This window comes from Vibrio sp. ZF57 (genome assembly GCF_001691235.1).
GTDB lineage: Bacteria > Pseudomonadota > Gammaproteobacteria > Enterobacterales > Vibrionaceae > Vibrio > Vibrio crassostreae_C.
Genome location: NZ_MAKD01000075.1, coordinates 115,343 through 170,241, shown reverse-complemented (window position 1 = coordinate 170,241; position 54,899 = coordinate 115,343). Strand labels below are relative to the sequence as shown.

The following is a 54,899-nucleotide window of genomic DNA, read 5'->3' as shown; positions in this document are numbered from 1 at the left end:
TCAATGTAAGCCATTGGAGCTTTATCACCAGTACGGAAACCACATTTAAGAATGCGAGTGTAACCACCTTGGCGAGCCGCGAAACGCGGGCCTAGTTCATTAAATAGTTTTGCCACAACTTCGTTATCACGAGTGCGAGCAAATGCAAGACGACGGTTAGCAACACTGTCTGTCTTAGCTAGGGTAATCAATGGCTCAATTACGCGACGTAGTTCTTTTGCTTTAGGCACGGTAGTTTTAATAACTTCGTGACGAACAAGAGAGCTAGCCATGTTGCTGAACATCGCTTTGCGATGACTGCTGTTGCGGTTGAGTTGACGACCACTTTTACGATGGCGCATGACCTAATCCTTCTAACTTTTCGATTAATCTTCAGCGATTGACGCTGGTGGCCAGTTTTCTAGACGCATGCCTAGAGAAAGACCACGTGAAGCAAGCACATCTTTAATCTCTGTAAGAGATTTCTTACCAAGGTTTGGCGTTTTAAGTAGCTCAACCTCAGTGCGCTGTACAAGATCACCGATGTAGTGAATCGCTTCTGCTTTCAAACAGTTAGCAGAGCGAACTGTTAGTTCAAGATCGTCTACAGGACGTAGTAGGATAGGATCGAATTCTGGCTTCTCTTCCTTCTCCTCAGGTACACGTACATCACGAAGATCTACGAACGCATCCAATTGTTCAGCTAAAATAGTAGCTGCACGACGGATTGCTTCCTCAGGTTCTAGAGTACCGTTCGTTTCCATATCGATAACAAGCTTGTCTAAATCAGTACGTTGTTCTACACGTGCCGCTTCTACAGCGTAAGCGATTTTATCAACCGGGCTGTAAGTAGCGTCAACTAGTAGACGACCGATAGGACGCTCATCTTCTTCAGTATGGATACGAGCTGAAGCTGGAACGTAACCACGACCACGTTCTACTTTGATACGCATAGCGATCTCAGCGTTGTCATCCGTTAGGTGACAAATTACGTGCTCAGGGTTAGCGATCTCTACATCACCATCGTGGGTGATGTCACCTGCAACAACAGGGCCTGAGCCTGATTTGTTCAGTGTAATAAACACTTCATCTTTGCCTTCAGCAACGCGTACAGCCAAACCTTTAAGGTTTAGAAGGATTTCCAGGATATCTTCCTGAACGCCTTCTTTAGTGCTGTATTCGTGTAGCACACCTTCAATTTCAACTTCTGTTACGGCACAACCCGGCATAGAAGATAGAAGAATGCGGCGAAGAGCATTACCTAGAGTGTGGCCGAAACCGCGCTCTAATGGCTCAAGAGTTACTTTCGCGTGTGTCGTATTGATCTGTTCAATGTCAACAAGACGCGGCTTAAGAAATTCTGTTACAGAACCCTGCATTGTGTCCTCTCTTTTTTTAACCTTACTTAGAGTAAAGTTCGACGATCAAGTGTTCATTGATGTCAGCTGATAGGTCAGAACGCTCAGGCATACGCTTGAATGTACCTTCCATTTTGCCAGCATCTACTTCAATCCAAGTTGGCTTTTCACGTTGTTCAGCAACTTCTAGAGCCGCTTTAATACGAGATTGCTGTTTAGCTTTCTCGCGGATAGAAACAACGTCGTTTGCCGCTACTTTGAAAGAAGGAACGTTTACAACTTTACCGTTAACTAGAATAGACTTGTGGCTAACTAGTTGACGAGATTCAGCACGAGTAGCGCCAAAGCCCATACGGTAAACTACGTTATCAAGACGACCTTCAAGAAGCTGAAGCAGGTTTGCACCTGTGTTGCCTTTAAGACGTGCAGCTTCTTTGTAGTAGTTGCGGAATTGTTTTTCTAGAACGCCGTAGATACGACGAACTTTTTGCTTCTCACGAAGCTGAACGCCATACTCAGATAGACGACCGCGACGAGCGCCGTGTACACCTGGTGCGTTATCAATTTTACACTTGGTATCGATCGCACGGACACCAGACTTAAGGAATAAGTCAGTACCTTCGCGACGGCTAAGCTTAAGCTTAGGACCCAAATATCTTGCCATGATCTTTCTCCAATATTCCTAGAAACGAAACTTAAACGCGACGTTTCTTAGGTGGACGACAACCGTTATGAGGGATTGGTGTCGCATCAACAATGTTAGTGATACGGAAACCAGCAGCGTTCAGTGCACGAACAGTAGATTCGCGACCTGGACCTGGACCCTTAACCATAACTTCCAAGTTCTTTAGGCCATATTCTTTAGCCATTTCACCACAACGCTCAGCTGCAACTTGTGCTGCGAACGGAGTAGATTTACGAGAACCACGGAAACCTGAACCACCTGCTGTAGCCCATGCAAGAGCGTTGCCTTGACGGTCAGTGATAGTTACGATTGTGTTGTTGAAAGAAGCATGAATGTGCGCTACGCCATCAGCTACTTGCTTGCGTACGCGCTTACGCGCGCGAGTTGGTTGTTTTGCCATTGTACTCTACCTTATCCGACTATTTCTTGATCGGCTTGCGCGGACCCTTACGGGTGCGAGCGTTGGTTTTAGTACGCTGTCCACGTAGTGGTAGACTGCGACGATGACGAAGACCGCGGTAACAGCCAAGGTCCATAAGACGCTTGATGTTCATCGATACTTCACGACGTAGATCACCTTCTACAGTGTACTTAGCTACACCATCACGCAGTTGATCGATCTGCTCTTCAGTTAGTTCACTGATCTTAGCATCTTCAGCAATACCCACTTCAGCTAGAATAGCTTGAGAGCGAGTTTTACCGATACCGTAGATTGCAGTAAGTGCAATTACAGAATGCTTATGATCAGGAATGTTAATGCCGGCTATACGGGCCATTATTCACTCCTAAGGGGTTCATAAAAGAATTATCCGCAGCAAAGCCCGTTATGGATACGCTGCGGCATACTACTTCTTTTGCACGCAAAAGGTAGGCCGAGGAATATACTCGACTCTACCTTGTATTTCAAGTAAAAATTTCTGCTAATTAGCCTTGGCGTTGCTTATGCTTTGGCTCACTGCAAATCACGCGAACGACACCGTTACGCTTGATAACTTTACAGTTACGGCAGATTTTTTTAACGGAAGCACGAACTTTCATTGCTAAACTCCGTAAATGGAATCGAAATTGTTACCACCGAATTAACGGCCGTAACCCTTCAGATTCGCTTTCTTTAACACAGAATCATACTGTTGTGACATCAGATGAGTCTGTACCTGTGCCATGAAATCCATGATAACTACCACTACGATTAGTAGTGATGTGCCGCCAAAGTAGAAACGAACGTTCCACGCGACCATCATGAACTCAGGAATCAGACATATAAAAGTAATGTATAGAGCGCCCGCAAGGGTTAGTCTAGTCATCACTTTATCGATATATTTCGCTGTCTGCTCACCTGGGCGGATACCGGGTACGAATGCACCAGACTTCTTCAAGTTATCAGCTGTTTCACGTGGGTTAAACACCAACGCTGTATAGAAGAAACAGAAGAAGATTATAGCTGCTGCATAAAGCATTACATACAAAGGTTGACCTGGGCTAAGAGCTAATGACACGTCAGTTAACCAACCGAACGCGCTGCTTTCACCATTTTGACCAAACCACTGCGCTAATGTTCCTGGGAACAAAATAATACTTGATGCGAAAATCGCTGGAATAACACCTGCCATATTAATCTTAAGAGGCAAGTGAGAGCTTTGTGCTGCAAAAACTTTACGACCTTGTTGACGTTTCGCATAGTTAACGACGATACGACGTTGACCACGTTCCATGAAAACTACGAAGTAAATAACAGCAAAAGACAATACAGCAATCAACAGCAGAAGAAGCACATGCAATTCACCTTGACGCGCTTGCTCGATTGTTTGACCGATTGCAGAAGGCAATCCAGCAACAATACCTGCAAAAATCAGAATGGAAATACCATTACCGATTCCTCGCTCAGTGATTTGTTCACCTAACCACATTAAGAACATGGTACCAGTTACTAAACTCACGGTAGCAATAAGCGTAAACATGGTTTGGTTGATAACAACCAGATTGTCGACCATGTTTGGTAAGCCTGTTGCGATACCAATAGCTTGGAATGTTGCAAGTACAAGCGTGCCGTAGCGTGTATATTGGCTTATCTTACGACGGCCTGCTTCACCCTCTTTCTTGAGTTCCGCTAACGCTGGATGAACTACAGTTAGCAATTGGACTACGATCGATGCCGAAATGTACGGCATGATACCCAATGCTAATATAGATGCACGCTCAAGAGCACCACCGGAGAACATGTTAAACATTTCTACGATGGTACCTTTTTGCTGATCGAACAAATCGGCAAGTACAGCTGCGTCAATACCAGGGATCGGCACAAAAGAGCCGGCTCGGAATACTAAAAGTGCACCAATTACGAATAATAAGCGCGACTTTAGTTCACTTAAGCCGCTCTGAGCACTACGAAAATCTTGTCCTGGTTTCTTAGCCATCTGTACCTCGTTCCTCGAGATTATTCCTCGATTTTACCGCCTGCAGCTTCGATTGCAGCTTTAGCGCCTTTAGTCACGCGTAGACCTTTAACAGTCACAGCCTTGCTTAGGTCACCAGAAAGAACGATCTTAACAAACTCGATGTTCTTAGTGATAACGTTAGCAGCTTTAAGGCTGTTAAGATCAACTACGTCACCTGTTACTTTCGCTAGCTCAGCTAGACGAACTTCAGCAGACACTAGGCTCTTACGAGAAGTGAAACCGAATTTAGGTAGACGTTGTTTTAGAGGCATTTGACCGCCTTCAAAACCTGGACGAACAGAGCCGCCAGAACGTGACTTTTGACCTTTGTGACCGCGGCCACCTGTTTTACCAAGGCCAGAACCGATACCACGACCTACACGCTTCTTAGAAGGTTTAGAGCCAGCAGCCGGTGATAGAGTATTCAAACGCATTCTGATTACTCCTCAATCTTAACCATGTAGTAAACCTTGTTGATCATACCGCGTACGCACGGTGTATCTTCAAGTTCTACTGTATGGTTGATGCGACGAAGACCTAGACCTTTAAGACACGCTTTGTGCTTAGGTAGGCGACCAATTGAGCTTTTAGTTTGAGTTACTTTAATAGTTGCCATCGTGTGCTTACTCCGAAATAGATTCAACAGTTAGACCACGTTTAGCAGCAACCATTTCTGGTGACTTAACGTCTACTAGAGCACCAATCGTTGCACGAACGATGTTGATCGGGTTCGTTGAACCGTATGCTTTAGAAAGTACGTTATGTACGCCCGCAACTTCAAGTACAGCACGCATTGCACCGCCGGCAATAACACCTGTACCTTCTGCAGCTGGCTGCATGTAAACTTTAGAGCCCGAATGACGACCTTTCACCGGGTGGTGAAGAGTGCCTTCGTTAAGCGATACTGTAACCATGTTACGGCGCGCTTTTTCCATTGCTTTTTGAATCGCAGCAGGTACTTCACGAGCTTTGCCGTAACCGAAACCTACGCGACCGTTACCGTCACCAACTACTGTTAGTGCAGTAAAGCTCATGATTCGACCACCTTTAACCGTCTTAGATACACGGTTAACTGCGATCAGCTTTTCTTGCAAATCATTAGCTTGTTGTTGTTCTTTAGCCATCTTCCAACCCTACCTTAGAATTTCAGACCAGCTTCGCGAGCAGATTCTGCTAGCGCCGCTACTCGACCGTGGTATTGGAAACCAGAACGATCAAATGCAACTGAAGCTACGCCTTTTTCAAGAGCGCGCTCAGCAACAGCTTTACCAACTGCTTTAGCTGCATCAACGTTACCAGTGTTCTTAACTTGCTCACGGATCGCTTTTTCTACAGTAGAAGCAGCTGCGATAACCTCAGAGCCGTTTGCCGCGATAACTTGTGCGTAAACATGGCGAGGAGTACGGTGTACTACCAGGCGAGTTGCACCAAGTTCTGCAATCTTACGACGTGCACGTGTAGCACGACGGATGCGAGATGCTTTCTTATCCATAGTGATACCTTACTTCTTCTTAGCTTCTTTAGTACGCACATTTTCATCTGCGTAACGAACACCTTTGCCTTTGTAAGGCTCAGGAGCACGGTAAGAACGAATGTCAGCCGCAACTTGACCTACTACTTGCTTATCGCAACCAGTAATGATGATCTCAGTTTGGCTAGGGCACTCAGCTTTAATACCTTCAGGTAGAGCGTGCTCTACTGGGTGAGAAAAACCAAGAGTTAGAGCTACAGAGTTGCCTTTCATAGCAGCACGGTAACCAACACCCTTAAGAGTTAGCTTCTTAGTGAAGCCCTCAGTAACACCCACAACCATGTTATTAACTAGAGCGCGAGCTGTACCAGCTTGTGCCCATGCGTTAGTAACACCTTCTTTCGGACCGAAAGTTAGGTTGGTTTCTTCCTGTGCAATAACTACGGCGCTGTTAAGAACGCGAGTAAGCTCACCTTTGCTACCTTTTACAGTAACTTCTTGGCCGTTTAGTTTCACCTCTACGCCAGCTGGAATAGCGACAGGTGCTTTAGCAACACGAGACATAATCTACTCCTTAAGCTACGTAACAGATGATTTCACCGCCAAGACCTGCTTTACGAGCAGCACGGTCAGACATCAGACCCTTGGAAGTAGAAACAACTGCAATACCAAGACCACCCATCACTGTAGGTAAAGAGTCTTTATTTTTATAAACTCTTAGACCAGGACGTGATACACGCTTGATTTGCTCGATTACAGGTTTAGCTTGGAAGTACTTAAGAGTAACTTCTAGCTCAGGTTTTGCTTCGCTGTTAACAGCGAAGTCTACGATGTAACCTTCAGCTTTAAGTAATGCAGCAATTGCAACTTTAAGCTTTGAAGAAGGCATTTTTACAGCAACTTTGTTTGCTGCCTGACCGTTACGAACTCGGGTCAGCATATCCGAAATCGGATCTTGCATGCTCATAAGATTTACTCCAAATGATTAAGTGGCAATTACCAGCTAGCCTTACGAAGACCCGGAATCTCGCCTTTCATGCAAGCTTCACGAACCTTAATGCGGCTTAGACCGAATTTACGTAGGTAACCGTGTGGACGACCAGTTTGGTTGCAACGGTTGCGCTGACGTGATGCACTTGAATCACGTGGAAGAGATTGCAGTTTAAGAACCGCATTCCAACGATCTTCTTCAGATGCGTTTACATCGCTAATGATAACTTTTAGCGCAGAACGCTTTTCAGCGAACTTAGCTACTAGTTTTGCACGTTTAGCTTCACGTGCTTTCATTGATTGTTTAGCCATAACAGTAACCCTACCCTTACTTACGGAATGGGAAGTTAAAGGCAGCCAGCAGAGCTCGGCCTTCCTCATCGGAACCCGCAGAAGTCGTGATAGTGATATCAAGACCGCGGACACGATCGACTTTATCGTAGTCGATTTCCGGAAAGATGATTTGCTCGCGAACGCCCATGCTGTAGTTACCGCGACCGTCAAAAGACTTAGCGCTAACACCACGGAAATCACGTACACGTGGAAGTGCGATAGAGATTAAACGCTCTAAAAATTCCCACATGCGCTCACCACGCAAGGTTACTTTACAACCAATTGGGTAGCCTTCACGAATTTTGAAACCAGCTACAGATTTACGCGCTTTAGTGATAAGTGGCTTTTGACCAGAGATCGTTGCCATATCAGCTGCTGCGTTTTCTAGCAGTTTCTTATCGTTGATTGCTTCACCAACGCCCATATTTAGGGTGATTTTCTCAATCCTAGGGACTTGCATGACGCTTGTGTAGCTGAACTCTTTGGTAAGCTCAGCGACTACAGACGACTTGTAGTAATCATGCAGTTTCGCCATAGTAGAACTCCAAATTACTTCTAATTAGTTAGAAACAGTTTCGCCGTTAGATTTGAAGAAACGAACTTTCTTGCCATCTTCGATACGGAAACCGATACGGTCTGCTTTACCAGTAGCCGCGTTAAAAACAGCAACGTTAGAAGCATCAATAGCTGCTTCTTGTTCAACGATGCCACCTTGTTGACCTAGAGCCGGAACCGGCTTTTGGTGTTTCTTAACAAGGTTGATGCCTTCAACGATAACTTTACCAGTTGTCAGAACCTTAGTTACTTTACCTTTCTTGCCTTTATCTTTACCAGCAAGAATGATTACTTCGTCATTACGACGGATTTTAGCTGCCATATTGCCGCTCCTTACAGAACTTCAGGTGCTAGTGATACAATCTTCATGAATTTCGCGTTACGAAGTTCACGAGTCACAGGACCAAAGATACGTGTGCCGACTGGTTGCTCAGTAGTGTCATTTAACAATACACAAGCATTACTGTCGAAGCGAATGACAGAACCGTCTGGGCGACGAACGCCTTTACGGGTGCGCACTACTACCGCCTTCAGAACATCACCTTTCTTTACTTTACCGCGAGGAATCGCTTCCTTCACTGTAACCTTGATGACGTCACCGATATGTGCATAACGGCGGTGAGAGCCACCCAGAACCTTAATACACATTACCTTGCGCGCGCCAGAGTTATCTGCTGCGTCAAGTGTACTTTGCATCTGGATCATTGTTAGTGCTCCGCTAAATATTAAAACTAGACCCTCTCGGGTCGGGCTGCCTCTTTAAAAGGGACGCGAATTGTACCACCCTTTTTTAAAATTGGGTAGACAAAAAACAAGCGGCTCCAAAAAATAATTTGGAGCCGCTTATAAGTTATAGAATTACAAAGATTAAATCTTCGCTTTTTCTAGAACTTTAACCAATGTCCAAGACTTAGTCTTAGACAGAGGACGACACTCAGCGATTTCAACTTTGTCGCCTAGGCCACAAGTGTTGTCTTCGTCGTGTGCGTGTACTTTAGTCGTGCGTTTGATGAACTTACCGTAAATTGGGTGTTTTACAGTGCGTTCAATAGCAACAACGATAGACTTGTCCATCTTGTCGCTTACTACACGGCCTTGCTGGATGCGGTTAGTTTCGCTCATTATGCGCCTGCCTTTTCAGTCAAAACAGTTTTCACACGTGCGATGTCACGGCGTACAGCTTTTAGAGTATGAGTTTGCTGAAGTTGACCAGTTGCAGCTTGCATGCGCAAGTTGAACTGTTCACGTAGCAAATTCAATAGCTCAGCGTTAAGCTCTTCAACGTTCTTTTCGCGTAGATCTTGTGCTTTCATCACATCACCTGCTTAGTTACAAAAGTAGTTTTAACAGGCAGTTTACGTGCCGCTAGGCGGAACGCTTCACGTGCCAACTCTTCAGGTACGCCATTCATCTCGTACATAACTTTGCCTGGTTGGATTTGAGCAACCCAGTACGCAACTGAACCTTTACCTTTACCTTGACGAACTTCAAGAGGCTTTTCAGTAATTGGCTTGTCTGGGAATACACGAATCCAGATTTGACCTTGACGCTTAATGTGACGTGTCATAGCACGACGTGCCGCTTCGATTTGACGTGCAGTCAGACGACCACGGCCAACAGCTTTAAGACCGAATTCGCCGAAGCTTACTTCAGTACCTTTAGCTAGACCACGGTTACGACCAGTCATAACCTTGCGGAACTTAGTACGTTTTGGTTGTAGCATCGTTCGACTCCTTACTTACGGCCTTTACGCTGCTTCTTAGGCTTATCGCCTTTTGGCTCTACTGCGTTAGCAGCTGGCATACCGCCTAGAATCTCACCTTTGAAGATCCAAACTTTAATGCCGATCACACCGTATTGAGTGTGAGCCGAAGAAGTTGCGTAATCAATGTCTGCACGTAGAGTGTGTAGAGGCACACGGCCTTCACGGTACCACTCAGAACGTGCGATTTCAGCACCGCCAAGACGGCCGCCTACTTGTACTTTGATGCCTTTAGCGCCTAGACGCATAGCATTTTGTACCGCACGCTTCATTGCACGACGGAACATAACACGACGCTCTAGTTGAGACGCGATGCTATCAGCTACAAGCTGACCATCTAGCTCAGGCTTACGTACTTCAGCGATGTTAATTTGCGCTGGTACACCTGCGATTTTAGCTACAGCTGCGCGTAGCTTCTCTACGTCTTCACCTTTCTTACCGATAACAACGCCAGGACGAGCAGTGTGAATAGTCACACGGATGCTCTTAGCTGGACGCTCGATAACGATACGAGATAATGATGCTTTTTGTAGTTCCTTTGTAAGGAACTGACGTACCTTGAAGTCGCCGTCTAGGTTGTCAGCGAATTCGTTGGTATTAGCAAACCATGTAGCATTCCAAGGCTTAACGATGCCAAGACGAATACCATTAGGATGTACTTTCTGACCCATTGCTTACTCTCCTAGTCTTTAGCGATCTGCTACAACAATAGTGATGTGGCTTGAACGCTTCAAGATACGATCCGCACGACCTTTAGCACGAGGCATAATACGCTTCATGATAGGGCCCTCATCTACGAAGATTTTAGCGACATTTAGATCGTCGATATCTGCACCTTCGTTATGTTCCGCGTTAGCGATAGCTGACTCAAGAACCTTCTTAACTAATACAGCAGCTTTTTTGTTGCTGAAAGTTAGAATTTCTAGAGCTTGGTCTACCGACTTACCGCGAATTTGGTCTGCAACTAAGCGAGCTTTCTGTGGAGAAATACGAGCAAAGTTATGTTTAGCTAAAGCTTCCATCATCTACTCCTTATTTCTTCTTAGCTTTCTTATCTGCAGCATGACCGCGATAAGTACGAGTTGGTGCAAATTCGCCCAGTTTGTGACCGATCATTTCTTCGGTAACGAAAACTGGAACGTGCTGACGACCATTATGGACAGCGATGGTCAAACCAATCATTGTTGGGATGATCATTGAGCGACGGGACCAAGTCTTAATAGGCTTTTTGTCTCCGCTTTCCACCGCTTTCTCTACCTTCTTCAGCAAGTGTAGGTCAATAAAAGGACCTTTCTTGAGAGAACGTGGCATGGCGATTCCTCTTTATAAATTATTTAGTGCGACGACGTACGATGTACTTGTCAGTGCGCTTGTTCTTACGAGTCTTGAAGCCCTTAGTAGGAACGCCCCAAGGAGAAACTGGGTGACGACCACCAGATGTGCGGCCTTCACCACCACCATGTGGGTGATCCACCGGGTTCATTACTACACCACGTACGGTTGGACGTACGCCGCGCCAGCGTGAAGCACCAGCTTTACCAAGTTCACGTAGCATATGCTCAGAGTTACCAACTTCACCGATCGTTGCACGACCTTCAGAAAGAACTTTGCGCATCTCACCAGAACGTAGACGGATAGTTACGTATGCACCATCGCGAGCGATGATTTGAGCATAAGCACCAGCCGAACGAGCTAGTTGAGCACCTTTACCAGGCTTAAGTTCAACACAGTGTACAGTAGAACCTACTGGGATGTTGCGCATCGGCAGAGTGTTACCTGCTTTGATTGCAGCATCTACGCCAGATTGAATCTGGTCGCCTGCGTTAACACCTTTAGGTGCAATGATGTAACGACGCTCACCGTCTGCGTACAGAACTAGAGCGATGTTAGCACTACGGTTTGGATCGTATTCTAGACGCTCAACTTTCGCTGGGATGCCATCTTTAGTACGTTTGAAGTCAATTACACGGTAATGGTGCTTATGACCACCACCGATGTGACGTACTGTAATACGACCGTTGTTGTTACGACCACCGTTCTTAGAGTTTTTCTCTAGAAGTGGTGCGTATGGCTTACCCTTGTGTAGGTCAGCGTTAACAACTTTAACGACGTGACGACGACCAGGGGAAGTCGGCTTACATTTAACAATAGCCATTTTTACTACTCCTGTTATTCCGCGCCGCCAACGAAGTCAAGATCTTGACCTTCTTTCAAAGTAACGTAGGCTTTCTTAACGTCTGAACGACGGCCTTCACGCATACCTTGACGTTTGGTCTTACCCTTTAATACAAGAGTATTTACAGACTTAACTTCAACTTCAAATAGCTTTTCTACAGCTGCTTTGATCTCTTTCTTAGTTGCATCTTTAGCTACTTTGAAAACGATAGTGTTCGCTTTCTCAGCTGCCATAGTTGCTTTTTCAGAGATGTGCGGAGCACGTAGAACTTTTAAGATACGCTCTTCAGTGATCATGCTAGCATCTCCTCAACTTGCTTAACTGCGTCAGCAGTCATTAGAACCTTGTCGAAAGCGATTAGTGATACTGGATCAACACCAGCAACATCACGTGCATCTACTTTGTATAGGTTACGAGCAGCTAAGAATAGATTTTCATCTACTTCGCCAGTCACAATCAGAACGTCGCTTAGCTCAAGCTCTTTAAGCTTAGCTACAAGTTCTTTTGTTTTTGGTGCTTCTACAGAGAAGTTATCAACAACGATTAAACGCTCTTGACGAACTAGCTCAGAAAGAATGCTCTTCATAGCACCGCGGTACATTTTTTTGTTTACTTTTTGGCTGTGATCTTGTGGTTTCGCAGCAAAAGTAACACCACCTGTACGCCAGATTGGGCTACGAATTGTACCAGCACGTGCGCGGCCAGTACCTTTTTGACGCCATGGCTTAGCGCCACCGCCAGATACTTCAGAACGAGTCTTTTGAGCACGAGTACCTTGACGAGCACCTGCTGCATATGCAACAACTACTTGGTGTACAAGAGCTTCGTTGAAGTCACGTCCGAAAGTAGTCTCGGAAACAGTTAGTGCATCAGCACCTTTAACCATCAATTCCATTACTTACTCCTAGACGTTATGCTTTAACAGCAGGTTTTACGATCACGTTTCCGCCTGTTGAGCCCGGTACTGCACCTTTAATAAGGAGTAGATTGCGCTCAGCGTCAACACGTACGATCTCTAGGTTTTGAGTCGTTACACGCTCAGCACCCATGTGACCTGCCATTTTCTTGCCTTTAAACACGCGGCCTGGAGTTTGACATTGGCCAATTGAACCCGGTGCGCGGTGAGACAAAGAGTTACCGTGAGTCATATCTTGAGTAGAGAAGTTCCAACGCTTGATAGCGCCTTGGAAGCCTTTACCTTTAGATGTACCAGTAACGTCTACTTTTTTAATTTCGTTGAAAAGTTCTACGTTTAGCTCAGCGCCAACTTCAAACTCTTCGCCGTTTTCTAAACGGAATTCCCAAAGACCGCGACCTGCTTCTACACCCGCTTTCGCGAAGTGACCAGCTTCAGGTTTAGTTACACGGTTAGCTTTCTTAGCACCAGTAGTTACTTGGATTGCTGCGTAGCCGTCTGTCTCAAGAGTTTTAACTTGAGAAATACGGTTCGCTTCAACCTCAACAACAGTTACTGGGATAGAAACGCCTTCTTCAGTAAATACGCGGGTCATACCCACTTTACGTCCGACTAGACCAATCATTATTCTTATCTCCCTTAACCTAGGCTGATTTGAACATCAACGCCAGCTGCAAGATCAAGACGCATTAGAGCATCAACAGTTTTATCTGTTGGCTCAACGATGTCGATCAAACGCTTGTGAGTACGGATTTCGTACTGATCACGTGCATCTTTGTTGACGTGTGGAGAGGTAAGAACAGTGAAACGCTCTTTACGAGTAGGAAGTGGAATAGGACCACGAACCTGTGCGCCAGTACGTTTTGCTGTTTCAACGATTTCCGCAGTTGAAGCATCGATTAGCTTGTAATCAAACGCTTTAAGGCGGATACGAATACGTTGGTTCTGCATGAGACAGAGCTCCAATTATTAAAAATTACACAAACAATATCGCCACTCAAACCCGATAAAACGAGAGAATGCCGATTGATTTATGTGAAACCGTAGCACCCAAAATTAGGACGCATTGTCAGTTAACTTTTGAAGTAAACAAGAAGTTTACTATTTTTATTAACCGCGAACATAAGCTGAGTATACATTACTAGGTAAGACCTACTCCTCAGTGCTCATTGGTTCACAACCAGCGTTAGCCAGTGCGATGCATTATACAGATCACACTTTAGTATGCAAGTAGTGTTGGAAAAATAATCGCAATTTATTGGAAGTTGGTTTTGTATCGAGAGGGAAGAAGATAGATGGAAGGTAATATTTCTTTTGAGAAAACAAAAGGGAAGCCGAAGCTCCCCTTTTCAGATGCGTGCTCTTCTAATGAAGAGAGTGCAAAAATCTAAATGCTATTAAGCGAAGATTTTAGCTACAACACCAGCACCAACTGTACGGCCACCTTCGCGGATTGCGAAACGTAGACCTTCGTCCATTGCGATTGGAGCGATTAGCTCAACAGTCATTTGAACGTTGTCACCTGGCATTACCATTTCTACGCCTTCTGGTAGAGTGATGTCGCCTGTTACGTCAGTTGTACGGAAGTAGAACTGTGGACGGTAACCTTTGAAGAAAGGAGTGTGACGGCCGCCTTCGTCTTTAGAAAGTACGTATACTTCAGACTCAAACTTAGTGTGTGGGTTGATAGAACCTTTCGCAGAAAGTACTTGACCACGTTCAACGTCATCACGCTTAGTACCACGTAGAAGTGCACCAACGTTCTCACCTGCACGACCTTCGTCAAGCAGTTTACGGAACATTTCAACACCAGTACAAGTAGTAAGAGTAGTCTCTTTGATACCAACGATTTCTACTTCGTCACCTACACGTAGGATACCGCGCTCGATACGACCAGTTACAACAGTACCACGACCTTGAATTGAGAATACATCTTCAATTGGTAGTAGGAACGGTTGGTCAACTGCACGCTCTGGCTCAGGAATGTAAGAATCTAGTGCTTCTGCAAGCTCAACGATCTTGTCTTCCCACTGCTTCTCGCCGTTTAGTGCGCCAAGTGCAGAACCTTGGATAACTGGTAGGTCATCACCTGGGAAGTCGTATTCAGAAAGAAGTTCACGAACTTCCATCTCAACTAGCTCAAGTAGCTCTTCGTCATCAACCATGTCACATTTGTTCATGAATACGATGATGTAAGGGATACCAACTTGACGACCAAGTAGGATGTGCTCACGAGTTTGAGGCATAGGGCCGTCAGTCGCAGCAACAACTAGGATACCGCCGTCCATTTGTGCAGCACCAGTGATCATGTTTTTAACATAATCCGCGTGTCCTGGACAGTCTACGTGTGCGTAGTGACGTGCTGGAGTGTCGTACTCAACGTGAGAAGTTGCGATTGTGATACCGCGCTCACGCTCTTCTGGAGCGTTATCGATAGATGCGAAATCTTTAGCAACACCGCCGTATACTTTTGCAAGAGTAGTACAGATAGCAGCAGTTAGAGTTGTTTTACCGTGGTCAACGTGGCCGATAGTACCAACGTTTACGTGCGGTTTCGTACGTTCAAATTTTTCTTTAGACACAATCGTGTTCCTTCCTAGTTATGATTCGCCACGTTCATTATTGAGCGAGACGCGCCAGAAATTGCTATTTTATGCGCCAACTCTCGTTAGCGCAATATTTGGACGCATTGTTCTTTCAAAAAATGAAAAAAAATGCCTTCCTTTTGTTTAACCACGCTCTGCAATGATTGCTTTTGCAACATTGTTAGGCACTTCAGCGTACTCACTAAACTCCATAGAGTAAGAAGCACGACCTTGTGTCGCAGAACGTAAATCAGTTGCGTAACCGAACATGACAGACAACGGAACTTGTGCACGAATTATCTTCAGGCCAGCTGTCCCCTCGTCCATACCTTCGATGATGCCGCGACGACGGTTAATATCGCCAACAACGTCACCCATCCAGTCTTCTGGAGTAGTTACTTCAACTTTCATCATAGGCTCAAGCAGAACCGGTTGCGCTTCAAGTGCACCCGCTCTGAAAGCCATAGAGGCAGCGATTGTAAACGCCATCTCACTTGAATCTGTTTCATGGTAAGAACCATCATATAGTGTAGCTTTGATATCCAAAACTGGATAGCCAGCAAGCACACCATTGTTCATCTGCTCTTCAACGCCTTTAGCAACTGAAGCGATAAACTCTTTCGGTACGATACCATTGGCAATTTCATCCACAAAGACAAAGCCTTCGCCAGCTTCTGATGGTTCTAGTTTCAGCCATACGTGACCGTACTGACCTTTACCACCATGTTCACGGATAAATTTACCTTCCGCTTTCGCTGTACCACGAATAGTCTCACGGTAAGCCACTTGCGGGTTACCAACGTTGCAGTTCACGCTAAATTCGCGCTTCATACGGTCAACGATGATATCTAAGTGTAGTTCACCCATACCAGAAATCAGAGTCTGGCCAGTTTCCGCATCCATATCAACGCGGAACGATGGGTCTTCCGCTGCTAGTTTACCTAGAGCGATAGTCATTTTATCTTGATCAGCTTGAGAGCTTGGCTCTACAACGATCTGAATAACTGGGTCTGGGAACTCCATGCGCTCAAGAACAATCTTATGGTTCTGGTCACAAAGGGTTTCACCAGTAGTTACATCTTTCAGACCAATGATGGCTGCGATGTCACCTGCTCGTACTTCTTTTACTTCTTCACGCTTGTTTGAGTGCATTTGAACAATGCGACCTAAGCGTTCACGTTGTTTCTTCACAGAGTTGTAAGCAGTTTTACCGCTTTCTACAACACCAGAGTAAACACGGATGAAGGTAAGAGTACCAACAAATGGGTCTGTTGCGATCTTAAATGCTAGCGCTGAGAACGGTTCTTTGTCGTCCGCGTGACGCTCTGCTTCATTCTCGTCTTCATCGATACCTTTAATTGCAGGCACATCGACTGGAGAAGGAAGGAAATCAACAACTGCATCTAGAACAGCTTGTACACCTTTGTTTTTGAATGCACTACCACAAGTAGCAAGTACAATTTCATTATTAAGGGTACGAGTACGAAGACCTTGTTTGATTTCAGCTTCTGTTAGTTCACCTTCTTCAAGGTACTTATCCATCAGCTCTTCATTTGCTTCTGCAGCAGCTTCAACAAGTTCTGTACGATATTCTTCAGCCATTTCTTGCATGTCTGCAGGAATATCTTCGTATGTGAAAGTCATGCCTTGGTCAGCTTCGTTCCAGTTAATTGCCTTCATCTTGATAAGATCGACAACGCCTTGGAAGTTTTCTTCAGCACCAATGTTCAGTTGAATTGGAACAGGAGTTGCGCCTAAGCGATCCTTGATCTGTTCAACTACGCGCAAGAAGTCTGCGCCGGTACGGTCCATTTTATTAACGAAAACCATACGTGGAACTTGGTACTTATCAGCTTGACGCCATACTGTCTCTGACTGAGGTTCAACACCAGATGAGCCACAGAACACAACAACTGCACCATCAAGTACACGCAAAGAACGTTCTACTTCGATTGTGAAGTCAACGTGTCCAGGAGTGTCGATGATGTTGATACGGTGGTCCGAGAACTGAGCTTCCATACCACGCCAAAACGTAGTGGTTGCTGCTGAAGTGATCGTAATACCGCGCTCTTGCTCTTGCTCCATCCAGTCCATGGTTGCTGCACCATCGTGAACTTCGCCGATTTTGTGAGAAAGACCGGTATAGAACAGAATACGTTCACTTGTGGTTGTTTTACCTGCATCTACGTGAGCAACGATACCGATATTACGGTATTGCTCTATAGGAGTTTTACGAGCCACGGTTGAATCCTCTTATTAGAGACTTAGGGACTATTGCTATGTCTAGATTATGCCTTAAAAGCGATGCTTCGCTAAAAATTGCTTGCCCTAGAAATAGCAATAGTTCCTAGCATAAGCATAGGAACTAAAGAAGTGCTGCAAGGAACCTTGCAGCACTAAAAAGGTATTACCAACGGTAATGTGCGAACGCTTTGTTTGCGTCAGCCATGCGGTGAACGTCTTCACGTTTCTTAACCGCAGTACCTTTGTTCTCAGACGCGTCTAGCATTTCAGCAGCTAGGCGTTGAGCCATAGATTTTTCACCACGCTTACGCGCAGCTTCAACTACCCAACGCATAGCAAGAGCGTTACGGCGAACCGGACGAACTTCTACAGGTACTTGGTAAGTTGAACCACCTACACGGCGAGATTTAACTTCTACCGCTGGGCGAACATTTTCAAGAGCTTCTTCAAATACAGCTAAGTGGTCTTTACCAGACTTCTCAGCCATTGAATCTAGTGCAGTGTAAACGATTTTTTCTGCAGTAGATTTCTTTCCGTCAACCATAAGGATGTTAACGAATTTTGCCAGCAATTCAGATTTGAACTTAGGATCTGGAAGGATCTTACGCTGACCTATTACGCGACGACGTGGCATGGATATTCTCCGTTGTCTTCTTCAGGTTTTTTCCAAAACTTTTCAGAATAATAAATAAAATAGTGTTTGGCCTTACTTAACGATTTCTTTTTAAAAAAGAGAATCAATTAAGACTTAGGACGTTTCACACCGTACTTAGAACGACCTTGTTTACGGTCGTTAACGCCAGCACAGTCAAGTGCGCCGCGAACAGTGTGGTAACGAACACCCGGAAGGTCTTTTACACGACCGCCACGGATTAGTACAACACTGTGCTCTTGTAGGTTGTGGCCTTCACCGCCGATGTACGAAGTTACTTCGAAACCGTTAGTTAGACGTACACGACATACTTTACGTAGTGCCGAGTTAGGTTTTTTAGGTGTAGTAGTGTAAACACGAGTACATACACCACGTTTTTGTGGGCACGCTTCTAGTGCAGGCACGTTGCTTTTAACAACTTGCTTTACACGAGGTTTGCGAACCAACTGGTTAATAGTTGCCATTAACTAGCTCCTGAAATTTACTTGAAAGTAAGCTTTGTGAAAAATCTATCCCTAATCACAAGTCGTAATTAGGGACGCAAAATTCTATTCAGCAGTGGGAGGTGTGTCAAGAAATATACAGATCTTTTTTAGCCGTCTAGAGCTCAGGATGGTCTACTTTTAACCAAACTGATAAAACACAGCTACCAAGTGACTGATTTGTCGTTCAAAACCGTCAGTTTAACGAAGCCATCGAAGTCAACTTGATCAATGGTACTTGAGACAAGTAGTTGTAAACCTCGGCTATCGAGATCTGGTTTTAACACCGACACCTGCTCTACTGCGCAGATTTGAGTGAATAACTCATGATTGGGAAGGCAAACATACACCGCATCTTCCACCAAAAGATACTGATCTTGTGGCTGAGAATAGGTCAATGCGAGTTTAAGTTTGTCGACTGATTTTACAATATGAAGCATAGCGTCCCCTAGAAAGTCAGTATCTGTTGGCACTGAGCTAACTTCTGCGTTAACTCGTCGGCTTCAACGGTGGTCACATCGATCAGCAGGTTGTCTGCTGAAAGACCAAACTGACTCAGACTACGCTGACACACATACACCTGTTCGATGTCGTACAGGTCCATAAGTTTGAATGCAGAGATGTAGTCACGCGATAGTGTTTCGTCGGGCTGCTGCGCTTTGAGAAGCTGTGTCACGCCATCGCCAACAAAGAACACGGCAATGTCTTCACTATATGCGGACGCAGCAAGCAGGGCGTCTAACCCTTCTCTACCCGCAGCGGTCGTATGAGGGAAACTGTTAAATATAAAGGCTAACTTTCTCAAAACTGCACAACCCTATCTTGCGTTAGTAGCGCTTCCGATAAGCTCCCTAATCCGGCTTGAGTAAATCCAGTGGCTAGGTTAGAGGCACTTAGTTGATGTTGCTCTGCTTCTTCAGAGCTAATCACTCCGCGTCTTAGCGCAGCTGCCACACAGGTTTCAAGGCTAACATCGTGTTCATCAGCCAGCTTTTGCCAAGCAGAAGCTAAATCAAATTCATCGTTAGCCGGTACGGTAAGGTCTGAGCCGTTACTCACGCCATCTTGATAGAAGAACACACTGTGAAGTTTGTGGCCCTGTTTAATCAGAGCCACGGCAAACTGGTAGGCACTTCTTGCTGACTGTGAGCCATAGACTGGCCCATTCACTAGGAGTGTATAGCTTAGCAACCCTCTTCATCCTCTGTTTTACGTTGGCGGATGTATAGGTACACGGTGTGCTTAGAGATGTTCAGTCGCTCAGCAACGCGGTTGATCGCGTCTTTAATATCGAAAATACCTTTGTCGTACAGCTCCATCACGATCTGACGGTTCTTAGTATTGTTCGATACCGATTTGTCAGCGTTAATTTCTTCAATGGTGCGTTCAACCGTTTGGTCGACAAGTTCTTCAACGTCACTAGCGAAGTTAACCGATGATGCGGCTTCGTCTGCGTCTTGTGTAGGCATGAACGATTGCAGCACTTGTGAGAATGGCGCGTCTAGATTCACGTTAATACACAGTAGGCCAATCACTCGGTCTTCACCGTTGCGGATAGCAACCGTGATCGACTTCATCAACACTCCGCCTTTAGCGCGAGTGAAGTATGAACGTGAGAAGTTACGCTTAGAACCTTCAATATCTTTTAGCATCTTCAATGCAAGATCGGTAATCGGCGAGCCAACCTGACGACCTGTATTTTCGCCGTTGGCAATTTTAATCGCAGAAGTATTGAGGTCTTCTAAAGAGTGCAAAACGATTTCACAAAACGGACCAATAAGGCTCGCAATACCGTCAACAACGGCCTCATAAGATCTTAGAATGATTTTATCGTGTTCACTGAATGGCATAACGTGGACTGATTCCATTTCAAGTAACACATCTGCATTGACTGTTTCTGTAGTAGTCACTTATTCCTTACCTTCGTGTGAAAAATCAACAAATTTATGTAAGTTTATCAGAAAATTTTAATTGCACACCTAGCTAACATTGCAACTAGTGATTTAGAACAAGTTTAAAAATCAAATACTCATCTTCAAATCATAAAAAAAGCCTAACTCAAAGTTAGGCTTTTTATTCAATCAACGTATTTTAGTACGAGGCTTTTAACCGATATTACTGTGCAGGAGCTGCTTCAGCGTTATCGATGTTTAGTAGTTCTACTTCGAATACTAGCGTTGAGTTAGCTGGGATAGTCGGTGTGTCTTGCTCACCGTATGCTAGCTCTGGCGGGATAACGAACTTGTACTTAGAACCAACTTGCATCAGTTGTACGCCTTCAGTCCAGCCTGGGATTACGCGGTTTAGTGGGAATGTTGCTGGTTCGCCACGATCGTAAGAGCTGTCGAACTGAGTACCGTCTGTTAGCGTACCTTTGTAGTGTACTTGAACGGTATCAGTGTCTTTTGGAGAAGCGCCTTCACCAGGAGTCATTACTTGGTAAAGTAGACCAGATTCAGTTTGCTTAACGCCTTCAGTTTTAGCGAACTCAGCGCGGAAGTCATCACCGGCTTTCTTCACTTCTGCAGATTTTTCTGCCGCTTGTGCTTGCATCGTTTCAGCAACACGCTTGTCTAGAGCTTCAAGAGCTGCGCGAGTTTCTTCTTCGTTAAGTGCTGTTTTCTCTGCGAATACGTCTTCGATACCTTGAAGAACCATATCTTTGTCTAGGTTGATACCTAGCTCGCTTGGCTTATCAATGCTTGTGCTTAGGTAGTTAGCGAAAGATACACCGATTGCGTAAGCCGCTTTGTCATCTTCTGTTTTAAAGTTTACTGCTTCAACTTTAACTTCTTCTACCTGTGGAGCTTCTGCCTTTGGTTCTTCTTTCTGACAACCAACTGCTAGCATAACCGTTGCGGCAAGCAGTGATACTTTTAAAACTGATTTCATTGAATTCTCCAATTAATGGCCAAGCCATTGGTTATTGTGCACAAATCTAATGATTAGATTGGTGTGAATACGTTAGTTATAACAATATACTAGTCATATGTCTTTCGACACAAACCGGATTATTAGATGTGATGCGAATATTTTTCCACTCATTGCTATGTACAATTGTCATCACCTTGTTAAATGGTTGCTTTTTCTTCCAAGATGATGAGCAGCGTTGGGAAATTGAGCCCAATGGTGCCACCAGCTTTGCACTCAGCAGAGATGGACGCTTCGCCCTGCTCTACTCTCAGCAAAAGCAACTGCTCCTTTGGGACCTCGCCGAAGACCAAGAGTTGGCTCGGCTTGGTCCACAAGACCAGTTAGAAAACCAAGTATCGCGTATCCGTATCTCGGACAATGGCCGTTTTGCCATTACCGCTAGCCAGATGAACTTCGCCGTTTGGGACTTATCTTGGACTCAAGCACAAGGGCTCTGGTCTATCTCCGACGGCTTGATTCGCGATGTCGATATCTCTAGCAATGGTGAAAAAGTACTGCTTGGCCTTTCTAATGGAAAAGCCATCTATGTGGACTTAGTCACCGGACGCCGTCTGGAGTTCCTTGCTCACCGAGAAAAAGTGAATTCAGTCTCCCTCTCTTCTAATGGCCGCTACGCATTATCAGGCGGCAACGACTACAAAGCTTACCTTTGGGATACCGAGTCAGGCTTGGTGTTGCGCACCTTTGAGCATGAACAAAGAGTAGTACGAGTCGCGCTACAACGCGATGGTGAACTGGCTTTTACCTCTGATGGCGGCAATCAAGCGATGATTTGGGATCTTGAAACGGGCGAACCTCAAGCGCAATTGCAAAGCTGGTCTCGACAGTTGATTTTCTCGAGTGCGCGTTTTTCTGATGACGGCAGTATGTTGGTGACGGGCACACCATCCAGCCAAGTGAGTGTGTGGAATACTCAGGATGGCAAGCGAATTTCTCGCCACGATGCTGAGCCATTAAAAGATGCTCGCCCTCCTCGTGCGGTAGTGTATGATGCAGCCTTTGATGATAAGAACCGTGTGATATCGGGCACCTCTGCGGGCATTGCCCAAGCTTGGAATGTGGATTAAGAACGATGACAGAAAAGCGAGTTGAACAACTAGAAAGCCGCGTAAATGACCTAGAGTGTCAGCTAGCTTTCCAAGAACAGACCATTGAAGAACTCAATGAAGCGCTTAGCCAACAACAAATGTTAATCACGAGAATGCAAGATCAGATGAAGTTCGTGGTTGGCAAAGTAAAAAATATGGATGGCTCTAATCTAGCTGACGCATCAGAAGAGACGCCACCTCCACACTATTAAGTGCGGTTCAAAATAACCAATTAAATCTAACGACGCATATCGTTAGTTTCTCGTCCTCAATGTGTAAACACATTTCAGGACGGGACATAGAAAACTAAGAGGGCGACAGATACTTATCTGTCGCCCTTTTGTTTATTTCATCTCAGTGAATAAGCTAAAGCCAATTAAGCCGATACCAACTTAGTCGTCGGCATAAATCTTCACTTCAACACGACCTTGAGTATCAACGCTTGCACGATACATTCCTGAGCTGTTCATACCAAAATGTATATCGCCTTGGCCATCGATAGCGATCAAGCCACCTTCTCCACCCATGGTTTTCAATTCACCTTGAATGATCGTTTCACAAGCGGTGTGCACATCTTCTTTCAGATAACGCATTCGTGCTGCGACATCACTGGCGACCATTTTACGTAGGAAGAACTCACCCATCCCGGTTGTTGAGACGGCAACATTGCCATTTTCAGCGATGGTTCCTGCACCAATGATCGGAGAGTCACCCACACGACCGTATTTCTTATTGGTCACGCCACCGGTACTGGTTGCTGCCGCTAAGTTACCCGCTTGGTCTAATGCGACCGCACCAACCGTGCCGTACTTTTTATCGTCAGGGTATTTCTCAGCTTGCTGCTGATCATATTTCGCTTCAGACAGAGCAAAGATGCCTTTCTCTTTCATCGACTGAAGTTGGTCATAGCGGCGCTCAGTAAAGAAGTAGTCTTGCTCGGTAAAGGTGTAGTCATGCTCAAACGCAAACTTCTCGGCACCTTCACCAATCAGCAACACATGGTCGCTTTTCCGCATCACATCACGTGCAAGCTCAATTGGGTTTTTGATATGGCGAACGCCTGCAATAGCACCTGCATCCATTTCGCGGCCATGCATCACAGAAGCGTCCATCTCAACAAATTCATCATGCGTTAAAACAGAGCCCCTACCGGCATTAAAGTGCGGGCTGTCTTCCATCACCTTAACCGATGCCACTACCGCATCCAGAGCATCACCACCCGATTGCAATATTTGATAACCAGCCAAAACCGATTTTTCCAAAGCCTCGGTAATACCCGCTTTTAATTCATAGCTCATTTGCTCGCGCAAGATGGTTCCTGCACCACCATGAATGGCAATTGAAAAAGGCTGTGACATACAAACTCTCCACTGACGTCGTCTTATAATGTTGTGCTATCAATACCACATCCATGGTTCGATGTCTGATAACGAAAACCAAACTTTTACGAATGCTTAGATTTGCGGACACTTAGTTTGGTAGAGAAAAGCGAGGTCAAAAAGCGAGACTCCTAAACGCAAAAAGCCTCCACAAGGGAGGCTTTCAAGATTCTTAAACTAAACCGTTAATTCGGTATTAGTGAGAACCACAGCTACCGCCGCCGCAGCAGCCGTCTTTTTTCTCTTCACCGTGGTCATGGCCTTCGCCACCACAGCAACCGCCTTCGTGGTCATGATCGTGGTCGTGACCGCCACAGCCGCCTTCTTGGTGTACGTGACCGTGTTGAACTTCTTCTTCAGTCGCTTCACGAACCGCTACAACTTCAACGTCAAACGTTAGAGTTTGGCCAGCTAGCATGTGGTTACCATCAACAACAACTTCGTCGCCATCTACTTCAGTAACTTCAACTGGGATTGGACCTTGGTCAGTATCAGCTAGGAAACGCATGCCAACTTCGATTTGCTCAACACCTTGGAATACGTCTGCAGGAACACGTTGAACTAAGTCATCGTTGTGCTCGCCGTAAGCGTCTTCTGGAGTAACCGTTGCTGAGAACTTGTCGCCAGCTACTTTGCCTTCAAGCTCTTTTTCAAGACCTGTAATTAGGTTGTTGTGACCGTGAAGGTAATCTAGTGGAGCTTCTGCAGTTGATTGGTCAACTACTACGCCATCTTCAAGTTTCACTTGATATGCAACACTAACTACTACGTTCTTTTCAATTTTCATGAGAGCTCCAAGGAGGTTTGGACTAAGCTCGAACAGTTGAGCTTAGGAAAAATTCTGTACCGGGATATTATGGGGATCAATTAACGAAACTCAATCATTCTGGCTTAAAAATACCGATCATTTCTTGATTCGCGTGTTCAGATTTCTCTACAGTTTTCGGTTTACGCTGTTCTGTGAAGTCACAATCGACACATTCCACCAGCTCGATATTATTTTCAATCCACCAACGGAGTGTGTCTTGAGTACTGCAACTTGGGCAGCTTGCCCCTGCGATAAAGCGTTTTTTCTGTTTCACGTTCATATCCTTTACTACTCTGGATTCGCGGTTCTTCCCACTCACTTTATTGATAAGTTAAGCAGAGACCGCGTTTATTATTAGGTTAGTTCTATAGTCTGTTATTTCTATGCCCAAGCTCTATTTCTAAGCTCAAGCATGAGTTATCACTTCAAGCTACTGCCAATAGTTTCGAGATTGGTGATCGTTTTCCATCTCGTGTCCAAAGATCTCTTCAAGTTCTTTACGAGCCTCTTTCGCTCTTTGGGCTAACTCGGCATCTTCGTTATGCTGAGGCAGCAACTCTTTCAGCATACCATTATCCAACTTTCTAAAGTGTGCTTCTGCTCGCTTCGCTTTATATGGATGCATGCCAAGTTCAGTCAATGTTTGACGACCTAAATCCAATGCTCCAAGGAAGGTTTCACGCGAATAGTTACTCACACCGTGGTTAAGTAGTTGATACGCTTCAACACGGCTTCGTGCACGCGCCAAGATCTTTAAGCGTGGGAAGTGCTGCTTACATAAATCGACGGTTTTCATGATTTCATCAGGGGAGTCAGTACACAACACAATCGCCTCTGCTTTATCAGCACCGGCTGCGCGTAATAGCTCTAGGTGAGTCGAGTCTCCGTAAAAGACTTTGTAGCCAAACTTTCTAAGGATATGGATTTGGCTGGCATCACTCTCAAGAACGGTAATACGAATCTTATTAGCGTACATCAAGCGACCTATGATCTGACCGAAGCGACCAAAGCCAGCAATGATCACTCGAGGGCTGCGATCAACCACATCCGAAGACATCGCACTTTCGCTGATTTGGTTCAGTTGACGAGCAAAGAACTTATCTTGCAGCTTAAGCATTAGTGGCGTGGTCACCATAGACAGGCTCACTACTACCAGTAAGAACGACACCTGTTCGCCACTTAAGATGCCCTGCGCACTCGCCGCGGTAAAAATAACGAAAGCAAACTCACCACCTTGGCTAAGAATCATCGCCATTCGGCTACGTGCTTTAGCTTGAGTGCCGAAGATACGAGCCAGCGCATACAGCACCAAACCTTTCAATACGACTAGCGACGACACTGCAATAAGTATTGCGAATGGGCTTTCTGCCAGTAGACCTAGGTTTACCGCCATGCCAACCGAGATAAAGAACAGGCCGAGCAGTAACCCTTTGAATGGGTCAATCGCAATTTCAAGCTCGTGTCGGTATTCACTTTCAGCCAGAAGTACGCCCGCTAGGAAGGTACCTAATGCCATCGACAAGCCAATCCGTTGCATGATCACAGCAATACCAATCACAAGTAACAGCGCCGCGACGGTGAATAACTCACGCACACCACTCATCACTACGTATCGGAAAAGTGGTCTCAACAAGAAGTGGCCACCGACCAGTAGGCCAATCACGCCACCCAGCATCCACAGCATGTCAGCCCAGCTACCGCCGGTATTACCCGCAAGTAGAGGCAACATTGCTAGCATTGGAATAACAGCGATATCTTGGAAAAGCAGTACTGCAAAGCCCGACTGCCCTGCTTCTTTGCCGCCGAGCTCTCGCTCTTCAATAACACGCAAGGCAATCGCAGTCGAAGACAGCGCCAAACCCATACCTATCACGAGACTGGTTTGCCAGGTTAATCCAAATAGACAGGCGATGGCGGTAATAATTAGAGTGGTGATCAGCACTTGCGCGCCGCCCAACCCGAGAATGGGGGCTCGCATCTGCCACAGTTTTTTCGGGTTAAGCTCTAAACCAATCAGGAAGAGCAGCAGTACCACCCCGAATTCGGAGAAGTGCAGAATCGCCTCTACATCACTGATTAAGCCCAGCCCCCATGGGCCAATTGCCACACCTGCTAATAGGTAACCGAGGACTGAACCCAAACCAGCGCGCTGTGCGATAGGAACCGCAACCACAGCAGCCGCTAAAAATATAACGCTACTTTGTAGAAAATCATTAGTCAGAGCCATCATCTGCTCCTATATCTTGTAGCGGATCTCGCAACCAATTTCGATATTCTTCAGCGTGTTGGTAACGCGTCATATCCGAGACATTTCTAGCCCAATGTAAAACTAAAGGTGACATCCAGTGCATCTGGCACAAAGCGGCAGTTAGCTCAAACGGTTGCAAGATCTCTTGTAAGGGATACTTATTATAGCCTGCAGCACCAAACGCCTCTTCTTTACCACCCGTGGTGATAACACTGCGCCAATGCTTACCCTTAAGTGCACTTTGCTCACCAAACGCAAAGCCCTTGCCTAATACTCGGTCAAACCATTCCTTCAATAACGAAGGGCATGAGTACATAAACAAAGGATGTTGGAATACAATCACATCGTACTGCAGAAGCAGTTCATGCTCATAAGGCACATCAATAAAGAAGTCAGGATAGAGGGCATAAAGATCGTGGATTTTAACATTCCCAAGCGACTCTATCTTTTTAACCATGATCTGGTTAGCGATAGAGGTTTGCGGCTCTGGGTGCGCATAGATCACTAATACCTTTGGCACGGGTTTGTCTATCGAGGGAGTAATACTCATTCCTTTGAAACATTCCTTTAAGGGCTAAACGGTGGCAAGGCCACTAGAATTTAAATAAAAGTTATTAATATGTTATTGGCATCATAACGCAAATTGCATTGTGATCGACTTTTATCTGGATTCAGCCTACTATGCAGGCGTCTGTTCACCTCTAATTTCTATGCTACCTCTATATGATTACTTTCTCTGATATTCAATTGCTACGCGGCGGTAAGCCACTCCTCGACCAAGCATCTGCGACTTTTCACCCTGGCGACAAGATCGGTTTGGTTGGTAAAAACGGCTGTGGTAAATCTACGCTATTCGCCTTAATTAAGGACGAACTGTCTATTGATGCAGGCTCATTCAGCAAACCTGCCCATTGGGAAATGGCTTGGGTTGCTCAAGAAACACCAGCATTAGAAAGAACAGCAATTGAATACGTGATTGATGGTGACCGTGAATACCGCGGCCTTGAAGATCAACTAGAGAAAGCTGAACAGGCCGACAACGGCACCTTGGTCGCAGAGATCCACGGCAAGATTGAAACCATTGGTGGCTACAGCATCAAGGCTCGCGCTGCCGAGCTGTTAGACGGTCTAGGCTTTAGCCAAGAACAAATGGCGTGGAACCTAACCCAGTTCTCGGGTGGTTGGCGTATGCGTTTAAACCTAGCGCAAGCCCTACTGTGTCGCAGTGACCTACTGCTACTCGATGAGCCAACCAACCACTTGGATTTAGACGCAGTAATGTGGCTCGAGCGTTGGTTACAAAGCTACCCTGGCACGCTAGTGCTTATCTCGCACGATAGAGACTTCTTAGACCCTATCGTCAACCGCATCGTGCACGTTGAAAACCAACAGCTCAATGAGTACACGGGTAACTACTCATCGTTCGAAACCCAACGAGCGCAAAAACTGATTCTGCAACAAGCGATGTACCAAAAGCAGCAGAAACAGATGTCTCACATGCAGAGCTACATTGACCGTTTCCGCTACAAAGCCTCAAAAGCTCGCCAAGCGCAAAGCCGTATCAAAGCATTAGAGAAAATGGAACAAGTGCTGCCCGCTCAATTTGATAACCCATTCAGCTTTGAGTTTAGAGAACCAGACGCGCTACCAAATCCAATCATGATGATGGATGAAGTCTCTGCGGGCTACGATGACAACCTGATTCTAGAGAAGATTCGCTTGAACCTAGTACCGGGCAGTCGTATTGGTCTACTTGGCCGAAATGGCGCTGGTAAGTCAACGCTGATTAAACTCCTTTCTGGCGAACTGAAACAGCAAGGTGGTGAACTGAGCTATTCACAAGGCGTTAAGATGGGTTACTTTGCACAGCACCAATTAGAGACGCTGCACCCAGAAGAAACACCGCTGCAACACATGATGCAGATTGCCCCTAAACACACAGAGCAACAACTGCGTGATTACCTAGGTAGCTTCGGTTTCCAAGGTGAAAAAGCGCTCGATAAAGTAGCCCCCTTCTCAGGCGGTGAAAAAGCGCGTTTAGTTCTGGCGCTACTAGTATGGCAAAAACCGAATCTGTTGCTGCTCGATGAACCAACCAACCACTTGGATCTCGACATGCGTCAGGCGCTGACGTTTGCATTGCAGACGTTTGAAGGCGCAATGGTTATCGTATCGCATGACCGTTACCTACTCCGTGCGACTACCGATGATTTGTATTTGGTACACGACCGCCAAGTGGCACCGTTTGATGGTGACCTAAGCGATTACTACAAGTGGCTAACCGAACAGCAGAAAGTTGAACGCAAAGAAGCACAAGCATTGGCACCAGCAAAAGACGGCGCCAACAGTGCAGCAGCAAAAAAAGATCAGAAACGTAAAGAAGCAGAGTTCCGTAAACTAACGGCACCAATTCGTAAAAAGCTGAGTCAATTTGAAAAGCAGATGGATAAATTAACGTTGGCTCTTGAAGAAGCCGAGCAAGAATTATCCGACACTTCACTGTATGAAGCTGAAAATAAGGCTAAACTGAATAAAGTACTCGCTCTCCAAGCGAGCAGTAAGTCACAGCTAGAAGAAGTTGAAATGGATTGGATGTCCACTCAAGAAGAGCTTGAGCAGATGGAACAGGATATGGATAGCTTATGAGCCCAGAGCACGCCCCAATATCACTAACACTGGAACGACTATGGCAATTTAGCCTTCAGTATTACAGTGTGCGCGGTGTAAAGGATGCGTGCTTAGCTTTGCAAAACCAGTTCCACGGCAACGTCAATCTACTGCTGCTTCTCAAATGGCTTGATGAGCAGCAATTGTCTTTTGCCGAAGAAGAGTGGCACAAAGTTCAACAGTGCTTGAGCCGCTCTGAAACCCTGCTTCATAGTTATCGAGAGCTACGTAAGCATCTCAAAGCACACGTTGTTGATTCACTCTACCGTGAAGCCTTACAGTTCGAATTACAACTAGAGAAACAACAACAATCTGATCTCGTCGACTACATAAACTCTCTTCAGCTTTTCGCAAACCAACAAGCGCCTCTCGCTTTTCAATACTGTCGATTATTAGGGGCAGAAAACCTCTATGTTGCTTTTTCTGAACCAGCCCCTCAGCCCTAAGGCATTCCCTTTTCCTTTTGTTAGATCAAGATCCAAGCTTATTGGGGACTATCGTTCTTCGTGTTCACGCGATGGTGGCTCGGATTATTAGCAATATATAGAGCTTAACCTCGATATTATTCAACCAGTTACCTACAACCTGTTTTGTAACCTGTATGAGTGAAACTCTTGCGCTTATGCCGAGAATCAACCAAGCTCAAATAAAAACATGGGCGTTTCACTAAAAGCTCAACACTTTATCAAAGCCCATAAAAGAAGCATGGACTGTTTTATGACAATATTTACCGCAGCGGCTGGTCTCTCTAATCCGCACTTACAAACCTTAGTGCCACGGTTTATTAGAAAGCAGGCGTTATTTGATCCTCAATGGCAAACCTTAGAAACTCCCGACGGTGATTTCCTCGACCTTGCATGGAGCGAGGACCCGAAGGGAGATAGCCCCAATAGTGATAATAAAAGCAGAGGAGATGCGAATAATAAGCCCATTTTCGTTCTATTCCACGGTTTGGAAGGCAGCTTTGAAAGCCCTTATGCCAATGGACTGATGAATGCGTTTGCTAAAGATGGTTGGTTATCCGTGATGATGCACTTTAGAGGATGCAGCGGAAAACCGAATCGCTTGGCTCGCGCGTACCATTCAGGAGAAGTAGAAGATGCTCGTTTCTTTCTACGACACCTGCACGCGCAATTTCCCAATAACCCAAAGGTTGCGGTTGGTATATCTCTAGGCGGAAACATGCTGGCGAACTACTTGGCTGAGTATGCGGACGACCCATTACTGTCGGCGGCGACAATCGTATCTGCTCCATTTGACTTAGCGTGTTGCTCGAGTCGTATTGAGCGCGGTTTCTCCAAGCTTTATAAGAAGTACCTGCTCAACTCTCTAAAATCGAATGCGTTAAAAAAAGTTAACCTGCTACAGGAAAAACTTGGCATCACAGCTGAAGCCATCAAGAACATCACCAAACTGTATGAGTTTGATGAACGAATCACTGCACCGCTGCACGGCTTCAAAAATGCCCAAGATTATTATGCGCAATGTTCTGCGCTGCCTAAGCTCAACAAGATTAAACTACCGACGCAGATCATTCATGCCAAAGACGACCCTTTCATGACCGATGATGTGATCCCAAAGTTCGTTCTACCCGATAACATCGATTATCGACTGTTCCAAAAAGGCGGACATGTTGGGTTTATTACTGGCAGCACACTCAAGCCAAGATTTTGGTTAGAAGAAGCCTTGCCTGCCTACTATGAAAGTATCCAAGATTCGGCATAATGACCGAGCCTTAGTAAATAGAAGCAAAACATTACTAAGCACACATATTTCTACATCAATAAACCTATCTATGAACATAAAAGAGAGAAGTATTTATGATCATCCCATGGCAAGACATTGCGCCAGAGACACTGGAAAACCTCATCAAAGAGTTCGTGCTGCGTGAAGGCACAGACTACGGCGACGTAGAGGTTTCACTGCAAAACAAGATTGACCAAGTGAAACATCAATTAGCTTCAGGAGAAGTCAGCATCGTGTTTTCTGAACTCCATGAAACCGTTGATATTCAAGTCACAAAACGCTTCTAAGCTGCGCTCATAAAGGAGCCGTGTTATAGTGGTAAACGATTGCTAACAAGTAAGTTACTCAAAAGACAAGGGTTGTCATGTCCGCTAAACATCCAATTATTGCGGTGACGGGTTCATCTGGAGCCGGCACCACCACTACCTCAGAAGCCTTCCGTAAAATGTTCAATATGATGGACGTGAAGGCAGCTTGGGTTGAAGGGGATAGTTTCCATCGCTTCACACGTCCAGAGATGGATGTCGAGATCCGTAAAGCGCGCGAGCAAGGTAAGCACATCAGCTACTTTGGTCCACAAGCCAACGACTTTGGTGCGCTAGAAGAGTTCTTCCGTAAATACGGTAACGAAGGTACAGGCAAGGTACGTAGCTACCTGCACACGTTCGATGAAGCCGTTCCTTACAATCAAATGCCAGGCACCTTTACGCCATGGCAAGAGATCCCAGAAAATTCAGATGTGATGTTTTACGAAGGCCTGCACGGCGGTGTGGTTGATGGCGATATCAATGTTTCTCAACACGTCGACTTGCTGATCGGCATGGTACCTATCGTCAACTTAGAATGGATCCAGAAATTCGTTCGCGACACACGCGATCGTGGTCATTCTCGTGAAGCAGTAATGGACTCGATTGTTCGCTCGATGGATGATTACCTTAACTACATTACTCCTCAGTTTTCGCGTACTCACATCAACTTTCAGCGTGTTCCAACCGTAGACACATCAAACCCTCTCAACGCTAAAGGGATCCCAAGTTTAGACGAAAGCTTCGTTGTTATACGTTTGCGCGGCATCAAAAACGTCGATTTCCCTTACCTTTTAGCTATGATTGATGGCTCATTTATGTCTCGCCACAACACGCTTGTGGTACCAGGAGGGAAGATGAGTTTTGCTATGGAGCTCATTGTAAGGCCGATCCTACAACAACTCATCGAAACCGGAAAAATTGGTTAACAGAGCACCATTCTGGTTGATTACTTTTCATACCGTGATCATGTGCACAATTTTGCGTAAAAAATCGTAGCTTGGTCACGATTAAAATCAAGAAATAGTACCTGAAAAAGGATACTATTCTTAAACGAAACACAAGATAGCTTGCAGCGCTCAACGAGTGCTCTTATCCTACAAGTCAATCCAGGCTTAGCTAAAATACGGAAAGCGGCAAGCATACCCTGCAGAGGAAGTGAGATATTATGGTTCTAGGTAAACCTCAAACCGATCCAACATTAGAGTGGTTCCTTTCACACTGTCATATTCATAAGTACCCATCAAAAAGTACTTTGATTCATGCTGGTGAAAAGGCAGAAACCTTGTACTACATTGTTAAAGGTTCTGTGGCAGTTCTTATCAAAGACGAAGAAGGTAAGGAAATGATTCTTTCTTACCTAAACCAAGGCGACTTCATCGGTGAGCTAGGCTTATTCGAAGAAGACCAAGAGCGTACAGCTTGGGTTCGTGCAAAATCTCCTTGTGAAGTAGCTGAAATTTCTTTCAAGAAATTCCGTCAACTTATCCAAGTGAACCCAGACATCTTAATGCGTCTATCAGCGCAAATGGCAAACCGTCTACAAGTAACTAGCCAAAAAGTTGGTGACTTAGCGTTCCTTGACGTAACTGGTCGTATCGCACAAACGCTACTAAACCTAGCAAAACAACCAGATGCAATGACTCACCCTGACGGCATGCAAATCAAGATCACTCGCCAAGAGATTGGCCAGATCGTTGGTTGTTCTCGTGAGACAGTTGGTCGTATCTTGAAGATGCTAGAAGAGCAGAACCTAATTTCTGCACACGGTAAAACTATCGTGGTATATGGCACTCGTTAATCTCGATTAACTGAGCCTAAAATTTGAAAGCCACCAAATGCAAATTTGGTGGCTTTTTTGTTTTCTAAAGATCTACAAAGAAAATACGAATGAAACACCTACAGCTTCGAAGCGCAAACACTCTCGAAGCGAAGCCTATCTGCATCTTTAGGGTAAAGTCCGTACTCGTATCTTTCTTTAACCGTTAGTGCTTTCGAAGATCTTGTCAGCCGATGCTGCCACAAAACCGGTATAAAGCTCACCATTAGCCATCGCATAACGCTTAGCGAACTCATAGAAGCCTCCAGGAATCATCTCATTGCCCTCAACAAATGAAACTGGGACTTTATCTGCCATTGTTGATGATTGCTCTAATAAGACCTCTGGAGAGCCTTTAACCTGGCCACCAGATGCATTGATCGTGAAGCCTGACTCGCTCAGGTAGTCATTCACCGCCTGCACTTCATCAAATTCATTTAGCTGGTTCACACTCACCGTAAAGTGGTTTGCACCATATCCATGAGCCGCTAACCAAGACGCGTATTCACTCTCTTTTGCTAGAACTTGGAAATCCGCGAAGCTCAGATCCCAAAGGCGACCACCAAACAAGAACTCATGACCTTGAAGCTTGCTTGCGTCTACTTGCTCAACCAACTTCGCAACGATCTGTTGTAAGTCACTTGAACACTCTTCTACCTTCAACTCACTAATGAACACTTTCGGTTGGTTTGGGTCTGGGTGCTCGTAGTGCTTAGCCACTAACTTCTTGCTCTCAAACAAGTAGTCGCCACAAGCCTTGTAGCCTAATTCAAGGAAAGGCTTAGCCAGTGTTTCAATACCCAGCGGTGCAACATTGAAAGTTCGCAGTGCAATGTGATCATTAATCAGGACTTCGTCTTCTTTCAGCAGATGATGAACTTTCTCAGCCGATGGGCAAAGCCTGTGAATGTAATCGTCCCATAGTGATTTAAAGAGTAGATCGGGCGTCATGGTGACTCCTTGTCAAAGGTTCTAGCAAGCTAGTAATTTGGATAAGAGAGGGAGAGGCTGAGACACAGAGTCAGCAGCCATCAGCCTGTGACATACTTTTTCTATTATTATCTACCGCCCAATCTAGGTGTCGGACGTGATGGAAAAGGAAAGCGATAACACCACTTCCCTATTTCAAGCTTAACGCATGAGCCTAAGACTCATTAGCCTAAATTAAAGCTCAATACCCGGGCTAAACGTTGCTGGAAGTTGAGTTTCACCGCCTTCCATTGAAGCCATAGGATAAGCACAGTAGTCCGCCGCATAGTAAGCACTTGGGCGTAGGTTGCCTGAAGCACCCGGACCACCAAATGGTGCATCACCACTTGCGCCTGTTAGCTGACGGTTACGGTTAACAATACCCGCACGGATATGGTCAACGAAGTATTCCCATTCAGAATCATCTGTTGATACAAGACCCGCAGACAAACCAAAACGAGTGTCGTTAGCTAGCTCAACCGCTTGCTTTAGCGATTGGTAACGAACCACTTGTAGCAGTGGACCGAAGTACTCTTCATCCGGCAGCTCAGCAATGTTGGTTGCGTCGATAATACCCGGAGAAACAAACGCCGCTTGACCCGCTTTTGCTTCTACTAGGCTGACGCCGCCTAACGATTGTAGATTCGCTTGCGCGTCTAGAATAAATTTAGCGGCAGCTTCAGAGATCTGAGGGCCCATGAAAGGAGCTGGTTCCGCGAAAGGCTGATCGACACGAATCTTTTGCGTAGCTGCGACCAGTTTATCGAGTAGCAGATCGCCCTTCTCGCCAACAGGCACGTACAAACGACGAGCACATGTACAACGTTGACCCGCACTGATGAACGCCGATTGGATAATGGTGTATACCGTTGCGTCTGCGTCACCATATTGGTCACTGATCACCATAGGGTTATTGCCACCCATCTCTAGTGCCAACATCTTGCCCGGTTGGCCCGCGAATTGACGGTGAAGGATATGCCCAGTATTAGCGCTACCTGTGAACAGCACGCCATCAAGACCTTTAGCATCGGCCAGTGCGATACCTGTCTCTTTAGCGCCTTGTACTAGGTTGATTACGCCAGCAGGAAGACCCGCTTCTTGCCATAATTTCATCGCAAACTCACCCGTCCAAGGTGTCTGCTCTGAAGGCTTAAATACCACGGTATTACCCGATAGCAGTGCAGGAACAATATGACCGTTAGGTAGGTGACCAGGGAAGTTATAAGGACCAAATACTGCCATCACGCCTAATGGACGGTGACGCAGTACAATCTGGTTGCCTGCCGCTTCACGAGAAGCTTCACCGGTACGCTCATGGTAAGCACGAATTGAAATAGCAATCTTGCCCGCCATTGCGCCCGCTTCAGTGCGAGTTTCCCAAATCGGTTTGCCCGTCTCTTTCGCGATGATTTGCGCGATTTCTTCGCTGTTCTCTTTAACTTTCTCAGCAAAGTTCAACACGATCGCTTCACGCTCTGCAAAGCTCAGTTTTTTCCAAACCAAGAAGGCTTCACGAGCTGCTGCTACTGCAGATTCAACCTGTGCTGGTGTCGCGCTATCACCCTGCCACACTACTTCATTGTTGTATGGGCTTACTGATGTCATGGCGTCACCTTGACCTGCCACCCACTGTCCTGCTATCCACTGAGTCATACTTCTATCCTTAAAATCTTCGACAGATAATCGCCGCTCTTATTGAGCCAACATGCGAACGAATTCGCCTTCTTTTACTTCAAGAGCGCTTGCTACTTCAGATGATAAAATCACTGTGTCGCTTGCTTGGTCATACGCACCTTTCGCGGCTACTGCGCGGAAGTTCTCAAATGAGGTATTACCAATTAGGAAGTCTTTAGAGCTAGAGTGCTCTGCAATTTGAACCTGTGCTCGAATAGAGTGACGTACAGATTCGATGTTTCTTAAATCACACTCGACCGTTGGTCCCGCATCAAAGATGTCGACATAACCACGATTCGTGAAACCTTCACGTTCCAACAGTTTCAATGCTGGGCGGGTGTTATCGTGCACTTGACCAATCACCGCCTGAGCTTCTTCACTCAATAGGTTTACATAGATTGGCAGTTTCGGCATAAGGTCTGCGATGAAGCCTTTCTTACCAATACCCGTTAGGTAATCGGCTAGTGTGAAGTCAATCGAGAAGAAGTGCTCTTGCAACCACTTCCAGAATGGCGAGTTGCCTTCTGCATCTGATACACCACGCATCTCAGCAAAGATCGTTTTTGAGAAACGCTCTGGGTGCTCAGCCATCAGTAGGAAACGACACTTAGACATCAGTCGACCGTTTAAGCCTTTGCGGTAATCAGGACGTAAGAACAGCGTACAAATCTCGCTGCACCCTGTGTAGTTGTTACCGAAAGTCAGCAGCTTCACCACGTTATTCACGCCAAGCTTTTGCGATGAGTGAACCACTTTACTGATGTGGTAAGAGTAAAACGGAACGTCCCAACCAATTGAAGCTTCAATGCCTGTGGTACCAGCAACTTCACCGGTTTCTGTGTCGAAGCCAACCATTAGGTAGCCTTCGTCACCAGGTTCAGTCACGTCTTGTTTGGCAAAGCTGTATTCAGAGTGAGTAATACGGTTAGTTAACAGTTCTTCGTTAACCGGAAGAGATGTGAATCCGTGTCCTGACTCAACGGCGCAGGTATGCAGCGCATCGTAATCAGATAGTTTTATTGGGCGAACAACTAGCATCAATATTCCCTCCAGATGCAAAATAGGCCCAAAACCAGAAGCTTGGGCCTTTAGCAGAACGTCATGGGATCGCTCTAGTGGCGATCATTCCTATGACGCCGCTCAGGCTAAACTAGCGTAGCGATTGCTTTGTCTAGTTTTGATAAGCCTTCTTCAATTTCTTGTGTAGTGATAACCAGTGATGGAGTAAAACGAACCACGTTTGCACCCGCAACCAGTACCATCAAGCCTTGTTCGCCTGCTGCTACTAATACGTCACGTGCACGTCCTTGCCACTCTTCGTTAAGCGCAGCACCTAGTAGTAGGCCTTTACCACGAACTTCACTGAAAATTTGATACTTGTCGTTAATCTTAGCTAGGCCATCGCGGAATAGCGCTTCACGCTCTTTCACGCCAGCCAGAGTTTCAGGTTGGCTAACTACATCAACAACGGCTTCTGCTACTGCACACGCCAGTGGGTTACCACCGTAAGTAGAACCGTGCGTGCCAACTTTTAGGTGTGTCGCAAGTTCAGAAGTTGTTAGCATTGCGCCGATAGGGAAACCACCACCTAGAGATTTTGCTGTGCTCAAGATGTCTGGTGTTACACCTAGACCTTGGTAAGCATAGAAATTACCAGTACGGCCATTACCTGTTTGCACTTCATCAAAGATAAGCAGTGCATTGTGTTTGTCACACAGTTCACGAACGGTGTTCACAAATTCAGACGTTGGAGAAATGATACCGCCCTCGCCTTGCAGAGGTTCCATCATGATGGCACAAGTGCGATCAGAGATGTGCGCTTCTAGCGCTGCAATATCGTTGTAAGGTAGGTGAGTTACATCGCCCGGTTTAGGACCGAAGCCATCAGAGTAAGCTTCTTGACCACCCACCGTTACAGTAAAGAAAGTACGACCGTGGAAACCTTGTTTGAATGCAATGATTTCAGATTTCTCAGGACCGTGAACATCCGCCGCCCAACGACGAGCTAACTTTAGAGCTGCTTCGTTCGCTTCTGCACCAGAGTTCGCAAAGAATACTTTTTCTGCAAAACATACGTCAGTTAGCTTCTTCGCTAGACGCAGTGCAGGTTCGTTAGTCATTACATTACTTAGGTGCCAAATCTTGTTTGCTTGCTCAGTAACGGCATTTACCATTGCTGGGTGACAGTGACCCAAACAGCTCACAGCAATACCACCAGCAAAGTCGATATACTCTCGGCCTTGTTGGTCCCATACGCGTGCGCCTTCCCCTTTTACCGGGATCATTTCCATTGGGTTATAACAAGGCACCATCACCTCATTAAAAAGACTACGTTCTACATTATTTTCCACTGTCATCGTACATTCCTTCTCGATACCGCAAGCTTCGCAAATAAGCGTAATGGTTCATAAGAGAGATAAAGATATTTTCTCTCGCCATAATCCCGCTGCAGCATTATATTTACATTTAATTAACCTTTTCAATAGTAGATTATTCTTTAGCCATCCCTAACAACCAGCTAAACGTCACTACCTATGACTATTTATGCATCAAACAATCTGTTTTATGAAGCTTTTTTTAACTAAACGTCTATCCATCAACAGCAAAGCCTTACTGGTACAGCGGTATAAGGGGTTCGAGAGGAAATAAGGCGAATAATATTGCATAGACTAAAAACTTAGCCTGAAGAGGGAGAAATGTTATAAAAAGTGATCGGCGTCAGAGGGATGAAGACGCGGCGCGCCCGAATTAAAACGCTTAACGAACGAGGTAATACGTTTAACTGGCTTATTTGAACGAATGAAAAGCCAAATTTAAACACTCAACGCGCTAAGAAGTTAGCAAGAAGCTGGTGTCCTTGCTCTGTTTTAATCGATTCAGGGTGAAATTGGACGGCATCAATCGGCAAGGTTTTGTGTTGATAACCCATGATCTCATCCATACTGCCATCTTCAAACTCTGTCCAAGAAGTGAGTTCAAAGCAGTCAGGGAGCGTACCATTTTTCACCACTAAAGAGTGGTAACGAGTCACAGTCAGAGGATTATTGAGACCTTGAAAAACGCTCTTACCGTTATGACGGATCGGAGAGGTTTTACCATGCATCACTTGTCTGGCTCTCACCACTTCACCACCAAAGACTTGAGCAATGGCTTGATGACCAAGACACACACCTAAGATAGGTAGTTTACCAACGAAGTGCTCAATGACTTGCAGAGAGATACCCGCATCATTCGGCGTACAAGGACCCGGAGAGATAACAAGATGGCTAGGGTTCAGCGATTCTATACCCGCAATATCAATCTCATCGTTGCGAACAACTTTCACAGTGACCCCTAACTCACAGAAATACTGATACAAGTTATAGGTAAAAGAGTCGTAGTTATCGATGATAAGTAACATGGGTCGAAATCGTTTGCTAAATACTAAATGATTGAGAGATATAGGGGCGGTATTGTGCAATACCCATGGCGAAAGGCAAGTGGAAACTGCATTTCGCCAATAATTAAGGCCAACCTAAGTTGACCTTAATTGTTTACAGATAGCCCTAAGTTATCTGAATTGGCTTACTTGTATGGCAAGCCAATCTATTTGTGATTGAGCTACTTACGACGACGCCACATTGCTAAGCCAAATAGTGACATAAGAGCACCGAAGCCAAATGAACCGCCTACTCTTAGCTCAAGAACGGCAGGATCATGATCCGATGAACGGAAGTGATCTTGGTACTTAGGTAGGTCACCTTTGTACTCTTCGTTGTAGTCAAACAACGTCGACTCACCACCATTGATGTGCCAATCGGTAGCATCGACAACCCTATCTTTCAGGCTTTCGCTGATCAGCAGGTGGTCTAGAGCGCCAACTTCATCATTGTATGAGTAGCTCCAGCTGTCTGGGTGCTTTTGAGCCACAGCATTGATATAACCGTAGTTCTTCGTAATCACCGCACCGCTATCACCAAACTGCTCAACACCATCAATGTAGGTATTACGAGCTGCTTTGATCTGCTTGCCGTATTTCTCTTCCGAGTAATCGGTTAGCACCAGCATTGGATCTTCCATGCCGTACGAGTTCATATCACCCAGGATCACTTTGTGACCTTTGATGCCATCGAGCGCTTCACCTAATGCAACCGCCGCAGCAACACGGAAGTTCTCACATGAACCTTGCTTATCGGCATCAACGCCGCCTTGGCCGCCCTGCTCAATCGGAGCAGCATCTTCCCAACACTTAGAGCCTTTCGATTTAAAGTGGTTGATCGCTACGGTGAGTTTCTCTTTGGTGCCTTTAACTTTAAAGGTTGGCGCCAATGAGTCACGTTGGTAGTTCTTACCGTCTTCAATCACCTTGCCTGAATCGTCTAACACCTCTGGTGCTTGTTGGCTTGGCATCGCGATAACACGGCTGTCTTTAAGCTTAACCACCTTCTTACGGTAGATAACACCGGTTGTGATTACATCGGTACCAATCGAGTCCATCTCGTCGGTTACGCCGTCTTCGTTCGAGTCGACAGCCACAAAGGTATAACGGTCTTTCTTACGCTCAATGCGATCATTCAGTTGGTTTACAAGTTGCTGAATGGCAGAGCCTTCACCAAAGCCATTGTTCTCAATTTCCATCAAGCCAATGATGTCTGCATCTAAGCGAAGAATCGCGTTCACAATCTTCTCTTGCTGCATCTCAAACTCAGTGATGGTGTTCGCGCCACGGTTATTGCCGTGCTGATTCGCGTCGCCACCAAATGGAGAGTTGAAGTAGTTCAATACGTTGAAGGTCGCAATACGTAGGTCGCCTTCATCCATGTCTGGTTTGTCGGTACGCGGATCGTTACGCACATAGTTTTCAGCCGAGATCTGGTTAGTCGCAATTAAACGGTACTCACCGTAGCTGTAAGTCAGCACGCCTTCTAGGCCAACAATGGTGTCATCAATGCGGATGTAATCTTCTGTTGAACCATCTTGGTCGATATCAGTGCGGCCAAAATCTGGGTAGAAAGGGACTTGTCCATCAGCCGCTTTTTGATCGGTTTCAACGAAAAGACGGCGGTCTGCGTTGTCTTCAGTTTGCTGCTTCGCTTCGTCAGATCCCGCTGCGAAAAGCTGGTTCGGCTGCATGTTAATACGCTCATGCGCCAGTACCATGTTGTTACGACGACCTGCGTAGTCATAACCAAAGGTACGCGTCACACGCATATCAAGCGCTTCGGTTGTTTTCACCAACATGCCTTCGTAGCGTTCAAGCGTTGCAGCGAAGTTCTCGTCACTGTCTAGCACTTCTATCGCCGTCGCTTCAGGTGCCTGCTGCTCGCCCTGTTTTAGCCATTGGTTGTTTTCTACTTTCAGCTGAGTGTGGCTGTAGTATTCTTGAACCTTGCCTTTCACACACACTACATCACCGGCTACTAGCTCTGAGCTCGACTGGTTGGTATGAATAAATAGACCCTCAGAAGTGCTTGAGTTGAAATCATCCTCAAGTGCTTGCAGGTAGAAGCCTTTAGTTAGGCCTGTTGTTACCGCACTTACCACACCTTTTACGAAATATTCATCGTCGGTGATGTACGGGTAGCCATCGATGAATGGCGATGTAGCGCCCTCACCTTGGATTTCTTGAATGGTGGTGAATACTGGGTCAGAGCCATCTTGTGTACAAGTGAACGCTTCTGGCAGTTCAACGCTGTCTAGTGAACCTAGGCCTTCAATGCTGTCTTTTGGTAGCGATACCCATTGTGAAGCATCAAACGTCGCAGAAGGTGTTTGTGTCGCACGAACCAAAGTAACATCTTTGCCCCAGTCCACATCGCCCATCAAACCAACAACATCATGTACCGAGCCGTCTGAATTCAAGATAGCCAGCGGGTCGTCACCATTATGATTGGCGATAGAGGCATTAATGATGTCAGCTTGAGCTTTAATCTCATCACTCGCACTAGAATGTGCGACCACGAGTACTTCACCGGGTGCTAAAACGTGTCCATCTAAAGGTAAAGTGGCACCCCATGATCCGTTGCCATTGGCAGATTTCGCCAATGAGTAACCATCTAAACTAATGCTGCTATCGCCACTATTGGCAATCTCAACCGCTTTGTTATAGCTGCCGCCTTCCACATATTGTGAAATAAACAAATCAGCGTGTGCGCTTGTAGTTAACAAGCTACCAATTGCCACTGCTAGCAATGAAGGTTTGTGTAAAAGAGCCATCCGTTTCACCTGAGTTCATCGAGTTATAGTCACTGCCATCTATGGGCAGTCATGTATTTTGTGGTAACTATCAGGTTTATTTATGAAAGGAATAAGTCAGTTGGCAAGAAAATGAGGAACTTATCACTTTGGAATCATCAATTGTTTGGCACGTTATATATTTCCAACATATATAGAAACGAGTGTGATTTTATAAAGCTTGAGGGTACCAAATAAGATCATCTGCACAGCATTACAGCGATGGATATGCTAGCTAAATACTGGGTAAATTATCAATTCAAACAAGGGGGTTTCGAGGAAGGCAAATGGAATGGGCATGAAAAAGCCCAAAGTAAACAACAGCTACTTTGGGCTCAAATTCTCAAGCGAGTTGTGTTAGTTCACCCTATGGGCGAGTAACAAAACCTACTGCTTCGTATGCTTTTTTCAGTGTCACTGCAGCACGTTCAGAGGCTTTTTCAGCACCGGCTTTCATTACTGCGTCCATGTAGGCACGGTCAGCACGGATACGGTGATATTCAGCTTGAATCGGCTCAAGCATCTCAACCAATGCTGCGCCTACGTCTTTCTTGAACGGACCGTACATTTCAACGCCTTGGTACTGCGCTTCGATCTCTTCGAACGTTTTACCCGTCGCTGCAGAGTACAGACCCATTAGGTTAGAGATACCCGCTTTGTTTTCCCAATCGTGAGCAATGCGTGGTGGTGTTTCTGCATCGGTTTGCGCTTTGTTGATCTTCTTGATGATCGACTTAGGCTCTTCTAGCAGAGTAATCACGTTCTTACGGTTGTCGTCCGACTTAGACATCTTCTTCGTCGCGTCTTGCAGGCTCATTACACGTGCATTCACTGTTGGAATGTAAGGTTCTGGTACTTGGAAGATTGGCGTTTCAGGACCGTAGATGTTATTGAAGCGAGTTGCGATATCACGCGCTAGCTCTAGGTGTTGTTTCTGGTCGCTACCTACAGGTACTTGGTGAGCACCGTAAAGCAGGATGTCTGCAGCCATCAACACTGGGTAGTCGTATAGGCCTACGTTTACGTCGTTTGAGTGACGTGCAGACTTATCTTTAAACTGAGTCATACGGCTCAGTTCACCCATTTGTGTGTAACAGTTAAGAAGCCAACCAAGTTGAGCATGCTCTGGTACGTGTGACTGAACAAATAGCGTGCTCTTCTTTGGATCAACACCGACAGCAAGACAGATTGCTAGTGCGTCTAGAGTCGCTTCATGCAGTGCTTTCGGATCTTGGCGAACCGTAATTGCGTGAAGGTCTACAACACAGTATTGGCAATCGTAATCATCTTGCATCTGTTGCCATTGACGTAGAGCACCCAAGTAGTTACCGATACTTAGTTCACCAGATGGTTGAACACCACTCAATACGATGGGCTTGCTCATGGTTTTAATTCCTTTGCTTATTCGCTAAGTTTATTGAACGCTTAGCTTCTTAACTTAAATATAGAAAAGCCGCACAGCTCTTCTGTACGGCTCATCCAGTGTACTCATTGATAAGTATTTTGCTAGTAGGTTAGCTAACTTTTGTCCGCTTTATGCTGAAACTAGAACGACATCTAGTAATTGCGCGACGTTATCCGCGACATAGTCAGGGTTTGATGCTGAAATCGGCTCGCCGTGGTTATAACCGTAAGTCAGACCAAACGAGTGACAACCTGCATTCTTAGCCGCTTTAATGTCGTTGCTTGAATCGCCAACCATCAACATCTCTTCCGCTTTTACATTGTGCTTTTCTAGCAACCAGTTCAGAGCGACTGGGTTCGGTTTTTTCTCTGGGAAAGAGTCGCCACCCAACACATCAACAAAGTACTTATCAATACCGTGTTGCGCCAGTACGTCTGGTACAAACTTCGATGGCTTGTTGGTAACCAGCGCCATAGTGAAGCCGGCTTTATCCAGCTCAGCCAGCGTCTCTTTAACCGATGGGTAAAGGTGACTTAGCTTGTGACCGCCCTGCTCATAGAAATCATCAAACAGGATGCGTGCTTTTTTCAGTAGCTCTGGCTCTAGGCTTGGGTCAACCGTCAAGTTACGGCTGAGTGAACGTCCGATAAGAACATCAGCACCATTACCTACGTAGTCGCGAACTTGTTCTTCGCTCACTGAAGGGAAACCCAACTCCTGACAAGCTTGGTCAGCAGCAACGGCCAAATCAGGCACGCTGTCTAACAAGGTTCCATCCAAATCAAAGGCGATCAGTTTTATTGAGCTTAATGACATCTTACTTTCCTATTTATTATGTTCGTCTTATGAGTTGAGCTATAAGACGTAAAAAAGGGGCAAATTAGCCCCTTAATATTCAATCTATCTGTAGTTTTACGATTATGCGTTTACTTTTGCAAGCTCTGCACGCATCTCATCAATCACTTCTTTGTAATCTGGTTGATTGAAGATAGCTGAACCCGCAACGAACATATCTGCGCCCGCTTCTGCGATTTCACGGATGTTATCAACCTTCACGCCGCCATCAATCTCAAGGCGAATGTCACGGCCTGACTCATCAATCAGCTTACGAACAGCACGTAGTTTATCTAGCGTGTGCGGAATGAAAGATTGACCGCCGAAGCCTGGGTTCACAGACATCAGTAGAATCATGTCTACTTTGTCTAGGATGTAATCTAAGCAAGAAAGCGGCGTTGCAGGGTTAAGAACCACACCCGCTTTACAGCCGTGCTCTTTGATTAGCTGTAGAGTGCGATCGATGTGCTCTGAAGCTTCAACGTGGAAGGTAATCATTGATGCGCCGGCTTTAGCAAACTCAGGCACGATGCTGTCTACTGGCTTAACCATAAGGTGAACATCGATAGGAGCCGTAATACCGTAGTCGCGCAGCGCTTTACAGATAGGCGCGCCAAAAGTCAGGTTAGGTACGTAGTGGTTGTCCATCACATCGAAGTGCACAACATCAGCACCAGCTGCGAGTACTTTTTCTACGTCTTCACCAAGACGAGCAAAATCTGCAGACAAAATCGATGGAGCGATTAGAAAATCTTTCATACCAAACCTCTTAAGAGTGAGTAAATTGCGAATATCACCGCCTTGTGACATCTCATATACAAATACAAGACTCAATTCCAAGACTATTTGGTGTGCAATTCTACCTAAGCAACTAAGCAGATCCTAGCAGTTCGAAAGATTAGTTTATGAAAGTACCCGTTGGTCACTCAATTTAATGAGTTCGAGGGTTATGTTGGCCGCTACAATTCTTCTGAAGCGTGTTGCTGGTTTTTCTCTTTATGAAAAAGTGCCAGTAACTCATCGACTTTATTGCGCCCTGCGCCATTACGGCTAATGGTGCGCTTAACCTTGACCACGTTCAGTTCTGCACCATGGTATAAACGGCGCGTTAAGGTGGTGTCATGGTTTGAGATCAAGACAGGGATGCCTCGTTCCATCGCTGCTTTCTCAGCAACATCCGCCAGTGCAGCTTGGTCATCTAAGCTAAAGCCATTACCTGCGTAAGAGGTAAAGTTTGCCGTGTTCGATAGTGGTGCGTATGGAGGATCGCAGTAAACCACACAGCCTTTGCGCGCGCGGCTAAAGGTTTCATGGTATCCCTCACAGACGAAGGTGGCTTTTTTCGCTTTCTCGGCAAAAAATTCCAGCTCAGCTTCTGGGAAGTAAGGTTTTTTATAAGAACCAAATGGAACGTTAAAACCGCCCTTCTTGTTGTAACGACATAGGCCATTGAAGCCAAATCGGTTCATATACAAGAAAGCCAATGAACGATACATGACGTTATCTGTACCATTGAACTCAGCGCGAATATCTAAGAAGGCTTCTTTACGGTTGTTCTCAGGACAGAACCAGCGCTTCGCTTCCGTGATATAAGTTTCAGGATCGGTTTTAAGCAGGTTGTACAGGTTGATAAGATCGGGATTGATATCTGCAAGCAGGTACTGTTCAAAGTCAGTATTCAGAAATACTGAGCCGGCACCGACAAACGGTTCTACCAATTTACGAGCAGGTGGCAGGTGACGTTGGATGTCTTCAACTAGGCCATATTTACCACCAGCCCATTTTAGAAAGGCACGCTGCTTTTTCATTTACTGCTCTATCTATCAACTCAAAAATAAGGCTGCGGAATGTAACATATTTTGAGGCTAAGCTCAGGGTTATTTCGCACGTTCTATCTCTCGATGCACTTGATTCATCGATTTTGCCCAAGGTTCCAACTGTTGAAGGGGTTTTGATAACGCACTTACCGCGTCTCTCGCCACTTGAATCGTTGGGTAATCTTGATAAGTGATAATAAACCACTTGGTGTCGTTGCGAAGTGTTGGGTAAATACGAACCTTGTTCTCAAGGTCATACTCTTCAATGAAAGACTGTACGTCGTCCAATGAGGTCATCGCACTCAACTGCAAAGTATAAGCTCGCGGAGAGATAGCTTGTAACTCTTCGCGAGAAAATGAGAATGTAATTTTCTTAGTCGGTGGCGTGGACTGTGTTAGGTCTGTTGCTTCATCGGCTGAAGGCTGTGACTCCACTTTGTCTGCATCTGATTGCGAACTCACCGCGGCACCTGTGTTTTCTTCAACAGCAGCATCAATCGCACTGGTATCGGTACTTTCAGGTTTATCATCAAGCAAGGCATCAACCACATCAGAGGTGATTACGACACGCTGCTGATCTTGTTCGACTTCTCCAACACTCGCGGTATCTTCAACGACAGTCGGTGGCAAAGATGAGCTGTCGTCATCAGCACCTTGATAACTCATGTCAGCTTCGGCTTCAGAATCGTCCATTCCGTCGATTCCAGCTTGCTCGGTACCACTTTCCACTTCAAAAGTTGGGATAGCTGTCTGTTCAATCGGAGCGATAAGAGATTGCGCTTTATCGTCAGGGGTTGGTTGACTGAACATCCACCAATAACCACCACCAATTAAAATCAACAGCAAGGCCACCACAATCGCGATATTGATGGGTGAGCCAATAATTGAGCGAATAATAATCCTTTTTTCCACTTTCAATTCTCCTAAAGCCATTAACTCACCGGGCAGAGGTTGCGCTTTATTAAACGCACGTCGCACGCAAGTTTCAGACTCATCATCAACATATCGAATCACCAGTGATTCAAAGAAATGTTCAGCTTCTGGTTGCGAAAGGTCATCGATCTCAAGATCGATAGGTTTGTGTTGTTGACCGTAGCTCAAACGCGTTAATAACGTATCTAAGTGGCCAGGTTCCGAGAAGAGAACGATATTGATCGTCCATTGAGGGTTTGATTGAGCTTCCAGTACCAACATCCATAATTCGGATACCAATAGCTCAGAAAGTCGTTGGGCATCATCAACGACGATAACCACATTACACGGTTCTCCATCCAGTAACCTTGTTAGGCTATCCGATAAAGAATCATGTTGATTAAACAGGGGATCAGAAACAATTTGGCTAAGAATGAGCGCACGGCGTTGTTGATCGTCTTGGCTTGGATGACAAAGCAGTAAACACTGATTTTTTTCTGTCGACCATGCTTCAAGATAACGCTGAGCCAACCAAGATCGGCCAGAGCCAGCTTTGCCCGCCACCGTCACAAGGTTTGAACCAAAGTTAGTCAAAAGCTGTAAGCGCTCTAGCAGCTCAACTTGAGATTCTAACTCTAATACTCTTAATTCATGAGCCAAACTCATTGGGGATCCCTACTGATAAGATCGATCAGTAAAACGCTTCAGTTGCCTAGAGTTTAGCTAGGCAACCTCACAACCAAATTTAAAGAGTACGGCAGAAATCGATCGCTTGTTTAATGATGTCTTGAGGCACATCAGCAACCACTTCAGCAGTACCAATACTTGTTGGTAATACCAAACGCAACTGACCAGACAGCACTTTTTTATCGCGCATCATGTGCTTCATAAAGTCTTCAAAAGACATGCTTTCTGGCGTATGGATTGGTAGTTTCGCATTCTTGAGTATAGAAATAATTCGCTCAAGTTGCTGCTGAGAGATCAGTCCCTGTAATTGAGCTGTTTTAGCTGCCATTACAGTGCCTGACGACACAGCTTCACCATGTAGCCAATTACCATAGCCTAGTTCTGCTTCAATCGCATGACCAAATGTATGACCTAGGTTCAATAACGCTCTGATTCCTGACTCTTTTTCATCTAGAGCCACCACTTCAGCCTTAATTGCACAACAACGAGCAATCGCGGTAATCAGTGCTTCTTCATCAAGTTGATAAAGTTTCTCTAGATTCTGCTCCAACCAATCAAAGAAGGCTTCATCGTAAATGATGCCGTATTTGATCACCTCAGCAATGCCCGCTGCAAACTCACGCTCTGGAAGCGTTGATAAACAGTTGGTATCGATGATCACAGATTTCGGTTGGTAAAAAGCGCCGATCATATTCTTACCAAGAGGATGGTTTACTGCGGTTTTACCACCAACAGAAGAGTCCACTTGAGAAAGAAGGGTCGTCGGGATTTGAATGAAATCAATACCGCGCTGGTAACAAGAGGCAGCAAAACCGACCAAGTCACCGATAACACCACCTCCTAAAGCAATCACCACCACATCGCGGCTGTAATTTCCTTCAAGCATGTAGCTCATCACTGAATTGAACGTTTCAAGGGTTTTGTACTGTTCACCGTCTGGCAGCTCGAGAAGAGATGTCTGACAGCCGACTTGATCCAATAGCGATAAAATTTTATCAGCATAAAGAGGCGCTACTGTCACATTACTGATAACAACAACTTTCTGCTTACCTGATAAAAAAGAAAGGTACGCCGGGTCTTCAAATAACCCGGCGCCAATAGAGATAGGGTAGCTACGCTCAGCTAGATTGACCGTAATCCGTTCCATGGGTTTGCTCTCCGAAAAAATGAACTTAACGTTCTTCTAGCATTTTTACGATCTGGTTGGCTACCACTTTTGCACTTTGGTCGTCAGTACGAACTGTGTAGTCCGCCACTTCTTCGTATAGTGCGTTGCGAGATACAGCTAGATCTTCTAGCACATCACGCGGGTTGTCTGTTTGAAGTAGAGGGCGTTTCTTGTCGCGGTTAGTGCGAGCAAGTTGCTTTTCAATTGTTGTCTCTAGGTATACAACAATGCCTCGTGCAGATAGACGGTTACGGTTTTCTTTGCTCAACACTGAACCACCACCTGTCGCAAGAACAATACCTTGTTCTTCTGTCAGATCATTGATTACAGATTCTTCGCGCTTACGGAAACCTTCTTCGCCCTCAACATCAAAAACCCATGCGATGTCTGCGCCAGTGCGCTCTTCGATCACAGTGTCAGAGTCTAGAAACTCCATATGAAGTTGGGAAGCTAGGTGTCTACCAATTGTACTTTTGCCGGCGCCCATTGGGCCAACAAGAAAAATATTGCGTTTCTCAGCCATGTTTTTAGCAGTAATTTACAACGTTAATTCAATGACATCGCCACAAGGTAGGTCAGTACAAGTACTGAAATTAAAAGGCCCGTGGCACCGATTCCTCACAGATAATTCGTGATAAGACCCGAAATTATCAAGGTTAGGTGCCACTAATGCAACTTTATTTTTAATCTAATTGTTCATTACTGAATCACAACTTTGGGTGTGACAAAAATAAGTAGTTCACTTTTACCCACATTTTCATAGCTGCGACGGAACAATGCGCCCAAAACTGGCAGGTCCCCCAACAGAGGAACTTTATCCACTGTACTGCTCACGCTGTGCTGAAATATCCCGCCAAGCACGACAGTTTCACCATTGTTAACAAGCACTTGCGTACCTATTCTTTGCGTATCAATGGCGACCGCTTCACCGGTTCCAGTTTTTACCACTTGCCCTGGCCTATCTTGAGTCACGCTCAAATCCAATACCAAACGATTGTCGGGTGTGATCTGCGGTGTCACCTTAAGACTCAACACGGCTTTCTTAAATGCAACCGACGTAGCGCCACTTGAAGATGACTCTAAGTAAGGAATTTCAGTACCTTGCTCAATATAAGCCGGCTTTTTATTGGTGGTGATTAAGCGTGGACTAGAAATGATTTCAGCTTTTGACTCTTGTTGCAGTGCCGACAGTTCAAGATCGAGTAAGGTATCTGAACCCAGTTTGGCCACCTGAAACGCAATACTCGAGGCGTTCGGCGATGTTGCCCCTAAATTGACGTTGAGATAGTCATCAATCACGCTGCTGCCGCTATCGTCGTCATACGGCGTAATCGCTGATGGGTGGTTACCTTCGATTGAGCCACCAACGGTGAAGCTTCCGTTGGTTGAGGAAACGCCCCAGCGCACGCCAAGCTCATCAAGATTACCCTCAGTAACCGTGACAATACGTGCCTCTATCTGTACCTGCTTCACGGGAATGTCTAACGATTCAATGATGCCTCGGATCACGGCAATGTTTTCTTCCAATTCACGAATGAGCAGTGAGTTGGTGCGCTCATCAATGGTAATCGAACCACGATCGGACAACATGCTGACCGCACCTTCACCTCCAATCATGTCAGCGATGTCGGTGGCTTTAGCAAAGTTAATCTTGATGATTTCCGATTTAAGCTCCCCTAACTCCTCTTCTAAGCGCGATTTCTCTAACGCTTGTTGCTCTCGAAGGTCGAGCTCCGCTTTCGGCGCGACCAAGATAACATTGCCATCAACACGCTTATCCAAGCCTTTAACTTGCAAGATAATGTCGAGAACTTGCTGCCAAGGTACGCCATCTAAGCGTAACGTCAGGTTTCCGGCTACCGAATCAGACACCACGAGATTGAAGTCGTTGTAATCGGCAATCAGTTGCAGGACATTTCGTACCGGGATATCCTGGAAGTTAATCGATATCAGCTTGCCCTCTTTCTCTAGAACGCTTTTTTCTTTGGTCGCTTCATCGAGCACCGGTTTGCTGATCACCACCTCAATAAAGCGCCCCTTTAGGTTGTATTCATACTGATAGTCATTGCTAATCGTCGCTAGAAGCCGAGTGCTTGGTGTCTCTTTATAGACTTCAATGCCTTCAACCAAGGTAGCGAAATCCTTCACATCCAGCAGGTAGAGCTTGTCATCATCAACTTGAGTATTGATTAGCTCGATACTTAACCCTTCCTGAACTCGTTGAACATCCACCACTGCTGTGCTGGTCGCCAGCTCAATAATGATGACGGCGTCTTTATCCTTATTGACCCTAAAATCAATATTCTCCAATTTGTTCGGTAAGCTCTCGGCATGGCTGAGCACGCTAACAACCAACATCACAGACACAGCAAAACCTTGTAGAGCCTTGCTCACTAATCCACTTATTCCTTTAATCATATTTACATCTCATATCCACATCATGTGACATTGGTTTACTTCAGAGCCAGCCTAACGTTGCGCTTATGCCAACAACCTAAGCCATCTGGAAGAGTTTCATTAATCTGAACGTATTGGCTCGTCACCTTAGTAACTCGGCCATTGTTTAAGCCGATAAACTGGCCTTTCTTGACGTTTACCACGTTGCCTTTGGGTGTTTGCACTAAGCCAAACACGCTTGAGCCACTGCCCATCACGCCTCTTAAACGAAGCTTACTCAGCGGGTACTTCTCTAACTTGCCATTACGAGAACGGGCGCTGGGTTGCCAACAGTCTTTCTTAACCAAGGGTTGGTTTTGCACAATGGCTTCTTTAGGCAGTTCAAAGGGAGGACGCAAAGATCGGCGCTGATAAGTCGCCGCCGTGAATTCAGTTGCTGGGACAAGTTGCTCGACATCTTTTCTCGCCTTGGCTTCAACCTGCGCCACAAAATCTTGCAGTGAGTCTTGATTAGCTTTGCAGCCTGACAACGCAAGCATCAATACGATTGAGTAAAACGCGCTATTGGGTTTCATCATTAACCTCCGATTTAAACTGGTAGGTATAAGCTCGAACCCTAAAGTGCAGCGTGCTACTTTCTTGACTGACTCGCTGCCAATTCACATCATCAAAGCTAATAATACGCGGCAGCTTGGCGATGGCAGCAGAGAAGTCACCAATCTCGTGATAGTCACCTGTCAGCTCTATATTGAGAGGCAATCGATAGAGAAACTCCTTATTCTGCTTTTGCCCCCAATCGATTCGTGTGAAGGTCAGCGAGTTATCCAAGCCGAGCTCATTCACGGAGGCCAACATGCTCGCTAACTCCTTTTGAACGGGCAGCTGCTCTAATAGATAATCGTAGCGACTAGTTAGCTCATCCAACTGGCTCTGCAACTTAGGCAAGGCTGCAACCTTATTCGCCTTTATCCTCAAGGTCGTTTTTAAGGTCTGCTCCTGTTGCTTCATCTGTTTCAGTTCCTCGTCGAGCGGCAGCAGATACAGCCAAGTGCCAACACCTTGGATTAACACCATCAACACCAGAATCACGAGAAGCTGAGGCAACAATGGCCATTCGGTGATCTCATCAACATCGAGATCTTGCAAGCTCATCCTGTTTTGCCTACTAATCCTATTTTGAAGGTTAGCCATGATGCGCCCCCTTATCTTTTCTGCTCGCGGTTGTGTTTTCTAAAGACACAGGGCTAAACACAAAAGAGACCTTGAAGGTCTGAAACTCTTTATTGAAGCGCTTGCGGTTATGAACGATAGAGTGCATCTCGACCCCTTTCAAAGAATCTGAACGTTCGAGGTTGTCCAACATGGTGGCGAGACGAGCAGTGCTGTCGCTGATGCCCGACATTTCAATCTCCTGACCATTCATCTTTATCTTGTCGACATAGACACCCTCTGGAATCAGCTCCGGCATCAAGTTCATGAAGTCGGTGGTCTTATTACGGCCAAGCTGCAGCGACTCAACCACATCAAGTCGAGTCAGAATGGCTTTGTGTTCTTGCTCTGCGACTTTTAACGACTGAATTTGTCGGTCGAGCTCAGCAATGTACTGATTGAGGTAATTGAGGCGAGCTTGCTGCTTGGCTTGTTGATCGTGAAAATAGTGACCAACCGCCCATTGCCCTATAAGCGCAATGATGACGCCAAGAATGACCAGATGGATAAAACGCTTCTTGTGCTGAGCACGAATCTCATCACGCCACGGCAGCAGGTTAATTTGATGCAACATGCTTCTCTCCCTGCCACTTGAGCCCACTCATCGCCATACCCGCCGCGATACCAAAGTGTTGCCAGTCAATCGGCAGTCGGCGTCTCTTGGCGACCTTATTCTCAAATAAAGACAAAGGATTCAATGACTCGCAGCTCAACTGAAAATGGCGTTCTAGCTCTTCGGTTACCATAGGGATGCTGGCGCCCTCGCCCATCAACCAAATCCCTGAGATAGGTTGCTGCGCATTTCCCGATGAATAGAGCTGCAATTGACGCTTGAGCTTCTCAATCAGGTTAACAATGAATTGATGTGTCTCTTCCATAGTACCGAACACGCTCTCGATATCACTCGGGTCATCTGAGCTGCGAAGATCTTGAGTGCCAAAGGCGATGTCTTTATAGAAAGGCGCCGAATTCTGCGGGATAACCCCTAGCGAGGTTTGGTCGATTCCAACATCCACTAGCAACCAGTTTTTCTTATCGGGATACAGGCGCGAGGCCAATTGCCAGATATTAAGTAGCCCATGCGCCTGTGTATCCACCACCACAGGTTTGAAGCCAGCCTTGGTTAATGCATCCGCTCGGCTATCCACAACTTCTTTACGAGTGGCGTATACCTGATAACTGCTTGTCGAACCTTTACCAAATCGTTTGTCTTCCAGCTTTACAAAATCTAAACTCAGCTCCTCGATAGGAAAGGGAGATTGATGGGCGAAGGTTTGATAGATAGAAAACTCTTTTTCTCTGTCTTCTAACTCACTCTCTATTTGCAGTACTTTGCTGATCACCGTGTTATCAGGTACCGAAATGGCGACGTTGCGACAGCCAAAAGGCAGTCCTTTCCTAAGTTCTTTAAGTTTCTTAACAGTTTTCTGATACTCCAAAGTATGGTTAGCTGTAAAAATGTCGTCCGAAATCGGCAGCTCTTTGTATCCCACTAGGGCATACAACTCCCCCACGGGTTTTAGTACCACGGCTTTGATGCTGTGATGATTTATATCTATACCTGTAATTAATGATGAACCCATGTGACCTAGCTCCTGAAGTGCCAAGCATTTCGTTGATTATCTAGGGGTTGTGATTATTAGTTAAATAAGCGTTAATAAACGAAAGCTAAGTTTTTAGCCTAGAGTACAAGGGTTTGCTGCTTATCAGCCTTAACTAATCAGGGATTATCCGGTGAAGTTCATAAAGCGATTATTCATATTTACATTGATTTGCATGATTCTTGGAGTCAGTACAATTTTCGGGTTTTATTTTTACGTAAAACCAGAGTTGCCTGATGTTGCCACTTTGCGCGACGTAGAACTCCAAACGCCGATGCAAGTCTTCAGTCAAGACGGTAAGCTGATCTCTCAATTTGGTGAAAAGCGTCGTAATCCAGTCACTTATGACGAGATTCCTCGCCACTTAGTTGAGGCTCTGATTGCCACCGAAGATAG

General features: G+C 45.7%; 69 protein-coding genes (2 of these 69 running past the window's edge). 9 read left to right on the top strand and 60 right to left on the bottom strand.

What is annotated here, in order from left to right:
* The 37 genes from rplQ to fkpA all read right to left on the bottom strand — a co-directional run.
* Window positions 1-341, bottom strand: the 5' portion of a protein-coding gene (gene rplQ / locus A6D97_RS10225) for a 50S ribosomal protein L17 (RefSeq protein ID WP_004729812.1). 40 nt of this gene lie to the left of the window's left edge; the window shows 341 of its 381 coding nt (coding positions 1-341); the start codon lies at window positions 339-341; its stop codon lies off the left edge, out of view.
* 24 nt (window positions 342-365) lie between these two features.
* Window positions 366-1,358: a DNA-directed RNA polymerase subunit alpha gene (gene rpoA, locus A6D97_RS10220; RefSeq protein WP_004729813.1), complete on the bottom strand. Its 993-nt coding sequence runs from the start codon at window positions 1,356-1,358 to the stop codon at window positions 366-368.
* Window positions 1,359-1,380: 22 nt separating this feature from the next.
* Window positions 1,381-2,001 carry a 30S ribosomal protein S4 gene (rpsD, locus tag A6D97_RS10215; RefSeq protein WP_004738777.1) on the bottom strand — a complete coding sequence of 207 codons (621 nt, stop codon included), beginning with the start codon at window positions 1,999-2,001 and terminating at the stop codon, window positions 1,381-1,383.
* 31 nt (window positions 2,002-2,032) lie between these two features.
* Complete coding sequence (rpsK, locus tag A6D97_RS10210) at window positions 2,033-2,422, bottom strand: 30S ribosomal protein S11 (RefSeq protein WP_004738778.1); 390 nt, start codon at window positions 2,420-2,422, stop codon at window positions 2,033-2,035.
* Between the two features lie 19 nt (window positions 2,423-2,441).
* Window positions 2,442-2,798, bottom strand: a complete 357-nt coding sequence (gene rpsM, locus A6D97_RS10205) for a 30S ribosomal protein S13 (RefSeq protein WP_004738779.1) — start codon at window positions 2,796-2,798, stop codon at window positions 2,442-2,444.
* Window positions 2,799-2,946: 148 nt separating this feature from the next.
* Entirely contained in the window at window positions 2,947-3,060 is a 114-nt protein-coding gene (rpmJ, locus tag A6D97_RS10200; RefSeq protein WP_000868186.1) for a 50S ribosomal protein L36, read from the bottom strand.
* Between the two features lie 41 nt (window positions 3,061-3,101).
* Window positions 3,102-4,436: a preprotein translocase subunit SecY gene (gene secY, locus A6D97_RS10195; RefSeq protein WP_004738781.1), complete on the bottom strand. Its 1,335-nt coding sequence runs from the start codon at window positions 4,434-4,436 to the stop codon at window positions 3,102-3,104.
* Window positions 4,437-4,456: 20 nt separating this feature from the next.
* Window positions 4,457-4,891 carry a 50S ribosomal protein L15 gene (gene rplO, locus A6D97_RS10190; RefSeq protein WP_004736758.1) on the bottom strand — a complete coding sequence of 145 codons (435 nt, stop codon included), beginning with the start codon at window positions 4,889-4,891 and terminating at the stop codon, window positions 4,457-4,459.
* A gap of 5 nt (window positions 4,892-4,896) precedes the next feature.
* On the bottom strand, window positions 4,897-5,073 hold the full coding sequence (rpmD, locus tag A6D97_RS10185) for a 50S ribosomal protein L30 (protein ID WP_004736756.1): 177 nt from the start codon (window positions 5,071-5,073) through the stop codon (window positions 4,897-4,899).
* Between the two features lie 7 nt (window positions 5,074-5,080).
* Complete coding sequence (gene rpsE / locus A6D97_RS10180) at window positions 5,081-5,581, bottom strand: 30S ribosomal protein S5 (protein WP_017061307.1); 501 nt, start codon at window positions 5,579-5,581, stop codon at window positions 5,081-5,083.
* Between the two features lie 14 nt (window positions 5,582-5,595).
* The gene (rplR, locus tag A6D97_RS10175) at window positions 5,596-5,949 is read right to left on the bottom strand and encodes a 50S ribosomal protein L18 (protein WP_004738784.1); all 354 of its coding nucleotides are present in this window, start codon (window positions 5,947-5,949) and stop codon (window positions 5,596-5,598) included.
* Between the two features lie 9 nt (window positions 5,950-5,958).
* Window positions 5,959-6,492, bottom strand: a complete 534-nt coding sequence (gene rplF / locus A6D97_RS10170; protein WP_017063712.1) for a 50S ribosomal protein L6 — start codon at window positions 6,490-6,492, stop codon at window positions 5,959-5,961.
* A 10-nt stretch (window positions 6,493-6,502) separates the two neighbouring features.
* Window positions 6,503-6,895, bottom strand: coding sequence for a 30S ribosomal protein S8 (gene rpsH / locus A6D97_RS10165; protein ID WP_017061309.1), 393 nt, complete (start codon window positions 6,893-6,895; stop codon window positions 6,503-6,505).
* 29 nt (window positions 6,896-6,924) lie between these two features.
* A complete protein-coding gene (gene rpsN, locus A6D97_RS10160; RefSeq protein WP_004738789.1) occupies window positions 6,925-7,230 on the bottom strand; it encodes a 30S ribosomal protein S14 in 306 nt (101 codons plus the stop codon).
* A 16-nt stretch (window positions 7,231-7,246) separates the two neighbouring features.
* Complete coding sequence (gene rplE / locus A6D97_RS10155) at window positions 7,247-7,786, bottom strand: 50S ribosomal protein L5 (RefSeq protein ID WP_004738790.1); 540 nt, start codon at window positions 7,784-7,786, stop codon at window positions 7,247-7,249.
* Window positions 7,787-7,810: 24 nt separating this feature from the next.
* The gene (gene rplX, locus A6D97_RS10150) at window positions 7,811-8,128 is read right to left on the bottom strand and encodes a 50S ribosomal protein L24 (protein WP_004738792.1); all 318 of its coding nucleotides are present in this window, start codon (window positions 8,126-8,128) and stop codon (window positions 7,811-7,813) included.
* An 11-nt stretch (window positions 8,129-8,139) separates the two neighbouring features.
* Window positions 8,140-8,511, bottom strand: a complete 372-nt coding sequence (rplN, locus tag A6D97_RS10145; protein WP_004736740.1) for a 50S ribosomal protein L14 — start codon at window positions 8,509-8,511, stop codon at window positions 8,140-8,142.
* Between the two features lie 162 nt (window positions 8,512-8,673).
* Window positions 8,674-8,928: a 30S ribosomal protein S17 gene (gene rpsQ / locus A6D97_RS10140; RefSeq protein ID WP_004736739.1), complete on the bottom strand. Its 255-nt coding sequence runs from the start codon at window positions 8,926-8,928 to the stop codon at window positions 8,674-8,676.
* Window positions 8,928-9,119, bottom strand: coding sequence for a 50S ribosomal protein L29 (gene rpmC / locus A6D97_RS10135; protein ID WP_004736737.1), 192 nt, complete (start codon window positions 9,117-9,119; stop codon window positions 8,928-8,930). Before rpmC ends, rpsQ begins: the two co-directional genes overlap by 1 nt.
* The gene (gene rplP, locus A6D97_RS10130; RefSeq protein WP_004736736.1) at window positions 9,119-9,529 is read right to left on the bottom strand and encodes a 50S ribosomal protein L16; all 411 of its coding nucleotides are present in this window, start codon (window positions 9,527-9,529) and stop codon (window positions 9,119-9,121) included. Before rplP ends, rpmC begins: the two co-directional genes overlap by 1 nt.
* An 11-nt stretch (window positions 9,530-9,540) precedes the next feature.
* A complete protein-coding gene (gene rpsC / locus A6D97_RS10125; RefSeq protein WP_004736734.1) occupies window positions 9,541-10,239 on the bottom strand; it encodes a 30S ribosomal protein S3 in 699 nt (232 codons plus the stop codon).
* 18 nt (window positions 10,240-10,257) lie between these two features.
* Window positions 10,258-10,590, bottom strand: a complete 333-nt coding sequence (gene rplV, locus A6D97_RS10120) for a 50S ribosomal protein L22 (protein ID WP_004736732.1) — start codon at window positions 10,588-10,590, stop codon at window positions 10,258-10,260.
* Window positions 10,591-10,600: 10 nt separating this feature from the next.
* Entirely contained in the window at window positions 10,601-10,879 is a 279-nt protein-coding gene (rpsS, locus tag A6D97_RS10115; protein ID WP_004736729.1) for a 30S ribosomal protein S19, read from the bottom strand.
* A 19-nt stretch (window positions 10,880-10,898) separates the two neighbouring features.
* Window positions 10,899-11,723: a 50S ribosomal protein L2 gene (gene rplB, locus A6D97_RS10110; RefSeq protein WP_010435149.1), complete on the bottom strand. Its 825-nt coding sequence runs from the start codon at window positions 11,721-11,723 to the stop codon at window positions 10,899-10,901.
* Window positions 11,724-11,737: 14 nt separating this feature from the next.
* Window positions 11,738-12,040 (bottom strand): 50S ribosomal protein L23, encoded by a 303-nt coding sequence (gene rplW, locus A6D97_RS10105; protein ID WP_004736765.1) that lies wholly within the window; start codon window positions 12,038-12,040, stop codon window positions 11,738-11,740.
* Window positions 12,037-12,639: a 50S ribosomal protein L4 gene (gene rplD / locus A6D97_RS10100; protein ID WP_004738803.1), complete on the bottom strand. Its 603-nt coding sequence runs from the start codon at window positions 12,637-12,639 to the stop codon at window positions 12,037-12,039. Before rplD ends, rplW begins: the two co-directional genes overlap by 4 nt.
* 16 nt (window positions 12,640-12,655) lie before the next feature.
* The gene (rplC, locus tag A6D97_RS10095; RefSeq protein WP_004736763.1) at window positions 12,656-13,285 is read right to left on the bottom strand and encodes a 50S ribosomal protein L3; all 630 of its coding nucleotides are present in this window, start codon (window positions 13,283-13,285) and stop codon (window positions 12,656-12,658) included.
* A 14-nt stretch (window positions 13,286-13,299) separates the two neighbouring features.
* Window positions 13,300-13,611 carry a 30S ribosomal protein S10 gene (gene rpsJ, locus A6D97_RS10090; protein WP_004736761.1) on the bottom strand — a complete coding sequence of 104 codons (312 nt, stop codon included), beginning with the start codon at window positions 13,609-13,611 and terminating at the stop codon, window positions 13,300-13,302.
* A 446-nt stretch (window positions 13,612-14,057) separates the two neighbouring features.
* A complete protein-coding gene (gene tuf / locus A6D97_RS10085; RefSeq protein ID WP_010435158.1) occupies window positions 14,058-15,242 on the bottom strand; it encodes an elongation factor Tu in 1,185 nt (394 codons plus the stop codon).
* A 147-nt stretch (window positions 15,243-15,389) separates the two neighbouring features.
* The gene (gene fusA / locus A6D97_RS10080) at window positions 15,390-17,486 is read right to left on the bottom strand and encodes an elongation factor G (RefSeq protein WP_065584305.1); all 2,097 of its coding nucleotides are present in this window, start codon (window positions 17,484-17,486) and stop codon (window positions 15,390-15,392) included.
* A 166-nt stretch (window positions 17,487-17,652) separates the two neighbouring features.
* Entirely contained in the window at window positions 17,653-18,123 is a 471-nt protein-coding gene (gene rpsG, locus A6D97_RS10075) for a 30S ribosomal protein S7 (RefSeq protein ID WP_010435163.1), read from the bottom strand.
* A 107-nt stretch (window positions 18,124-18,230) separates the two neighbouring features.
* The gene (rpsL, locus tag A6D97_RS10070) at window positions 18,231-18,605 is read right to left on the bottom strand and encodes a 30S ribosomal protein S12 (protein ID WP_004737194.1); all 375 of its coding nucleotides are present in this window, start codon (window positions 18,603-18,605) and stop codon (window positions 18,231-18,233) included.
* Window positions 18,606-18,787: 182 nt separating this feature from the next.
* Window positions 18,788-19,063 (bottom strand): sulfurtransferase complex subunit TusB, encoded by a 276-nt coding sequence (gene tusB / locus A6D97_RS10065; protein ID WP_017063711.1) that lies wholly within the window; start codon window positions 19,061-19,063, stop codon window positions 18,788-18,790.
* Window positions 19,064-19,071: 8 nt separating this feature from the next.
* Window positions 19,072-19,428: a sulfurtransferase complex subunit TusC gene (gene tusC / locus A6D97_RS10060; RefSeq protein ID WP_017063710.1), complete on the bottom strand. Its 357-nt coding sequence runs from the start codon at window positions 19,426-19,428 to the stop codon at window positions 19,072-19,074.
* The gene (tusD, locus tag A6D97_RS10055) at window positions 19,425-19,814 is read right to left on the bottom strand and encodes a sulfurtransferase complex subunit TusD (RefSeq protein ID WP_017063709.1); all 390 of its coding nucleotides are present in this window, start codon (window positions 19,812-19,814) and stop codon (window positions 19,425-19,427) included. Before tusD ends, tusC begins: the two co-directional genes overlap by 4 nt.
* Window positions 19,808-20,533, bottom strand: a complete 726-nt coding sequence (locus A6D97_RS10050) for a transcriptional regulator (protein ID WP_004729851.1) — start codon at window positions 20,531-20,533, stop codon at window positions 19,808-19,810. Before A6D97_RS10050 ends, tusD begins: the two co-directional genes overlap by 7 nt.
* 205 nt (window positions 20,534-20,738) lie before the next feature.
* Window positions 20,739-21,515: an FKBP-type peptidyl-prolyl cis-trans isomerase gene (gene fkpA / locus A6D97_RS10045; RefSeq protein WP_017066211.1), complete on the bottom strand. Its 777-nt coding sequence runs from the start codon at window positions 21,513-21,515 to the stop codon at window positions 20,739-20,741.
* A 131-nt stretch (window positions 21,516-21,646) separates the two neighbouring features.
* Between fkpA and A6D97_RS10040 the strand changes: the two genes are divergently transcribed.
* Window positions 21,647-22,624 (top strand): PQQ-binding-like beta-propeller repeat protein, encoded by a 978-nt coding sequence (locus A6D97_RS10040; protein WP_017066210.1) that lies wholly within the window; start codon window positions 21,647-21,649, stop codon window positions 22,622-22,624.
* Window positions 22,625-22,629: 5 nt separating this feature from the next.
* Entirely contained in the window at window positions 22,630-22,857 is a 228-nt protein-coding gene (locus A6D97_RS10035) for a SlyX family protein (protein ID WP_009848930.1), read from the top strand.
* A gap of 180 nt (window positions 22,858-23,037) precedes the next feature.
* Here A6D97_RS10035 and A6D97_RS10030 read toward each other — a convergent pair whose 3' ends face one another.
* From A6D97_RS10030 to kefG, 5 genes are all read right to left on the bottom strand, one after another.
* Window positions 23,038-24,003 (bottom strand): isoaspartyl peptidase/L-asparaginase, encoded by a 966-nt coding sequence (locus A6D97_RS10030; protein WP_017066209.1) that lies wholly within the window; start codon window positions 24,001-24,003, stop codon window positions 23,038-23,040.
* A gap of 217 nt (window positions 24,004-24,220) precedes the next feature.
* The gene (gene slyD, locus A6D97_RS10025; protein WP_017063705.1) at window positions 24,221-24,811 is read right to left on the bottom strand and encodes a peptidylprolyl isomerase; all 591 of its coding nucleotides are present in this window, start codon (window positions 24,809-24,811) and stop codon (window positions 24,221-24,223) included.
* 94 nt (window positions 24,812-24,905) lie between these two features.
* Window positions 24,906-25,106: a YheV family putative zinc ribbon protein gene (locus A6D97_RS10020; protein ID WP_019825339.1), complete on the bottom strand. Its 201-nt coding sequence runs from the start codon at window positions 25,104-25,106 to the stop codon at window positions 24,906-24,908.
* Window positions 25,107-25,262: 156 nt separating this feature from the next.
* Entirely contained in the window at window positions 25,263-27,059 is a 1,797-nt protein-coding gene (gene kefB, locus A6D97_RS10015) for a glutathione-regulated potassium-efflux system protein KefB (RefSeq protein WP_065584304.1), read from the bottom strand.
* Window positions 27,046-27,630: a glutathione-regulated potassium-efflux system ancillary protein KefG gene (gene kefG, locus A6D97_RS10010; RefSeq protein ID WP_065584303.1), complete on the bottom strand. Its 585-nt coding sequence runs from the start codon at window positions 27,628-27,630 to the stop codon at window positions 27,046-27,048. The genes kefB and kefG overlap by 14 nt, the downstream gene beginning before the upstream one ends.
* Before the next feature lie 173 nt (window positions 27,631-27,803).
* Here kefG and A6D97_RS10005 point away from each other — a divergent pair, with 173 nt between their 5' ends.
* The 6 genes from A6D97_RS10005 (at window position 27,804) to crp (ending at window position 33,599) form a co-directional block, all read left to right on the top strand.
* Window positions 27,804-29,726, top strand: a complete 1,923-nt coding sequence (locus A6D97_RS10005) for an ABC transporter ATP-binding protein (protein ID WP_065584302.1) — start codon at window positions 27,804-27,806, stop codon at window positions 29,724-29,726.
* Complete coding sequence (locus A6D97_RS10000) at window positions 29,723-30,193, top strand: TIGR02444 family protein (RefSeq protein ID WP_010435202.1); 471 nt, start codon at window positions 29,723-29,725, stop codon at window positions 30,191-30,193. Before A6D97_RS10005 ends, A6D97_RS10000 begins: the two co-directional genes overlap by 4 nt.
* Before the next feature lie 271 nt (window positions 30,194-30,464).
* A complete protein-coding gene (locus A6D97_RS09995; RefSeq protein WP_065584301.1) occupies window positions 30,465-31,472 on the top strand; it encodes a hydrolase in 1,008 nt (335 codons plus the stop codon).
* Window positions 31,473-31,567: 95 nt separating this feature from the next.
* Window positions 31,568-31,780 (top strand): YheU family protein, encoded by a 213-nt coding sequence (locus A6D97_RS09990; RefSeq protein WP_010435208.1) that lies wholly within the window; start codon window positions 31,568-31,570, stop codon window positions 31,778-31,780.
* 77 nt (window positions 31,781-31,857) lie between these two features.
* A complete protein-coding gene (locus A6D97_RS09985) occupies window positions 31,858-32,727 on the top strand; it encodes a phosphoribulokinase (RefSeq protein WP_010435210.1) in 870 nt (289 codons plus the stop codon).
* Window positions 32,728-32,966: 239 nt separating this feature from the next.
* Complete coding sequence (gene crp / locus A6D97_RS09980) at window positions 32,967-33,599, top strand: cAMP-activated global transcriptional regulator CRP (RefSeq protein WP_004729651.1); 633 nt, start codon at window positions 32,967-32,969, stop codon at window positions 33,597-33,599.
* Window positions 33,600-33,776: 177 nt separating this feature from the next.
* Here the strand turns inward: crp and A6D97_RS09975 are convergent, their stop codons facing one another.
* The 18 genes from A6D97_RS09975 to pilM all read right to left on the bottom strand — a co-directional run bounded on the left by A6D97_RS09975 (window position 33,777) and on the right by pilM (window position 54,485).
* On the bottom strand, window positions 33,777-34,568 hold the full coding sequence (locus A6D97_RS09975; protein ID WP_065584300.1) for a DUF1338 domain-containing protein: 792 nt from the start codon (window positions 34,566-34,568) through the stop codon (window positions 33,777-33,779).
* A 213-nt stretch (window positions 34,569-34,781) separates the two neighbouring features.
* A complete protein-coding gene (astD, locus tag A6D97_RS09970) occupies window positions 34,782-36,239 on the bottom strand; it encodes a succinylglutamate-semialdehyde dehydrogenase (RefSeq protein ID WP_017071310.1) in 1,458 nt (485 codons plus the stop codon).
* A gap of 39 nt (window positions 36,240-36,278) precedes the next feature.
* Window positions 36,279-37,298 carry an arginine N-succinyltransferase gene (astA, locus tag A6D97_RS09965; RefSeq protein WP_065584299.1) on the bottom strand — a complete coding sequence of 340 codons (1,020 nt, stop codon included), beginning with the start codon at window positions 37,296-37,298 and terminating at the stop codon, window positions 36,279-36,281.
* Window positions 37,299-37,405: 107 nt separating this feature from the next.
* On the bottom strand, window positions 37,406-38,617 hold the full coding sequence (locus A6D97_RS09960; protein WP_065584298.1) for an aspartate aminotransferase family protein: 1,212 nt from the start codon (window positions 38,615-38,617) through the stop codon (window positions 37,406-37,408).
* 464 nt (window positions 38,618-39,081) lie between these two features.
* Entirely contained in the window at window positions 39,082-39,660 is a 579-nt protein-coding gene (locus tag A6D97_RS09955) for an aminodeoxychorismate/anthranilate synthase component II (protein ID WP_010435229.1), read from the bottom strand.
* Between the two features lie 200 nt (window positions 39,661-39,860).
* Window positions 39,861-42,455 carry an ExeM/NucH family extracellular endonuclease gene (locus tag A6D97_RS09950; RefSeq protein ID WP_017061118.1) on the bottom strand — a complete coding sequence of 865 codons (2,595 nt, stop codon included), beginning with the start codon at window positions 42,453-42,455 and terminating at the stop codon, window positions 39,861-39,863.
* A gap of 385 nt (window positions 42,456-42,840) precedes the next feature.
* Complete coding sequence (gene trpS / locus A6D97_RS09945) at window positions 42,841-43,857, bottom strand: tryptophan--tRNA ligase (RefSeq protein WP_016796005.1); 1,017 nt, start codon at window positions 43,855-43,857, stop codon at window positions 42,841-42,843.
* Between the two features lie 150 nt (window positions 43,858-44,007).
* Window positions 44,008-44,694, bottom strand: coding sequence for a phosphoglycolate phosphatase (locus tag A6D97_RS09940; RefSeq protein ID WP_017061120.1), 687 nt, complete (start codon window positions 44,692-44,694; stop codon window positions 44,008-44,010).
* A 102-nt stretch (window positions 44,695-44,796) separates the two neighbouring features.
* Window positions 44,797-45,471: a ribulose-phosphate 3-epimerase gene (gene rpe / locus A6D97_RS09935; protein ID WP_010435263.1), complete on the bottom strand. Its 675-nt coding sequence runs from the start codon at window positions 45,469-45,471 to the stop codon at window positions 44,797-44,799.
* Between the two features lie 200 nt (window positions 45,472-45,671).
* Window positions 45,672-46,520 carry a Dam family site-specific DNA-(adenine-N6)-methyltransferase gene (locus A6D97_RS09930; RefSeq protein WP_017061122.1) on the bottom strand — a complete coding sequence of 283 codons (849 nt, stop codon included), beginning with the start codon at window positions 46,518-46,520 and terminating at the stop codon, window positions 45,672-45,674.
* A 69-nt stretch (window positions 46,521-46,589) separates the two neighbouring features.
* Window positions 46,590-48,107 carry an AAA family ATPase gene (locus A6D97_RS09925; protein ID WP_065584297.1) on the bottom strand — a complete coding sequence of 506 codons (1,518 nt, stop codon included), beginning with the start codon at window positions 48,105-48,107 and terminating at the stop codon, window positions 46,590-46,592.
* A 79-nt stretch (window positions 48,108-48,186) separates the two neighbouring features.
* Window positions 48,187-49,275 (bottom strand): 3-dehydroquinate synthase, encoded by a 1,089-nt coding sequence (gene aroB, locus A6D97_RS09920; protein ID WP_017061124.1) that lies wholly within the window; start codon window positions 49,273-49,275, stop codon window positions 48,187-48,189.
* 25 nt (window positions 49,276-49,300) lie between these two features.
* Complete coding sequence (gene aroK / locus A6D97_RS09915) at window positions 49,301-49,819, bottom strand: shikimate kinase AroK (RefSeq protein WP_017061125.1); 519 nt, start codon at window positions 49,817-49,819, stop codon at window positions 49,301-49,303.
* Between the two features lie 176 nt (window positions 49,820-49,995).
* Window positions 49,996-51,714: a type IV pilus secretin PilQ family protein gene (locus A6D97_RS09910; RefSeq protein WP_065584296.1), complete on the bottom strand. Its 1,719-nt coding sequence runs from the start codon at window positions 51,712-51,714 to the stop codon at window positions 49,996-49,998.
* Window positions 51,715-51,749: 35 nt separating this feature from the next.
* A complete protein-coding gene (locus A6D97_RS09905; RefSeq protein ID WP_017063694.1) occupies window positions 51,750-52,268 on the bottom strand; it encodes a pilus assembly protein PilP in 519 nt (172 codons plus the stop codon).
* The gene (pilO, locus tag A6D97_RS09900) at window positions 52,255-52,884 is read right to left on the bottom strand and encodes a type 4a pilus biogenesis protein PilO (RefSeq protein WP_017061128.1); all 630 of its coding nucleotides are present in this window, start codon (window positions 52,882-52,884) and stop codon (window positions 52,255-52,257) included. Before pilO ends, A6D97_RS09905 begins: the two co-directional genes overlap by 14 nt.
* Window positions 52,877-53,476 (bottom strand): PilN domain-containing protein, encoded by a 600-nt coding sequence (locus A6D97_RS09895; RefSeq protein WP_017061129.1) that lies wholly within the window; start codon window positions 53,474-53,476, stop codon window positions 52,877-52,879. Before A6D97_RS09895 ends, pilO begins: the two co-directional genes overlap by 8 nt.
* Window positions 53,460-54,485, bottom strand: a complete 1,026-nt coding sequence (gene pilM / locus A6D97_RS09890) for a type IV pilus assembly protein PilM (RefSeq protein ID WP_017061130.1) — start codon at window positions 54,483-54,485, stop codon at window positions 53,460-53,462. The genes A6D97_RS09895 and pilM overlap by 17 nt, the downstream gene beginning before the upstream one ends.
* Before the next feature lie 151 nt (window positions 54,486-54,636).
* Between pilM and A6D97_RS09885 the strand changes: the two genes are divergently transcribed.
* Window positions 54,637-54,899: the 5' end (the start) of a PBP1A family penicillin-binding protein gene (locus tag A6D97_RS09885; RefSeq protein WP_065584295.1), read on the top strand. The gene runs 2,299 nt beyond the window's last position; only the first 263 of its 2,562 coding nucleotides appear in the window; its start codon is at window positions 54,637-54,639; the stop codon falls past the right edge of the window.

What these genes read in the sequence shown, in the direction of transcription:
- A6D97_RS10005 (WP_065584302.1), top strand. Translation starts at nt 27,804, where the DNA reads ATGATTACTTTCTCTGATATTCAATTGCTACGCGGCGGTAAGCCACTC.
- rpsL (WP_004737194.1), bottom strand. Translation starts at nt 18,605, where the DNA reads ATGGCAACTATTAACCAGTTGGTTCGCAAACCTCGTGTAAAGCAAGTT.
- kefB (WP_065584304.1), bottom strand. Translation starts at nt 27,059, where the DNA reads ATGGCTCTGACTAATGATTTTCTACAAAGTAGCGTTATATTTTTAGCG.
- rpmD (WP_004736756.1), bottom strand. Translation starts at nt 5,073, where the DNA reads ATGGCAACTATTAAAGTAACTCAAACTAAAAGCTCAATTGGTCGCCTA.
- pilM (WP_017061130.1), bottom strand. Translation starts at nt 54,485, where the DNA reads ATGGGTTCATCATTAATTACAGGTATAGATATAAATCATCACAGCATC.
- A6D97_RS09910 (WP_065584296.1), bottom strand. Translation starts at nt 51,714, where the DNA reads ATGATTAAAGGAATAAGTGGATTAGTGAGCAAGGCTCTACAAGGTTTT.
- A6D97_RS09995 (WP_065584301.1), top strand. Translation starts at nt 30,465, where the DNA reads ATGACAATATTTACCGCAGCGGCTGGTCTCTCTAATCCGCACTTACAA.
- A6D97_RS09930 (WP_017061122.1), bottom strand. Translation starts at nt 46,520, where the DNA reads ATGAAAAAGCAGCGTGCCTTTCTAAAATGGGCTGGTGGTAAATATGGC.
- aroK (WP_017061125.1), bottom strand. Translation starts at nt 49,819, where the DNA reads ATGGCTGAGAAACGCAATATTTTTCTTGTTGGCCCAATGGGCGCCGGC.
- A6D97_RS09975 (WP_065584300.1), bottom strand. Translation starts at nt 34,568, where the DNA reads ATGACGCCCGATCTACTCTTTAAATCACTATGGGACGATTACATTCAC.
- rplV (WP_004736732.1), bottom strand. Translation starts at nt 10,590, where the DNA reads ATGGAAGCTTTAGCTAAACATAACTTTGCTCGTATTTCTCCACAGAAA.
- rplD (WP_004738803.1), bottom strand. Translation starts at nt 12,639, where the DNA reads ATGGAATTGATGGTTAAAGGTGCTGATGCACTAACTGTTTCCGAGACT.
- rplB (WP_010435149.1), bottom strand. Translation starts at nt 11,723, where the DNA reads ATGGCTATTGTTAAATGTAAGCCGACTTCCCCTGGTCGTCGTCACGTC.
- pilO (WP_017061128.1), bottom strand. Translation starts at nt 52,884, where the DNA reads ATGGCTAACCTTCAAAATAGGATTAGTAGGCAAAACAGGATGAGCTTG.
- rpsC (WP_004736734.1), bottom strand. Translation starts at nt 10,239, where the DNA reads ATGGGTCAGAAAGTACATCCTAATGGTATTCGTCTTGGCATCGTTAAG.
- rpmC (WP_004736737.1), bottom strand. Translation starts at nt 9,119, where the DNA reads ATGAAAGCACAAGATCTACGCGAAAAGAACGTTGAAGAGCTTAACGCT.
- fkpA (WP_017066211.1), bottom strand. Translation starts at nt 21,515, where the DNA reads ATGAAATCAGTTTTAAAAGTATCACTGCTTGCCGCAACGGTTATGCTA.
- rplX (WP_004738792.1), bottom strand. Translation starts at nt 8,128, where the DNA reads ATGGCAGCTAAAATCCGTCGTAATGACGAAGTAATCATTCTTGCTGGT.
- astA (WP_065584299.1), bottom strand. Translation starts at nt 37,298, where the DNA reads ATGCTAGTTGTTCGCCCAATAAAACTATCTGATTACGATGCGCTGCAT.
- rplO (WP_004736758.1), bottom strand. Translation starts at nt 4,891, where the DNA reads ATGCGTTTGAATACTCTATCACCGGCTGCTGGCTCTAAACCTTCTAAG.
- tusB (WP_017063711.1), bottom strand. Translation starts at nt 19,063, where the DNA reads ATGCTTCATATTGTAAAATCAGTCGACAAACTTAAACTCGCATTGACC.
- rpsM (WP_004738779.1), bottom strand. Translation starts at nt 2,798, where the DNA reads ATGGCCCGTATAGCCGGCATTAACATTCCTGATCATAAGCATTCTGTA.
- rplW (WP_004736765.1), bottom strand. Translation starts at nt 12,040, where the DNA reads ATGATCACTGAAGAGCGTATCTTAAAAGTTCTACGTGCTCCGCACATC.
- rpoA (WP_004729813.1), bottom strand. Translation starts at nt 1,358, where the DNA reads ATGCAGGGTTCTGTAACAGAATTTCTTAAGCCGCGTCTTGTTGACATT.
- A6D97_RS10035 (WP_009848930.1), top strand. Translation starts at nt 22,630, where the DNA reads ATGACAGAAAAGCGAGTTGAACAACTAGAAAGCCGCGTAAATGACCTA.
- A6D97_RS09940 (WP_017061120.1), bottom strand. Translation starts at nt 44,694, where the DNA reads ATGTCATTAAGCTCAATAAAACTGATCGCCTTTGATTTGGATGGAACC.
- crp (WP_004729651.1), top strand. Translation starts at nt 32,967, where the DNA reads ATGGTTCTAGGTAAACCTCAAACCGATCCAACATTAGAGTGGTTCCTT.
- secY (WP_004738781.1), bottom strand. Translation starts at nt 4,436, where the DNA reads ATGGCTAAGAAACCAGGACAAGATTTTCGTAGTGCTCAGAGCGGCTTA.
- rplE (WP_004738790.1), bottom strand. Translation starts at nt 7,786, where the DNA reads ATGGCGAAACTGCATGATTACTACAAGTCGTCTGTAGTCGCTGAGCTT.
- A6D97_RS10030 (WP_017066209.1), bottom strand. Translation starts at nt 24,003, where the DNA reads ATGTCACAGCCTTTTTCAATTGCCATTCATGGTGGTGCAGGAACCATC.
- A6D97_RS09990 (WP_010435208.1), top strand. Translation starts at nt 31,568, where the DNA reads ATGATCATCCCATGGCAAGACATTGCGCCAGAGACACTGGAAAACCTC.
- rpsG (WP_010435163.1), bottom strand. Translation starts at nt 18,123, where the DNA reads ATGCCACGTCGTCGCGTAATAGGTCAGCGTAAGATCCTTCCAGATCCT.
- rpsD (WP_004738777.1), bottom strand. Translation starts at nt 2,001, where the DNA reads ATGGCAAGATATTTGGGTCCTAAGCTTAAGCTTAGCCGTCGCGAAGGT.
- A6D97_RS10000 (WP_010435202.1), top strand. Translation starts at nt 29,723, where the DNA reads ATGAGCCCAGAGCACGCCCCAATATCACTAACACTGGAACGACTATGG.
- kefG (WP_065584303.1), bottom strand. Translation starts at nt 27,630, where the DNA reads ATGAGTATTACTCCCTCGATAGACAAACCCGTGCCAAAGGTATTAGTG.
- rpsN (WP_004738789.1), bottom strand. Translation starts at nt 7,230, where the DNA reads ATGGCTAAACAATCAATGAAAGCACGTGAAGCTAAACGTGCAAAACTA.
- astD (WP_017071310.1), bottom strand. Translation starts at nt 36,239, where the DNA reads ATGACTCAGTGGATAGCAGGACAGTGGGTGGCAGGTCAAGGTGACGCC.
- A6D97_RS09895 (WP_017061129.1), bottom strand. Translation starts at nt 53,476, where the DNA reads ATGTTGCATCAAATTAACCTGCTGCCGTGGCGTGATGAGATTCGTGCT.
- rplF (WP_017063712.1), bottom strand. Translation starts at nt 6,492, where the DNA reads ATGTCTCGTGTTGCTAAAGCACCTGTCGCTATTCCAGCTGGCGTAGAG.
- aroB (WP_017061124.1), bottom strand. Translation starts at nt 49,275, where the DNA reads ATGGAACGGATTACGGTCAATCTAGCTGAGCGTAGCTACCCTATCTCT.
- A6D97_RS10040 (WP_017066210.1), top strand. Translation starts at nt 21,647, where the DNA reads ATGCGAATATTTTTCCACTCATTGCTATGTACAATTGTCATCACCTTG.
- rplC (WP_004736763.1), bottom strand. Translation starts at nt 13,285, where the DNA reads ATGATTGGTCTAGTCGGACGTAAAGTGGGTATGACCCGCGTATTTACT.
- rpsQ (WP_004736739.1), bottom strand. Translation starts at nt 8,928, where the DNA reads ATGAGCGAAACTAACCGCATCCAGCAAGGCCGTGTAGTAAGCGACAAG.
- rpsJ (WP_004736761.1), bottom strand. Translation starts at nt 13,611, where the DNA reads ATGCAGAACCAACGTATTCGTATCCGCCTTAAAGCGTTTGATTACAAG.
- rpsE (WP_017061307.1), bottom strand. Translation starts at nt 5,581, where the DNA reads ATGGCTAAAGAACAACAACAAGCTAATGATTTGCAAGAAAAGCTGATC.
- rplP (WP_004736736.1), bottom strand. Translation starts at nt 9,529, where the DNA reads ATGCTACAACCAAAACGTACTAAGTTCCGCAAGGTTATGACTGGTCGT.
- A6D97_RS09925 (WP_065584297.1), bottom strand. Translation starts at nt 48,107, where the DNA reads ATGAGTTTGGCTCATGAATTAAGAGTATTAGAGTTAGAATCTCAAGTT.
- slyD (WP_017063705.1), bottom strand. Translation starts at nt 24,811, where the DNA reads ATGAAAATTGAAAAGAACGTAGTAGTTAGTGTTGCATATCAAGTGAAA.
- A6D97_RS09955 (WP_010435229.1), bottom strand. Translation starts at nt 39,660, where the DNA reads ATGTTACTTATCATCGATAACTACGACTCTTTTACCTATAACTTGTAT.
- rpsK (WP_004738778.1), bottom strand. Translation starts at nt 2,422, where the DNA reads ATGGCAAAACAACCAACTCGCGCGCGTAAGCGCGTACGCAAGCAAGTA.
- A6D97_RS09985 (WP_010435210.1), top strand. Translation starts at nt 31,858, where the DNA reads ATGTCCGCTAAACATCCAATTATTGCGGTGACGGGTTCATCTGGAGCC.
- A6D97_RS09950 (WP_017061118.1), bottom strand. Translation starts at nt 42,455, where the DNA reads ATGGCTCTTTTACACAAACCTTCATTGCTAGCAGTGGCAATTGGTAGC.
- A6D97_RS09960 (WP_065584298.1), bottom strand. Translation starts at nt 38,617, where the DNA reads ATGACAGTGGAAAATAATGTAGAACGTAGTCTTTTTAATGAGGTGATG.
- trpS (WP_016796005.1), bottom strand. Translation starts at nt 43,857, where the DNA reads ATGAGCAAGCCCATCGTATTGAGTGGTGTTCAACCATCTGGTGAACTA.
- rpe (WP_010435263.1), bottom strand. Translation starts at nt 45,471, where the DNA reads ATGAAAGATTTTCTAATCGCTCCATCGATTTTGTCTGCAGATTTTGCT.
- rplR (WP_004738784.1), bottom strand. Translation starts at nt 5,949, where the DNA reads ATGGATAAGAAAGCATCTCGCATCCGTCGTGCTACACGTGCACGTCGT.
- rplN (WP_004736740.1), bottom strand. Translation starts at nt 8,511, where the DNA reads ATGATCCAGATGCAAAGTACACTTGACGCAGCAGATAACTCTGGCGCG.
- rpsS (WP_004736729.1), bottom strand. Translation starts at nt 10,879, where the DNA reads ATGCCACGTTCTCTCAAGAAAGGTCCTTTTATTGACCTACACTTGCTG.
- rpmJ (WP_000868186.1), bottom strand. Translation starts at nt 3,060, where the DNA reads ATGAAAGTTCGTGCTTCCGTTAAAAAAATCTGCCGTAACTGTAAAGTT.
- rpsH (WP_017061309.1), bottom strand. Translation starts at nt 6,895, where the DNA reads ATGAGCATGCAAGATCCGATTTCGGATATGCTGACCCGAGTTCGTAAC.
- A6D97_RS09905 (WP_017063694.1), bottom strand. Translation starts at nt 52,268, where the DNA reads ATGAAACCCAATAGCGCGTTTTACTCAATCGTATTGATGCTTGCGTTG.